The organism is Variovorax sp. GW458-11-26-14-LB1, from assembly GCF_059423965.1.
In genome coordinates, this window is record NZ_JBWKYW010000021.1 from 1 (window position 1) to 55,985 (window position 55,985).

Sequence of the window (55,985 nt, forward strand, 5' to 3'; positions counted from 1 at the left end):
GGCGGCGGGCCGAAGAGCTTTTCGCGCGGCAATGCGTAGTGCCGCACGAGGTCGGTCACCTGCAGCAGCGGGGTCGATGGATTCATGGCGCAACAGCCTGCGCGGCTGCAATTTCTTCGAGACGCATGCAGCGCACCGCGTGGTCCGGCGGCAGCACCGTGGCGGACGGCCGCGTGGTGTGGCAGGCGTCGACTGTGTAGGCGCAGCGGCCCGCGAACGGGCAGCCCGGTGGCAGGTCGACCAGCTCGGGCACGCTGCCGCGGATGGTCGCCAGACGCAGGCCGCGCGGCGCACCGATGGCGGGGCGCGCGGCGAACAGGCCTTGGGTGTAGGGGTGGGCGCGCTTGGCGAACACGGCGTCGGTGGGGCCGCTCTCGACCACGCTGCCGCCGTACATCACGAGCATCTTCGAGACCGTCTGAGAGATCACGCCGAGGTCATGCGAAATCAAAATCAGCGCCATGCCGCGCTCGGCCACGAGGCCCTGGATGAGCTCCAGGATCTGCTTCTGGATCGTCACGTCGAGCGCGGTGGTGGGCTCGTCGGCGATCAGCAGGTCGGGCCCGCAGGCCAGCGCCATCGCGATGCCGATGCGCTGGCGCTGCCCGCCCGAGAACTGGTGCGGGTAGGCATCGAGTCGCGAGGCGGCGTCGGGAATGCCGACGCGGTCGAGCAGCGCGAGCACTTCCTTGCGCGCCTCGGCTTTCGACAGACCGCGGTGCAGCCGCAGCGGCTCACCGACCTGGCGCGCGATGGTGTGCACGGGGTTCAGCGCCGTCATCGGCTCCTGGAAGATCATGCCGATGCGGTTGCCGCGGATCTGGCACATGTCTTTTTCGTCGCGCCCGACCAGCTCGGTGCCGTCGAAGCGGATGCTGCCCGTGACCTTCGCGGTCGCGGGCAGCAGGCCCATGAGCGACATGACGGTGATCGACTTGCCGCAGCCCGACTCGCCGACGATGCCCAGCGTTTCGCCGCGCTCCAGCGAGAAGGAAATGCCGCGCACGGCTTCGGCCGGCCCGCGTTGCGTCTGCAGGCCGATGTGGAGGTCGTTGACTTCGAGAAGCGCCATGGCGTGCTTGTTTACCTCGCGCGCGCCAGGCGCGGATCGAGCAGGTCGCGCAGACCGTCGCCCATCAGGTTCAGGCCGAGCACCGCCAGGGCGATGGCCATGCCGGGGAAGACGGCCAGCAGCGGCTGCTGGAACATGAGGGTCTGGGCTTCGCTGAGCATGCGGCCCCACGATGGTTGCGGTGGTTGCGTGCCGAGGCCGAGGTAGGAGAGGGCGGCTTCCGCCAGGATCGCGATGGCGAAGCGGATGGTGATCTGCACGATCAGCACGGCGGAGATGTTGGGCAGCACGTGCTGCATCGTGATCGCGAACGATCCCTTGCCGCAGGCGCGTGCTGCGGCGACGTACTCGCGTGACCAGATGGCGTTGGCCGAAGCGCGCGTGATGCGTGCGAAGGTCGGGATGTTGTAGATGCCGATGGCGATGATCGCGTTGACGATGCCGGCGCCGAACACGGCGGTCATCATGATCGCGGAGAGGATGGCGGGGAAGGCGAGCGTGAAGTCCGACAGGCGCATCACCGCTTCTTCGACCCAGCCGCGTCTCGCAGCAGCGAGCAGGCCCAGCGCGGTGCCGACCACGAGGCCGATGCCAACGGCGATCACGCCCACGAGGATGGACGCGCGCGCGCCCACCAGCAGCAGCGAGGCCACGTCGCGCCCGAAGGCATCGGTGCCGAGCCAGTGCGTGGCCGAGGGCCCCTGCATCTTGTTCGCCATGTCCATCGCGTAGGGCGACCACGGCGTCCAGACCAGGGAGAGCACGGCAGCGATCAGCAGCAGCAGGCTCAGCACGCCGCCGATCGCGAAGCTGCGGTGGTGCAGGGCGCGGCGCCAGAAGCCCGGCACCTTGAGCGCGACGGCGCTGGGAACTGTGGTCGTGCTCATACGTCGCTCGCCTTGATGCGCGGGTCGATCACGGCGTAGAGCACGTCGACCACGAAGTTCACGATGACCACCATCGCCGCGAGCAGCATCACGCAGTTGCGCACCACGATCAGGTCGCGGTTGCTGATGGCCTGGAAGATCAGCCGGCCCAGCCCGGGCAGGTAGAACACGTTCTCCACCACGATGGTGCCGGCCAGCAGTTCGGAGAACTGCATGCCCATGACGGTGATGACCGGGATCATCGCGTTGCGCAGCACGTGGGTCCACAGCACCATGCGCTGGGACACGCCCTTGGCGCGCGCGGTACGCACGAAGTCTTCGCGCATCACCTCGAGCACGGCCGAGCGCGTGATGCGCGCGAGGATGGCTGCCTGCACTACGGCCAGCGAGAGCGCCGGCAGCAGCAGCGATTTCAATCCCGCGAAGATGCCTTCACCCCAGCCCTCGAAGCCGCCGGCGGAGAACCACTGCAGCTGCACCGAGAACACAAGGATCAGCAGGATCGCGAACCAGAAGTTGGGAATGGCGATGCCGACCTGGGCCATGCCCATGAGGCCGACGTCGCCGAGCTTGTTGTGGCGCGCTGCGGCCGTCACGCCCACGAGCAGGGCGATGACGACGGTGAGGGCCATCGCCATCACGGCGAGCGGCACGGTGAGGGCCAAACGTTCCAGGATCAGGTCGATGACGGGCGAGCTGTAGGCGTAGCTGTCGCCCAGGTTGCCGGTGAGCAGGCCGCCGATCCAGTGCCAGTAGCGCGTCCACGCGGGCTGGTCCAGGCCGAGCTTGGTGGCCAGGGCGGCGACGGCATCGGGCGAGGCGTCGGGGCCCATGAGCATCTGCGCGGCGTTGCCGGGCAGGATCTCGAGGACGAGGAAAACGATGACCGAGGCGCCGATCAGGGTGCCGATCAGCGTGGCGATGCGCTTGAATAGAAACAGACTCATGGGGCGGGCCGCAGCATAACTGACTGGTGCAACAACCGTGCCTTGGCTGTGAACTTTGTCGCTCCTCGCCGGACCGCCCTGACGCCGGCGGGGGCTCCGCAGGGTCTGCGGGGAGGCCTTCGCCCGGTCCGCCGATAATCGGGGGATGGCCCTCATGATCACCGACGAATGCATCAACTGCGATGTCTGCGAGCCCGAGTGCCCGAACGATGCGATCTACATGGGCGCCGAGTTCTACGAGATCGATCCGCACAAGTGCACCGAGTGCGTCGGCCACTTCGACGAGCCGCAGTGTGTGCAGATCTGCCCGGTGGCCTGCATCCCGGTGAACCCGGACCATGTGGAGACCCGCGAGACGCTGATGCAGAAGTACGTGCGCCTCACGGCGGACAAGGCGGCCCCGCCTTCGTCGGATGCCGCCTCGCCGTCGTCGTCAGCCGGCGCCCTCTGAGCCGGGTTTTTTCTTCGTTTTCTTCTTGCCTGTGTCCTTCGGCGCCTCGTCGCCGGTCGAAGGACTGTTGAAGCGCGCACTCGTCGGGCGGGGCTCGGCCGTGTGCTTGCGCTGACGGGCCTGGGCGGCCTGTTCGGCGGGCGTGAGCGGTTGCGCGCCCGAGGCGAAGCGCCCCGCATCGAAGGTCGTGGGGCTGCGCCGGCCGAGCGCCTCCCGCTCCTGCGACTCTCGGTGGCGTGTCAGCCGGCCCGCGCTGTGTTCGTTGCGGCGCGTGGCGTCTTCCGACGCCTTGCGGTCCGCATCGCTGCGCCGGTCGTCCACCTTCACGGTCCGCCCGCCTTCGCACGGCTGGTCGGAGTAGGTGTTGCCGCATCGCCAAGTCTGGGCTGAAGCGCCCATGGAGGCAGCGGAAAGTGCTATTGAAAATATAGCAGTTGCCGCTGTTCCTGCCGTCTTCTTGATCTTCGTCGTCGTTCTTCTTTTTCTCATTTTTTGTTTGCTCTCCCTCCCTGCACTCCCGTGGCCGGCTAGGTGGCGGCAGGCGTCGTGCCTCCGTCGCCGGGCTCCCGCCTCGGCGGCTTGGGCCGCGGCGGTTTGCTCGTGTGAATCATCAGCGTGGCTTTTTCCATCTCGCCGGCCACCAGCGCGGGGGCGGCATGCAGGGTGCGCACGATGGCGTCTTCGATCGCTTCTCGTTGTTCCTTGAGCGGCTTCTTGAGCACCCAGTTGACCACCTCCGACTTCACGCCGGGATGGCCGATGCCCAAGCGCAGGCGCCAGTAGTCGCCGGTGCCGAGCTGGGCGTGGATGTCGCGCAGGCCGTTGTGGCCCGCATGGCTGCCGCCGAACTTGAGCTTGGCCTGCCCGGGCACCACGTCGAGCTCGTCGTGGACCACGAGGATTTCGTCGGGCGCGATCTTGAAGAAGCGCGCCAGCGCGGCCACCGACTTGCCCGACAGGTTCATGAAGGTCTGCGGCTCCAGCAGCCAGATGCTCTGGCCGCCGATGTTCGCGCGCGCCGCGAGGCCGTGGTAGCCGCGCTCGGGCACGAGGTTGAGCTTCCAGTCGCGCGCGAGGGCGTCGATCCACCAAAAGCCGGCGTTGTGGCGCGTGGCTTCGTACTCAGGGCCCGGGTTTCCGAGGCCGACAAACAGCTTGATCATGGCGGGAATTATCTCGCCGCCCCCCAAAGCAAAAGGCCCGCACGGGGCGGGCCTTTTGTTCGCGGACGGAAAGAAAGAGGATTACTTCTTCTTGGCCGTCTTGGCGGCGGGCTTGCCAGCGGCGGCAGCAGCGCCTTCGGCAGCAGCGCCTTCGGCGGCCGGTGCGGGCTCTTCCGAGACCAGCGGCGGCACGGCCGACACGATGACGGGGTTGGTCTTGCCGTGGCTCACGAACTTCACGCCCTTGGGCAGCTTGATGTCGTTGACGTGCAGCGTGGCGTTCTTCTTCAGGCCCGAGAGATCGATCTCGATGAATTCAGGCAGATCGCTCGGCAGGCAGTTGATTTCCAGTTCGGTCATCACGTGGTTCACGAGGTTGTGATCCAGCTTGACGGCGTCGGACTCTTCTTCACCCTTGAAGTGAAGCGGCACCTTCATGTTCATGCGGGTCTTGGCATCGACGCGTTGGAAGTCGATGTGTTGCACCAGCTGGCGGAACGGGTGGTATTGCACGTCGCGCAGCAGCACCTTGGTGACGGCGCCGGCGAGGTCCATTTCGAGGATCGACGAGTGGAAGGCTTCCTTCTTCAGGGCGTGCCACAGCGCGTTGTGATCGATTTCGATCAGTTGCGGCTGGGTGTCACCACCGTAGACGATGCCCGGGGTCTTGCCCGTGATGCGGAGACGGCGGCTCGCACCCGTGCCCTGCTTTGCGCGCTCATAAGCGACGAATTTCATAACTAGCTCCTGTGAGAGTCCACCGCGACCAGTGCGACTCCGGTTCAAAAAGGCCTCCGAAGGAGGCCTGCTTTTTCGCTCTCAGCTCAGAACAGGTTGTCCTGGTCCGAGAACAAACTCATCACCGACTCGCCCTTGGCAATGCGCTGGATCGTTTCGGCGATCAGCGGTGCCACGGAGAGCTGGCGGATCTTTCCGCACGCGACGGCCGCGTCGGAAAGAGGAATGGTGTTGGTGACGACCACTTCGTCCAAGGCGGTGCCCTTGGAGAGGCGTTCGATGGCCGGGCCCGAGAAGATCGGGTGCGTGCAGTACGCGTACACGCTCTTGGCGCCGCGCTCCTTCAGCACTTCGGCCGCTTTGACCAGCGTGCCGGCCGTGTCGATCATGTCGTCCATGATCACACAGTTGCGGCCGTCGATCTCGCCGATCACGTTCATGACTTCGCTGACGTTGGCCTTCGGGCGGCGCTTGTCGATGATGGCGAGGTCGCAGTTCAGTTGCTTGGCCAGCGCACGGGCGCGCACCACGCCGCCGACGTCGGGCGAGACCACGATCAGGTCTTCGTAGTTCTTCTGGCGCAGATCGCCCAGCAGCACGGGCGAGGCGTAGATGTTGTCGACCGGAATGTCGAAGAAGCCCTGGATCTGGTCGGCGTGCAGGTCCATGGTGAGCACGCGCTCGACGCCCACGGTTTCCAGCAGGTTGGCGACCACCTTGGCCGAGATCGGCACGCGGCTCGAGCGCGGGCGGCGGTCCTGGCGGGCGTAGCCGAAGTAGGGGATCACGGCGCTGATCCGCTCGGCCGAAGCGCGCTTGAGCGCGTCGACCATGATCAGCAGTTCCATCAGGTTTTCGTTGGTCGGCGCGCAGGTCGACTGCACCACGAACACGTCACGGGCACGGACGTTCTGGTTGATCTCGACGGTGACTTCGCCGTCGGAGAAGCGACCGACGCGTGCGGCGCCCAGCGAGGTGCCGAGGTTGTGCGCGATTTCTGCAGCAAGGCCGGGATTGGCGTTGCCGGTGAAAACCAAGAAATCAGGGTGATTGGCCTGCATGAGCGCGTCCGGGCAGTGCAAATGGGCTTGCGGGAAAGCCGCCAAAGGTTTCGAGTCGTGGCGGCCTGTGTGGGCCGCCGATTATTGCAGCCGGTGGACTGCAAAAGAAGCGCTGCGGCCATCAGGCCGCAGTTTGAGAGATTTGGCAGGGGAGAAAGGATTCGAACCTTTGCATGCTGGAATCAAAATCCAGTGCCTTAACCAGCTTGGCGACTCCCCTACACAGGTTGATGGCTTGCACCACCCACCGATATATGTCGCATCGAACCGCAGAGCGTTCCGATTATCTCTTCAGGCTGCCCATCCCCAGAGTGGATGAACTGCCAGATTGTCGCATTGTCGAACCTGCCATCCCCGGGGGGCTTCGAGCAGTTCCGCTTCCTGCGGCAATTGCGGCATCTTCGCGAACACCGAACTTCCGGAGCCGGTCATCCGGGCTTTCAATCCTTGCAGTCCGAGCCATTCGATGGCGTCGGTGACTGCGGGGCAAAGCCGTTGGGCAACCGGCTGCAGGTCGTTGTGACCGAAGTCGTAAACCCCGTTGCCGAGGTTTGTGGCTTCTAGCTGTTCGCTATCTGCAGCAAAGCCTGAGATTATAGCAACAGGAGTTGCCCGTTCCAAATCATCCGCAGAAAAAATTAATCGGGTATCGAGTCCCTCGGGTGGCTTGGCCACCACGAAGCGTGCCGGCGGCAGGTTCACGGGGGTGATCTCCTCGCCGATGCCCTCGACCCAGGCGTTGCGTCCGCCGAGGAAGAAAGGCACGTCCGCGCCCAGCTTCAACCCGATCTGCGCCAGGCGCGACAGCGGCAGGTTCAGGTTCCAGAGGCGGTTGAGCGCGAGCAGGCAGGTGGCCGCATCCGACGACCCGCCGCCCATGCCGGCTTGCGCGGGCACGTGCTTGGCGATGCCGATGTGCGCGCCCTGGCCCGGCGCGGCGTGCGCCTGCAGCGCGCGGGCGGCGCGCAGCACGAGGTCGTCGGCCGGCAGCGGCGTGGTGAGGTCTTCGCGGCTGAGCTGACCATCGTGGCGCAGCTCGACGTGCAGCGTGTCGCACCAGTCGATCAGCATGAAGACCGACTGCAGCAGGTGGTAGCCGTCGTCGCGCCGCCCGGTGATATGCAGGAACAGGTTCAGCTTGGCCGGCGCGGGAAGGTCGTAGATCGCCTTCATGAGCGTTCGAACACGATGCGCAGGTCTGCCCGGGGCGCGGGGGATTCGCGGGTGGCCTGCAGCTTGCCGTTCGACAGCTGGCCCAGGTCGGCGCGCCAGCCGGGCACGGGGTCGGCGCGGCCGTCGAGCCAGCCGAACAGCGCGCCCACCGGAATGGCGGCGCCGGTAGCGGCTTCGATCAGCGCGTCGACGGAGTCGTAGCGGCGGGTGTCGCTGCCGTTCTTCAGCAGGGCTTCACCCGGCGCCCAGTGCAGTTGCGCGAGCGTGCTGCCGATGGGCGTGGTCAGCGTCAGGTCGCCGGCTTCGGCCGAGCCGCGCAGCTCGAACAGGGCGGCAAAGGTCTGGACCGGTTCGCTGTCGATGCGCAGCGACATGCGCCCGCTCCAGCTCGCCGATCGCCCGGGCGCGGCAGCCGGGCCGCCCGAGAGCTGGGCGCAGCCCGTGAGCCACAGCAGCAGTGCACCGCCGCCCGCGCCAAGCGCCGCGCGGCGGGTGAAGGACTCATCGCCCCGCGCGGGAGCCGTGTGCGTGATCGATGCCATTCAGGGTTTGACGCGCAGGCGCTTGAGGGTTTCCTGCAGCGTCTCGTTTTCGGCGTCCGTCAGCAGCGATTCTTTCCAGATCGCGACCGCGCGGTCCTTCTGGCCGACCGACCACAGGACTTCGCCGAAATGCGCGCCGATCTCGGGGTCGGGCCGCGTCTTGTAGGCCGCCTCGAGGATGCGGATCGCCTCCGCCGTGTTGCCGAGCCGGAACTCGACCCAGCCCAGGCTGTCGGCAATGAACGGGTCTTCGGGCGCGAGCTGCACCGCCTTCTGGATGAGCGTGCGCGCCTCGTCGAGCCGGATCTTGCGATCGGCAAAGGAGTAGCCCAGCGCGTTGTATGCGTTCTGGCTCTCGGGCTTGAGCGTCATCAGGCGGCGCAGCAGCCGCTCCATGTCGTCCAGGCGGTTGAGCTTCTCGGCCATCATGGCCTGGTCGTAGACGAGGTCACCGTCGTCCGGCGCGGCGGCCGAGGCCTGGGCCAGCAGGTCGTAGGCGGCTTGGTACTGCTTCGCCTCGCGCAGCAGCTGGGTTTCGGCCAGCAGTTTCTGCTTGCGTTCCTCCGCCGTGCGCTCGGGCAGCGCGCGCAGCAGCTCGCGGGCCTGGGGCAGCTTGCCCTGCTTCGCGAGCAGGCTGGCGCGGCGGCCCTGGATGGCGCTCTGGTTGTCAGTGCTGTCGATGCGCGTGATCCAGCGGTCGGCCGCCTGGAAATCCTTGCGCCGCTCGGCCAGCTGCGACAGCACGAGATACGCCTGCGTCAGCCCGCGCTTGCGGTCTGCGACGTCACCGGCGTCCTGGCTCTGGCCCGGCGCCGTCATCAGGTCGACGTAGCGCTTGAGCGAGGTTTCGGCCGCCGCTTCCTGGCGGGCCTGCATCTGCAGGCTGCCGAGCAGCAGCCAGGGCTCCGCCAACTCGGGACGCGCGGCGGTCAGGGTCTGCAGCTGCGTGCTGGCGTCGCTGAAGCGGCGGTTCTCGACCAGCGTGCGTGCGTACGCGATGCGCAGGTCGGGCGAGGCCTTGGGGTTGTTCGCGAGGTAGCGCGTGACGATCGGCTCGGCCAGCGGCTGGCCCGGATCGATGAGCTCGAGCGCCAGCGCCGAAGGTGCCTCGGACGACGGGTCGATGGCCTGCCCCTTGCGCGCGGCGTCCAGCGCCCCCGAGGGGTCGCCGGCGTTCAGTCGCAGCCGGCCCACGGTGGCCCAGGCCAGTCCGCCGGTCGTCGGGCTCTTGAGTTCATCGACCAACGCCTGCTCGACCACCGAGGCGGCCAGCTTCTTGTCGGCGGCGCGGCCGTAGGTGCGTGCGATCACCGCCATCAGCAGGGGGCGCTCGATCTGCGAGGTGGCGGCCACTTCGGCGCGCAGCGGTTCGACGGTTTCGCTGATGCGGTTCAGCGCGATCAGGATCTGCAACTCGATGCGCCGGGCATCGCGCGAATTGGGCAGTGCTTCCTGCCAGGCGCGCGCCGCGGAAATGGCGGCGTCGCCGGAGCGCGACTGCAACGCAATTTCGACCGCGCGCTGGAACAGCTTGCCGTCGCGCAGGCGTCGGGCCGCGTCGAGCACGAGCGAATAGCCGGAGCCGGGGTCGCCGGAGCGGGCGGTGATCTCGCCCATGAGAATTTCATAGAACAGGTCGGCCGTCAGCGCCGACGGCTGCGCGGCTTCGGCGGCCGGCTTGGCTGCCGCAGGGGTCGTCCGGGGGCGCACCGGCGGCTTCGGCGGTGCCGTGCGTTCGATGACGGGAGGCGGGTTGCCGGCGGCGGTGGGTTCAAGAGACTGTGCGTGCGTTGTGTAGGCAAGCAGCACGAGAGACGCGGCCGCCGCAAGGCGGTGACGGCGGGGCGATGGGTTCATCTGACCATAATAATCCAGCCATTTGAACGAGTGCCGCATGGGGCTTCGTCGCTGCCGGAGTTTTACTTTTCATGCCTGAACTACCCGAAGTCGAAGTCACCCGGCGCGGCTTTGCCGACCGCATCGCCGGCGCGCGCATCGAGTCCGTGCGCATCGGCAAGCCGCTGCGCTGGGCGCTGATGGTGGTGCCGCAGGCGCTGGTCGGGCGCCGCGTGCGCGAGGTGCGCCGCCGCGGCAAGTACCTGCTGATCGACCTGGACCGCGGGCTGCTGTTGCTGCACCTGGGCATGTCGGGCAGCCTGCGTTTCGACATCCACCTGCCGGAGCCCGGCGTGCACGACCACTTCGACCTCGTCACCGAACTCGGGACCCTGCGGCTGAACGACCCGCGCCGCTTCGGCGCCGTGGTCTACGTGGACGACGAAGAGGCGCCCTGGGCCCTCAAGCTGCTCGGCGGACTGGGCATGGAGCCGCTGGGCGATGCCTTCGACCTCGACGCCTTCCATGCCGGGCTGAAGAAACGCCGCACGGCCATCAAGCAGGTGCTGCTCGCGGGCGACGTGGTGGTGGGCGTGGGCAACATCTACGCGTCGGAGGCGCTGTTCATGGCCGGCATCCGGCCGACCCTGTCGGCGGCGCGCATCAGCCGGCCGCGCGCGGCGAAGCTGCATGCGGCGGTGCGCGACATCCTGGCGCGGGCGGTGGAGAAGGGCGGCAGCACATTGCGCGACTTCTCGAACGTGGATGGGCAGAGCGGCTATTTCCAGCTCGAAGCGACCGTCTACGGCCGCGCGGGCGAGCCGTGCCGGGTGTGCGGCACGCCGATCCGGCTGTTGAAACAGGGGCAGCGCTCTACTTATTACTGCCCCCATTGCCAGAAATCCTAGGGAAGGCACGCCCCGTGGCGGCTGCTTCGGGGCAAACTCCTGCCGGTACCCCGTTCGCCATGTGGCGATGTTATATTTGTAAATTCTTACTTACATCTTCCCCTTGAGCCGCTCTTTCAACCAACAGCTCGATCAGCACGGCGCCTGGCGGAGCAACTTCGCCCGCCGCCTTCAGTGGCTGTCCCGTTGGCTGACCGACAACGAGCTGCTCGACCAGGCCGTGGCCGAACGGCTGCGCGCCCTCGAAGACCAGATCCGCACCAGCAAGGTCATGGTGGCCTTCGTGGCCGAGTTCTCGCGCGGCAAGTCGGAGCTGATCAACGCGATCTTCTTTGCCGGCTACGGCCGGCGGATCATGCCGGCCAGCGCCGGGCGCACCACGATGTGCCCGACCGAGCTGGGCTACGACGCCGCCCTGGCGCCCAAGCTGCGCCTGCTGCCCATCGAAACCCGCCTGGAACCGCACTCGCTCGCCCACTGGCGCGAGCGGCCCACGCGCTGGACCGAATTGCCCATCGAGGTGGGCGACGCCGAGCAACTGGCCCGGGCCATGGGCAAGGTGGCCGAAGTCCGCTGGGTGAGCAAGGACGAAGCCCGCGCGCTCGGCTTCTGGAACCCCGAGACGCCCGACGACAACCCGGTGCAGGACGCCGAAGGCCGCGTCGAGATTCCGCGCTGGCGCCACGCGGTGCTGAACATGCCGCACCCGCTGCTCGAGCAGGGCCTCGTGATCCTCGACACGCCCGGCCTGAACGCGATCGGCGCCGAGCCCGAACTCACCGTGAGCCTGATCCCGCAGGCGCATGCCGTCGTCTTCATCCTGGGCGCCGAAACCGGCGTGACCCGCTCTGACCTGTCGATCTGGCGCGAGCACCTGATCACCGGCGACGACAGCCACGACACACGCTTCGTGGTCCTCAACAAGATCGACACGCTGTGGGATACGCTGAGCACCCCGGCACAGATCGCGCAGCAGATCGAGCGCCAGCGCGAAGGCGCGGCTCGGCTGCTCGAAGTGCCGCTGGCACAGGTGCTGCCGGTGTCCGCGCAGAAGGGCCTGCAGGCCAAGATCGGCCACGACGCGGCCCTGCTAGACGCCAGCCGGCTGCCGGCGCTCGAGGCGCTGCTCGGCGAAGGCGTGCTCGGCAAGCGAGAGACCATGCTGCGGCTCGCCGTCGATGCCGGCATGACCGCGTTGCGCACCGAGGCCGAGCGCCTGCTGAAGGTGCGCCAGCGCGATCTGTCGGAGCAGGCGCTCGAACTGCAGGGCCTGCGCGGCAAGAACGTGTCGGTGATCCGCCACATGCGTGCGCGCATCGACCAGGAACATGCTGAATTCGAGGGCAGCAACACCCGCATCCTGGCGCTGCGCTCGGTACAGGGCAAGCTGCTGCGCGAGGTGTACGCGGTGCTCGGGCGCACGGCGCTCAAGGCCGACATGGTCAAGCTGGCCGCGGCGCTCAAGCGCCCCGGCGTCAAGTTCAACGTGCGCAAGGTGTACGGCGAAACCTTCGATGCGCTGCGCAACAACCTGCGCGAAGTGCAGGCGACGACGGCCGAGATCCAGTCGATGCTGCACGCCACCTTCCGCCAGCTCAATGCCGAGCAGGGCTTCACGCTGCAGGCGCCGGCCGAGCCCGACCTGAGCGGCTTCGAGCAGGAGCTGGGCCAGATCGAGCGCAGCCACATCCACTACCTGGGCGTGGGCAACCTGATCAAGCTCGCGCAGGCCGACTTCTGCGACAAGCTGGTGCGTGCGCTGGCCAGCCGGTTGCGGCTTGTCAACGAAGCCGCCATGACCGAGGTCGAGCGCTGGAGCAAGGGCGCCAGCGCGCAGATCGATGCGCAGCTCAAGGAGCGCCGCCGCAATTTCAGCAAGCGCATCGAGGCGATCGAACGCATCCAGAACGCCGCGGGCAGCCTCGACGACCGGCTGGCCGAGATCGCCGCGCAAGAAAGCCACCTGGCCGCGCTGCAGGAGCGGCTGCACGAGTTCACCTCGCTGATCGCGCAGCACGGCAGCCAGCCGCCTGCCGCGGCCGCCGCCATCGCGGGCGAGCAACTGCGTGCGGCCTGAGCGCAACGCCGCGCGGGCGGCCGTCTCTCCTTCCCTGTCGCTGCCCCCCGATTTCGCGGCACAGGTCGTGCGCTGGCAGCGCAGCCATGGGCGCAGCGAGCTACCGTGGCAGAACACGCGCGATCCGTACCGCGTCTGGCTTTCGGAGGTGATGCTCCAGCAGACCCAGGTCACGACCGTGTTGGGCTACTTTGCGCGCTTTCTCGAGCGTTTCCCGGACGTGGCGGCGCTGGCCGCCGGCACCGAGGACGAGGTGTTCGGCCTGTGGAGCGGGCTGGGCTACTACAGCCGCGCGCGCAACATGCACCGCTGCGCGCAGGAGGTGGTTGCGCGCTTCGGCGGCGCCTTTCCGCACACCGCCGCCGAACTCGTGACCCTGCCCGGCATCGGTCGTTCGACGGCGGCGGCCATTGCGGCTTTCTGTTTCGGCGAGCGCGTGGCCATCCTCGACGGCAACGTGAAGCGCGTGCTGACGCGCGTGCTCGGCTTCGACGGCGACATGTCGTCGGCGGCGCAGGAGCGCGCGCTGTGGGACCTCGCCACGCAACTGCTGCCGCCGGACGGCCAGCGCGAGGCGGTGGCGCACTACACGCAGGGCCTGATGGACCTGGGCGCCACGGTCTGCCTGCCGCGCAAGCCCAGCTGCATGATCTGCCCGGTGAACGCCAGCTGCGTGGGCCTGCGCCAGGGCACGCCCGAGCGCTACCCGGTGAAGACGCGCAAGCTCAAGCGCAGCGCCCAGTCGCTGTGGGTGCTGCTGGCGCGCGACGCGCAAGGGCGCGTGTGGCTGGAGAAGCGGCCCGCCAAGGGCATCTGGGCGGGGCTGCATTGCCTGCCGGTGTTCGACAGCCACGACGACCTGCTCGCGGCCCTGCCGTCGGGCGCGGCGCACGACACGCAGGAACTGCCGCCCTTCGTGCACGTGCTGACCCACAAGGACCTGCACCTGCACCCCGTGCTGCTGCAGGGCGTCCAGCCGCAAGGCGAGGGCGCGCGCTGGGTCGAGGCGCAGGAGTGGAGCCGGCTGGGGCTGCCTGCCCCGATGCGCAAGCTGCTGGAAACCGCCGAGGCCTGAACGGCTCCCGGCGGTAGGCCGGCTTCGCCGCCGTCAGGCGTCGAGTTCGCGGTGGCGCTTGAGCGCGCCCCAGCGCGCACCGAAGGCGCGTGCCAGTTGCTCGACCAGGAACACCGACCGGTGCTGCCCGCCCGTGCAGCCGATGGCCACCGTCACGTAGCTGCGGTGGTCGCGCGCCAGTGCGTCGAGCCAGTGCGTGAGGAACTGCTCGATGTCGTCGAACATGCGCGCCACGTCGTCGTGCTCGCGCAGCCATTCGATCACCGGCTCGTCGCGGCCCGTGAGCGCGCGCAGCGCGGGCACGTAGTGCGGGTTGGGCAGCATGCGCACGTCGAACACGTAATCGGCATCGAGCGGCACGCCGCGCTTGAAGGCGAACGATTCGAACACCAGCGTCAGCGCGTTCTGCGGCGCCGAGATCAGCCCCTTGATGTAGCTCTGCAGCTGCGCAGGGCGGATGAGGCTGGTGTCGATCACGTCGGCGCCATCGCGCAGGTCGGCCAGCAGCTCGCGTTCGAGTTCGATGGCCTGCACCAGCACGCGGTGCTGCTCGGGCACGTCGGTGCGGCTTTCCTGGCGCGAGAGCGGGTGGCGCCGGCGGGTTTCCGAATAGCGGCGCAGCAGCGCGTCGGTGGTCGCGTCGAGGAACAGCGAGCGCAGCGAGACGCCATCGGCGCGCAGCGCCTCGAGCTGCTGCGGCACGATCGGCAGCGACACGCCGCTGCGCACGTCCATCGCGATCGCCACGCGCGTGGCCTGCTGTTCGTGCTGCAGCGCGATGAAGGCGGTGAGCAGCTCAGGCGGCAGGTTGTCGACGCAGTAGTAGCCGGCGTCTTCCAGCGCGTGCAGCGCCACCGACTTGCCGGAGCCCGACATGCCGGTGATGAGGACGAGGTCGAGGTTCATGTTCATGGGGCGGTCGCCGGCGTCTTGTGGCCGAGCATTTCGCGCGCGTGGGCCAGCGAGGTGGCCGACACCTTTTCACCGCCCAGCATGCGGGCGATTTCGCGCGCCCGGTCGTCGGCCGCGAGGCGCGACACGCCGCTTTCGGTGCGCGGGCCGTCCGTGCCGGCCGCCGTCGTCTGGCGCTTGGCGACCACGAGGTGGTGGTCGGCGCAGGCCGCCACCTGCGGCAGATGGGTCACGGCGAGCACCTGGCGGTCGCGGCCGAGCTGCTTCATGAGGCGGCCCACGGTCTCGGCGACGGCACCGCCCACGCCGGCATCGACCTCGTCGAAGATCAGCGTCTGCGCGGCGCCCAGTTCGCTGGTCGTCACGGCGATGGCCAGCGCGATGCGCGAGAGCTCGCCGCCCGAGGCCACCTTGCCGATGGCGCGCGGCGTGCTGCCGGCGTGGCCGGCCACCAGGAACGAAATTTCTTCGAGGCCGGCGCGACCGGGCTGTGCCAACGGCTGCAGTTCGACGTCGAAGCGCCCGCCCTGCATGCCCAGGCCCTGCATCGCCTGCGTGACGGCCTGCGCAAGGCGCGGCGCCGCCTGCTTGCGGATCTTGCCGAGGGCCTTGGCTTCTTTCATGTAGGCCTGCTGGGTGTTCTGCTCGGCGCGTTCCAGGCCTTCAAGGTCGCTTTGTGCGTCGAGTGCCTGCAGCTCCGCCTGCCAGCCGGCCAGCAGCGCGGGCAGCTCGGCCGGCGTGCGCTTGTAGCGGCGCGCGAGCGACATCCACAGGCCCATGCGCTCGTCGAGTTCGGCGAGGGTCTTGGGATCGGTGTCGGTGTCGCGCAGGTAGCCGTGCAGCGAGTGCGCCGCGTCCGAGGCCTGCGCCACGCAGGAGGCGAGCACTTCGCCCAGCGTACGGAATTCGGGCTCGATGTGTTCGCAGTTCTGCAGCAGCGTCGCGGCGCGCGTGAGGGCGGCGAGGGCGCCGTTGTCGTCGTCTTCGAGCGCCTGGCTTGCGCCCTGGGCCGCGTCGATGAGCGCCTGCGCGTTCGAGATGCGCGAATGGTGGGCCGAGAGTTCTTCCCATTCGTCGGCGCCCGGCGCCAGCTTCGCGACTTCGGAAATCTGCCACTGCAGCCGCTCGCGCTCGCGCTGCAGCGAGTCTTGCGCCGAGCGTGCGTGCTCGAGCGCCGAGAGCGCCTGGCGCCAGCTTTGCCAGGCGGCGTCGAGCGCGTCGGTGCGCGCGCCCGCGTAGGCGTCGAGCAGGCCGCGCACGGCCTCGGGGCGGGTCAGGCTCTGCCAGGCGTGCTGGCCGTGGATGTCGAGCAGGCGGTCGCCCAGTTCGCGCAACTGCGTGGCGGTGGCGGGGCTGCCGTTGATCCAGCCGCGGCTGCGTCCCTGCAGGTCGACCGTGCGGCGCAGCAGCAGGCCGTCGCCTGCCTCGAAGCCGCCTTCGTCGAGCCAGCCGGCCAGGGCCGGGTCGGCGTCGAACTCGGCGCTCACGTCGAGCCGCTCAGCGCCTTCGCGCACGGCGCCGGCGTCGGCGCGGTTGCCCAGCGCCAGCTGCAGTGCGTCGATCAGGATGGACTTGCCGGCGCCGGTTTCCCCGGTCAGCACCGTGAAGCCGGCCGACAGATCGAGTTCAAGGGACCGCACGATCACGAAGTCGCGCAGTGCGATGCGTCGCAAAGCCATCTCAGTTCGTCCTCAAGCTGGGGGCGTGGTCCTTCATTCAGGAGCCCCCTTCGTTCCAATGGAGTTTTTTCCGCAGCGTGTCGAAGTAGCTCCAGCCGCGCGGGTGCAGGAAGCGCACCCGGAAGTCGGAGCGGCGCACCACCACGCGGTCGCCGATGGCGAGCGAGGCGAGCGACTGCATGTCGAAATTGGCGCTGGCGTCGCGACCGCTCACCAGCTCGATCACGATCTCGTCGGCGTCGGGCAGCAGCACGGGGCGGTTGGACAGCGTGTGCGGCGCGATCGGCACCATCACCCAGCCCGGCACCGCCGGATGCAGCAGCGGCCCGCCGGCCGACAGCGCGTAGGCCGTCGAGCCCGTGGGCGACGCGATGATCAGCCCGTCGGCGCGCTGGTTGGCCACGAAATGACGGCCCACCGACACGCGCATCTCGACCATGCCCGAGGTGGCGCCGCGGTTGACCACCACGTCGTTCATCGCGAGCGCGTCGAACACCACGGCCTCGTCGCGGAGCACCTGCGCGTGCATCAGGCTGCGGTGGTCTTCTTCGTATTCGCCGGCCAGCATCGGGATCAGCGTGGCCTGGTAGTTGTCCAGCGGGATGTCGGTGATGAAGCCGAGCCGCCCGCGGTTGATGCCGATCAGCGGGATGCCGTAGCACGCGAGCTGCCGGCCGATGCCGAGCATGGTGCCGTCACCGCCGACCACGAGGCCGAGGTCGCAGCGCTGGCCGATTTCTTCGACCGACAGCGCCTGGTAGCGCGGGTGCGGCGGGGCGTCGGTGTCCTCGCAGGACGAACGCTCCACGAACACCGTGCATCCCTGCGATTCGAGGAAGGCGCCGATGCCTTCCATCACGCCGTCGCGCGCATCGGCTTGCGCCCGGGCGCCGGAAGCCTGGTATTTGCCGATCAGGGCGACGTGACGAAAGCGTGAGGTCATAGCTCACAAATTACAACACTAAAATCTTGCAATGCTGGACGACCGTGCCAAGTTGCTGTTGAAGACGCTGGTCGAGCGTTACATCGCCGATGGGCAACCCGTCGGATCACGCACGCTCTCGCGTTCGGCGGGGCTGGATCTCTCGCCCGCGACCATCCGCAACGTCATGTCCGACCTCGAGGCGCTGGGGCTCATCGCCAGCCCCCACACCTCGGCCGGGCGCGTGCCGACCACGCGCGGCTACCGGTTGTTCGTCGACACCATGCTGACCGCGCAGCGCGAGCAGATGAGCACGCCGAGCCTGGCGGCCGACCAGCCGCAGAAGGTGATCGCCAACGCCGCGCACCTGCTGTCGAACCTGTCGCAGTTCGTGGGCGTCGTGATGGCGCCGCGCCGCGCCTCGGTGTTCAAGCAGATCGAATTCTTGCGGTTGTCCGAGCGGCGGCTGCTGGTGATCATCGTCTCGCCCGACGGCGACGTGCAGAACCGCGTGATCTTCCCCGAGTCCGACTACTCGCAGTCGCAGCTGGTGGAAGCCTCGAACTACATCAACGCGCACTTCGCGGGCCTGACGATCGAGCAGGTGCGCGACCGCCTGCAGTCCGAGGTCGAGAAGCTGCGGGGCGAAATCGCCGCGCTGATGCAGGCCGCGGTGCAGGTCAGCTCCGAGGTGCTCACCGACGCCCAGGCTGACGACGTCGTGATCTCCGGCGAGCGCAACCTGCTGTCGGTGACCGATTTCTCCAGCGACATGGGGCAGCTGCGGCGCGCCTTCGATCTTTTTGAAGAGAAGGCGCAGCTGATGCGGCTGCTCGACGTGTCGAGCAAGGCCGAGGGCGTGCGCATCTTCATCGGCGGCGAAAGCCAGGTCGTGCCCTTCGAAGAGCTGTCCATCGTCAGCGCCAACTACGAGGTCGACGGCCAAGTGGTCGGCACGCTGGGCGTGATCGGTCCGACCCGCATGCCGTACGACCGCATGATCCAGATCGTCGACATCACGTCGCGGCTGGTGAGCAACGCGCTGAGCCACCGCAAGTAAGCGGCCGCGCGCGGCGCATAGAATCGGGCCCGCGTGGGCCGTTAGCTCAGTTGGTTAGAGCAGCGGACTCATAATCCGTTGGTCGAGTGTTCAAGCCACTCACGGCCTACCACCACACATTCCCCCCTCTGTAGACACTCCGACGAAGGCCGCATTGCGCGGCCTTTTTCCTTGCAGCTGCGAGGGCGCGAGCGAAGCCTGCGGCCGCCGCCGATTTCACCTACGGCAAACACAGGATTCCTTCAGGTTGCAACGCAACATCGAAGGCAGAATGCACCATTTGAGTGCAAATGTAACGAGCCGGGTGATCCCTGCGCACGCCGCACTGCGATTCCCGATGGCCATGACCCCGCTTTTCAAGCTCCTGCTTCCGTTGTCCCTGCTCGCGCTCGCTGCATGCGGCGCCAAGCAGGCTTCCACCACCGATGACGCGCCGCCCGAAGTCGGCGTGGTGGCGCTGCACGCCAGCGACGTGGCCGTGCACACCGAGCTCGCGGGCCGCACGGCCGCCTACCGCGTCTCCGAGGTGAGGCCGCAGGTCAACGGCATCGTGCGCAAGCGGCTGTTCGAAGAGGGCGGCATGGTCCGCGCGGGCCAGGTGCTGTACGAGATCGAGCCCGGCCCGTTCGAGGCCGCGCACGAGCAGGCGCAGGCCACGCTGGCCACGTCGCAGGCCACCATCGCCAGCCTGCGCGGCAAGGCCGATCGCTTCGGCGAACTGGTCAAGGCCAATGCCGTGAGCAGGCAGGAACACGAAGAGGCGCAGGCGGCGCTGGTGCAGGCGCAAGCCGGCGTGAAGGCCGCGCAGGCGGCCGTGAAGGCGGCGCGCATCAACCTCGACTTCACGCGCATCACCGCGCCCATCGCGGGACGCATCGGCCGCTCCGCCGTGACCGAAGGCGCGCTCGTGGCGCCGGGCCAGGCGATGGCGCTGGCCACGATCCAGCGGCTCGATCCGATCTACGTCGACGTCGTGCAGTCGAGCCTGGCGTTGACGAAGCTCAAGCGCCGCTTCATCTCGGGCGACATGGCGCCGGCCAGCACCCAGGTCCGCCTGCGCATGGAAGACGGCCTGCCTTACCCGCATGCCGGCACGCTGAAGTTCTCCGAAGTGGCCGTCGACGAGGCCACCGGCTCGGTCACGCTGCGCGCGGAATTTCCGAACCCGCAAGGGCTGCTGCTGCCGGGCATGTACGTGCGCGCGCAGGTCGAGTCTGGCGTGGAGCGCCAGGCCATCCTGGCGCCGCAGCGCGGCGTGGCCCGCAACGAGAAGGGCGAGCCGACCGCGCTGGTGGTGGCGGCCGACAACAAGGTCGAGCTGCGCGCGCTCGAGGTGCGCAGCACCGAGGGCGAGCACTGGGTCGTGACCCGGGGCCTGCGCGAGGGCGACCGCCTGGTGGTCGACGGCTTGCAGCGCGCACGCCCGGGAGAAAAAGTGAAGCCGGTGCCGGTGTCCACGGCGGGCGCATCGTCCGCTGCTGCACCTTCTCCGGCCGATTGATGAGAAGCGACAACCTCCCGTGATCGCCCATTTCTTCATTCAGCGGCCCGTCTTCGCCTGGGTCATTGCCATCCTCATCATGCTGGCCGGCGGCGTGGCCATTCGCACGCTGCCGGTGTCGCAGTACCCGGACATCGCGCCGCCGACCGTGGTCGTGTCGGCCAACTACCCCGGCGCCTCGGCGCAGGCGGTGGAAAACAGCGTGACGCAGGTGCTCGAGCAGCAGCTCAAGGGCATCGACGGCCTGATGTACTTCAAGTCGACCAGCAGCGCCGCCGGCTGGGCCGAGATCAACGTCACTTTCCGCCAAGGCATCGACCCCGACACCGCACAGGTGCAGGTGCAGAACAAGGTCAGCCAGGCCACCAGCCGGCTGCCGCAGGCGGTGCAGCAGCAGGGCGTGACGGTCGCCAAGTCGCAGAACAACTTCCTGCTGATCGTGGCGCTGTACGACGAGACCGGCCAGCGCACCGACACCGACATCGCCGACTGGATGGCCAGCAACCTGCGCGACCCGATCAGCCGCGTCGACGGCGTGGGTTCGGTGCAGGCCTTCGGCGCGGCGTACGCCATGCGCATCTGGCTCGACCCGCACCGGCTGGCCAGCTACCAGCTGATGCCGTCCGACGTCACGGCCGCCATCACTGCGCAGAACACGCAGGTGTCGGTGGGCGAGATCGGCGCGCGGCCGTCGGCACCGACGCAGCACCTGAACGCCACTGTCACCGCGATGTCGCGGCTGCAGACGCCCGACCAGTTCAAAGCCATCGTGCTCAAGACGCAGGCCGACGGCGCCGTGGTGCGGCTGGGTGACGTGGCACGCGTGGAGATCGGCAGCGAGTCGTATGCCGAGACCACGCGCCTGAACGGCCACCCGGCCGCGGGCTCGGCCGTGATGCTGGCCCCCGGCGCCAACGCGCTGACCACCGCCCGCGCGGTGAAGGCGCGCATCGCCGAGCTTGAGCGCTCGCTGCCTGCCGGCCTGCGCGTGGCCTACGCGGAAGACACCACGCGCTTCGTCAAGATCTCGATCCAGTCGGTCATCCGGACGCTGCTGGAGGCCATCGCGCTGGTGGTGGTCGTGATGTTCCTGTTCCTGCAGAACTGGCGCGCCACGGTCATCCCCGCGATCACCGTGCCGGTGGTGCTGCTGGGCACCTTCGGCGTGCTGGCGGCCTTCGGCTATTCGATCAACGTGCTCACGCTGTTCGGCATGGTGCTGGCCATCGGCCTGCTGGTGGACGATGCCATCGTGGTGGTGGAGAACGTCGAGCGCGTCATGCACGAAGAGGGGCTCGATGCGAAGGCCGCCACGATCAAGTCGATGAAGGAAATCACCGGCGCGCTGGTCGGCATCGCGGTGGTGGTGTCGGCGGTGTTCCTGCCCATGGCCTTCTTCGGCGGCTCGGTGGGCGTGATCTACCGGCAGTTCTCGGTGACCATCATCGCGTCGATGGTGCTGTCGGTGGTGGTGGCCATCGTGCTCATCCCGGCGCTGTGCGCGCGCTTCCTGAAGGCCGGCGTGCCGCCGCGCACGCGCGGCTTCCTGGGCGCCTTCAATCGCCGCTTCGACGCCGCGCAAGGCCGCTACGTGGGCGTGCTGGGCCGCATCCTGCGCAAGCCGCTGCGCTTCACGGCCGTGTACGTCGCCATCGTGGCCGGCATGGGCCTGCTGTACCTGAGCCTGCCCGGCGGCTTCCTGCCGGAAGAGGACCAGGGCAGCGTGATGGTGATCGCGACGCTGCCGGCCGGCGCCACTTCGGGCCGCACCGACGAAGTGAACCGCGCGATCGAAAAGCACTTTCTCGAGACCGAGAAGGACACGACCGACACCATCTTCACGCTCACCGGCTGGAGCTACAGCGGCTCGGGGCAGAACATGGGCATGGCGTTTGTCTCGCTGAAGGACTGGTCCGAACGCGCCAGTGCGGACAAGCGTGCGCACGCCATCGTCGAGCGTGCCGGCAAGGCGCTGGCCAAGCAGCAGCGCGACGCCGAGGTCTTCGGCATGGTGCCGCCGCCCATCGAGGGGCTGGGTGAGTCGAACGGCTTCGAGTTCTGGCTGCAGGACATCTCGGGCATGGGCGCCGAGCGGCTGTTGCAGGCGCGCGAAAAGCTGGTGCGCGAGGCCAACAAGGACCCGCGTCTGCAGTCGGTGCGCGCCAACAGCGTGGCGGGCACGCCGCAGTTGCAGGTCGACATCGACCAGCTGAAGGCCTCGGCCCTGCGGCTGTCGCTGGACGACGTGAACACCACGCTGGGCATTGCCTGGGGCGGCAGCTACGTCAACGACTTCATCGACCGCGGCCGCGTGAAACGCGTGTACGTGCAGGCCGATGCGCCGTACCGCTCGGCGCCGGACGACATCGGCCAGTGGTTCGTGCGCGGCAGCACGGGGGCGATGACGCCGTTCTCGGCCTTTGCCACCACGCGCTGGTCGCAGGGCGCGTCGCAGCTCGAGCGCTACAACGGCCTGCCCGCGGTGCAGATCCAGGGCGCGGCCGCGCAGGGCACCAGCTCGGGCACGGCCATGGCGGCCATCGAGACCCTCGCGAAGAAGCAGAGCGGCACGGGCCAGGCCTGGAGCGGCCTGTCGTACCAGGAGCGGCTGTCGGGCGGGCAGGCGCCGCTGCTGTTCGCGCTGTCGATCCTCGTGGTCTTCCTGTGCCTGGCGGCGCTGTACGAGAGCTGGTCGGTGCCGGTGTCGGTGATGCTGGTGATTCCGCTGGGCGTGCTCGGCGCGGTGATCGCGGCGGCGCTGCGCGGGTTGTCGAACGACATCTACTTCCAGGTGGGGCTGCTTGCGACCATCGGGTTGTCGGCCAAGAACGCGATCCTGATCATCGAGTTCGCGGAAGCCGCGCTGCGCCGTGGCGTGCCGCTGCTCGAAGCGGTGGCCGAAGGCGCGCGCCTGCGGCTGCGACCGATCCTGATGACCTCGCTGGCCTTCCTGGCGGGCGTGATCCCGCTGGCGGTGGCCACCGGCGCGGGCTCGGGCAGCCAGGTCGCGATCGGCACCGGGGTGTTCGGCGGCGTGCTTGCGGCGACGGCGCTGGGCATCTTCTTCGTGCCGCTGTTCTACCTGCTGGTGAAGCGCGTGGCCGCAAGGCTGATGGGGCGAAAGGCGCAGGAGGGCGGCGAACAGGTGGCCTGAGGCCGTCGCATCGCAAGGCCGTGAAGCTTTTTTGAAGGCCTCGCCGGAACAGCGCTTTCGGCGGGGTAGAATTCAAGGCTGCGCGGCTGTAGCTCAGTTGGATAGAGTACTTGGCTACGAACCAAGGGGTCGTGGGTTCAATTCCTGCCAGCCGCACCATCTCTCGAATAGCCTGGAAGAGTTTCTCTTCCAGGCTATTTTCGTTTGGGGCCCTCGCACAGAGGGTTTCGCTGCCCGCACTCGCTGCGCGGCAGGCGCCCACAAAAAAGCCGCCCGAGGGCGGCTTTTTGACGTCGATACGGACAACTGCCAGGCCAGTCCTGTGCAGCGTCGCACTAGGCGTCTTACTTCTTCTTGGCGACGGCCTTCTTGGCGGGAGCCTTGGCGACGACTGCCTTCGTGACAGCAGCCTTGGTGACGGCTGCCTTCTTCGGAGCGGCGGCCTTCTTGGCAGCGGGTGCAGCAGCGGCCTTTTCAGCCTTGCGCTTGGCGGCCTTGGGGTCGATGGCGGCCTTGAAGGCAGCGCCGGCGACGAACTTCGGCACCTTGGTGGCGGCGATCTTGATCTTGGTGCCGGCCTGGGGGTTGAAGCCCGAGCGTGCAGCGCGTGCGACTTGCTTGAAAGTACCGAAGCCGACCAGCTGGACCGAATCGCCCTTCTTCACGGCAGCGACGACGCTGCTGGTGATCGTTTCGAGGACGCGTGCGGCCTCGGCCTTGCTCAGGTTGTGGGTGGTGGCGATCTTCTCGACCAGTTCGATGCGGTTCATTCAGTATTCCTTGGATGGTATGGCGCCGTGTTGCCTACGGCGGCCCAGGCTTATTCCGGGCGGGGCGGAGTGTACCGGGTCGGAAGGGTCACTTTGGAGCGGCGCGGGCCGGATGCGTTGCAACAAGCCCCATTGCGGGCGGCCGTTGTCCGTATTTTCAGCTTTCGATCACAAAGGTTGGGGCGGGCGAAAAAACACGCTATAATCGAAAGCTGTGCGGCTGTAGCTCAGTTGGATAGAGTACTTGGCTACGAACCAAGGGGTCGTGGGTTCAATTCCTGCCAGCCGCACCACTCTTCAAGGGTTAGCTCGTTTTTCGAGCTAACCCTTTTTCTTTGGCTGGTCATTGCACCGTGCCCGCATCAAGGACGCGCCGGTCGCACGTCCTTCCAGAGGCCGGCCCGCTTGGCCCTGGCTTCTTCTTCCGCGAATTCATACTGTCCGCGCTCCTGGGGCGACAGGCGTTGCGCCTGCGCGGGCTGCCAGCGTGCCAATCCGACGGTCAGCAATGCCAGGCCTGCGTCGAGCGTTCGCGGCCCATGGGGTGCCGAATCCGGCGTCACCACCACGCGGCAGATGCGCTCGCGGGCATGGGATGTGGAAGCGTCGCAGTCGACGTCCGCTGGCTTCAGGCGGACCATGTCGTGCATCTTCTGCCGGGCCTGCTCGGCGAAGGGCTGCCCCGGCTTCGGCGCCTCGATGCCCTGCAGGCGCACGCGGCGCCACGCATCGGCGCTGGCTGCGTCGCCGCAGCGGGCGGTGAGGCTGTCGCCGCTGTGGATGCTCACGACGAAGCAGGTCTGCGTCCTGGCGTGGGTGTCGAAGGGAAGAAAGCCCAGTGCGGCAGCAAGGACCGTGAGAGCGTACAAATGAAGCCCCGCCGAGGCATGGCGACGGCATGAGAAATGTCCGGTGGCGATCACGGGGGCTCCTGTCTCCTGGGCATGGCGGTTGCGGCAAACTCACCGGCTTGTAGGGCGCGGCAAGGGCGCCCAGTATTTCCGATTTGAAGGGCTCTGCATTGAACAAGGCATTCACCAAGGAGTCTGACGCCGATGCGGACGACGACGATGACGGCGCAGGTGGCGCCGCACCCGCGCTGCCGGCGGGCAGCAAGAACTACATCACGCCCGAGGGCTACGCGCGCCTGCGCGACGAGCTGCTGCAGCTGATGGACGAGGAGCGCCCCAAGGTCGTCGAGGCCGTGCACTGGGCTGCGAAGAACGGCGACCGCTCCGAGAACGGCGACTACCTCTACGGCAAGAAGCGCCTGCGAGAGATCGACCGACGCATCCGTTTCCTCGGCAAGCGGCTCGAGATCGCGGAGATCACCGACCCGTCGGTGCACCACGGGCGCGACCAGGTCTTCTTCGGCGCCACCGTCCGCTATGCCGACGAGACCGGCGAGGAGCGCAGCGTCACGATCCTCGGCATCGACGAGGCCGAGAGCGCCAAGTCGGAGGTCAGCTGGATCTCGCCGATCGCGCGTGCGCTGCTCAAGGCGCGCGAAGGCGACGTGGTGAAGCTCGTGACGCCCGGCGGGGCGCACGAGGTGGAGATCTTGTCGGTGAGCTATCCGGCGCCGCGCACACCGGCGAACTAACGCGCGAACTCAGGGCGCCGGAATCGTCCGCGCCGCGGTCAGCACCGACGCGGTCCGGCGCGCGGCGCGCAGCACGGCATCGAGGTGCGTGCGATCGCGCACCGCGATCACGAAGCGCAGGTCGGTCGAATCCTGCGGGGTCTCGTCGGCCATTTCCACGTGCGTGATGTCGGCCTCGGCATCGGCCAGGGTGGCCGCCACGCGGGCCAGCACGCCCTTGTCGTTGCGCACGGTGATGACCACGCCGGTCTCGAAGGCACGCGTCGGCTCGTCGGCCCATTCGACGGCGAAGAAGCGCTCGCTGTCCTTGTTGCGCAGGCGCTGGCCCACGCCGCAATCGTCGGTGTGCACCACCAGCCCTTCGCCGTGCCCGAGGTACCCGACGATCTGGTCGCCGGGAATGGGCCGGCAGCACTGCGCAAAGCGCACGGAAGAGTTCTCGCTGCCGTCGAGCGTGACGGCGCCTTGCGACACGGCCTCGTGCGAGGTGAAGCGCTCGCGGCTCAGGAGGAGGGCGTCGGGGCGCTCGCCGATCTCGGCCAGCAGCGCCATGAGCCGCTTAGCGACGATGCTCGCGATGCGCTTGCCCAGGCCGATGTCGGTCAGCAGCTCGGCGCGGGTGCGGTTGCCGGTGAAGCGCAGCAGCTTCTCCCACAGTGCCTGGTGTTCGTCGTCTTCCTCGGGCAGCTTGCCCAGGCCTTCGGCGCGCAGCGCCTGCGCCAGCAGCTTCTCGCCCAGGCCTTCGGACTCGGCATGCGCCAGCGTCTTCAGGTAGTGACGGATCTTGGAGCGTGCCCGGCCGGTGCGCACGAAGCCCAGCCACGCGGGGTTGGGCGTGGACACGGGCGCGGTGATCACTTCGACCACGTCGCCGTTCTTCAGCTCGGTACGCAGCGGCACCTGGTCGCCGTTGATGCGCGCGGCCGAGGTGTGGTCGCCGATGTTGCTGTGGATGGCGTACGCGAAGTCGACCACCGTGGCGCCGCGCGGCAGCGCCATGATCTGGCTCTTGGGCGTGAAGACGTAGACGGCGTCGGGAAACAGGTCGACCTTGACGTGGTCCCAGAACTCGGCGGCGTCGCGGGTCTCGTCCTGGATGTCGAGCAGCGACTGCAGCCACTTGGTGCCCAGCCGGTCGTTGCTCGCGGCATTGGGCTCGGCGGCCTTGTAGAGCCAGTGTGCGGCGACGCCCGATTCGGCCACGACATGCATGGCCTCGGTGCGCAGCTGGAACTCCACGCTCACGCCGGCAGGGCCCACCAGCGTGGTGTGCAGCGACTGGTAGCCGTTGAGCTTGGCGATCGCGATGTGGTCCTTGAACTTGCCCGGCAGCGGCTTGTACATCTGGTGCAGGATGCCCAGGCCGGTGTAGCAGGCGATCACGTTCGGCACGATGAGCCGGAATCCGTAGATGTCGGTGACCTGCGCGAAGCTCAGGTGTTTTTCTTCCATCTTGCGGTAGATGGAATAGAGCGTTTTCTCGCGGCCCGCGATGCGCAGCGTCATGCCGGCGGCGGAGAAGGCCGTCTCGACCTCTTTCTGCACCTTCTGGATCAGGTCGCGTCGTCGTCCGCGCGCCTTGGCGACGGCCTTGGCCAGTGTGGCGTAGCGCCAGGGCTTGAGGTGCCGGAACGACAGGTCCTGCAGCTCGCGGTAGGTCTGGTTCAGGCCCAGCCGGTGCGCGATGGGGGCGTAGATCTCGAGCGTTTCACGCGAGATGCGGGCCCACTTTTCGCGCGGCGCATCGGCCAGCGTGCGCATGTTGTGCGTGCGGTCGGCCAGCTTGACCAGGATGACGCGCACGTCGCGCGCCATGGCCAGCAGCATCTTGCGGAAGGACTCGGCCTGGTTTTCTTCGCGCGTGTTGAACTGCAGCTTGTCGAGCTTGGTGAGCCCGTCGACCAGCTCGGCAACCGGGGCGCCGAAGCGCTCGATGAGTTCCGGCTTGGTGACCCCGCAGTCTTCGATGGCGTCGTGCAGCAGCGCGGCCATGAGCGCCTGCGCGTCGAGCTTCCACTCGGCGCACTGCGCGGCCACGGCGATGGGGTGGGTGATGTACGGCTCGCCGCTGTTGCGCAGCTGCCCGAGGTGGGCCTCGTCGGCGAAGCGGTAGGCCCGGCGAACCAGCTCGGTGTCTTCGGGGCTGAGGTAGTCGAGGCGGGCCGTCAGCGCAGCAAAACTCGCGGCGGCCGCGTTCAGCGCCGCCGGACTCGGTTTCGGCGTGGGGGACGGGGGTTTGGCGACCGCGCTCATGGCTACCACTTTAGCGTGACCGCTCTGTGGACGCGTCCAGACGTAAAAAAAGCACCGCAATGCGGTGCCTTTTCGTTGCAGGGCTGCGTCAGAAGATCAGCCCGGCACTTTCTTGAGCATCTCGATGCCGATCTTGCCTTCGGCGATTTCGCGCAGGGCCGTGACGGCGGGCTTGTTCTTGCTCTCGATCTTGGGGGCGTGACCTTGGCTCAGCATGCGCGCACGGTACGTGGCGGCGAGAACGAGCTGGAAACGGTTCGGGATCTGAACGAGACAATCTTCGACGGTGATGCGGGCCATGATGAATTCTTTCGGTCGGTGAGCGGGGATTTCAAGGGATGTTCAGTGCGGCGAACGTATCGGCACGGGCTCTGCGCTGTGCGGAATACCGAAGCCGCTGCGCGTGGACGATCGCCTTGAGATCGAAAAGTGCGCGCTCAAATAACTCGTTGATTATAACGAAATCGAATTTTCCGGCCTGGGCCATCTCTTCGGCCGCGTTCTTCAGGCGCAGTTCGATCACCGCCGCGCTGTCTTCGCCGCGCCGTTCCAGGCGGGAGCGCAGCTCTTCCCAGCTGGGCGGGAGGATGAAGATCATGACCGCGTTGGCAAAGGTCTTGCGGATCTGCAGCGCGCCCTGGAAGTCGATTTCGAGGATCACGTCGGTGCCCAGGGCCACCCGCTCCTCGACCGCCTTCTTCGACGTGCCGTAGCGGTGGCCGTGCACATGGGCCCATTCGACGAAGCCGTCGGCCGCGATCAGGGCGTCGAACTCGCTCGGGGAAGCGAAAAAGTACTCCCGGCCGTGCTTTTCCTGCCCGCGCGGGGGGCGCGTGGTGTGGGAGACCGAGGGCTGGACGGCCGAGTCGAGCTCCATGAGCGCCTTGACCAGGCTCGATTTGCCAGCGCCGCTGGGTGCAGCGACCACGAAGATATTGCCGGGGTAGTCCATGGGAAGGCTCGTCGTCATTCGATGTTCTGCACCTGCTCGCGCATCTGCTCGATGAGGACCTTCATGTCCACGCCGATGCGCGTGAGTTCCAGGGCCGCCGACTTGGAGCCCAGGGTGTTGGCTTCGCGGTGCAGTTCCTGGATCAGGAAATCCAGCCGCTTGCCGATCTCGCCGCCCTTCTTGAGCAGCCGCTCGATCTCGTCGAGGTGTGAATTCAGCCGGGTGAGCTCTTCCGCCACGTCGATGCGGATCGCGAAGGCGGTCGCTTCGGTCAGGGCGCGGTCCTGGGCGGCTTCGGGCAGCGTGCCGCCCGTGCCGGCGGTCAGGCCCATGGCCTCCTGCCAGCGCTCCAGGAAGCGGGTGCGCTGCTGTTCGACCAGCTGCGGCACCAGCGGACCGGCCTGCTGCACCAGGGTGCGCAGCTGCGCCAGGTGCGCTTCGAGCATCTTGGCCAGCCGGGCGCCTTCGCGCTGGCGGGCCGACATCAGCGCCTCGAGCGCCTTGCCTGCCACGTCGAGCAGGTCGGGGCCCCAGTCGCCGCGCGTGGCGCCGTCGCCGCCGGCCAGCCGCAGCACGTCGGCCACGCTGAGCTCGCGGGCGCCGGGCAGCCAGGCACGGATGCCGTCCTGCACGCCGTTCAGCCGCTGAAGCAGCTTGACGGAGGGCTCGACCACGCCCGCCTGGGACGTGTTCTCGATGGCTGCGCGCACCTCGACCTTGCCGCGCTTGAGCTTGCCCGTGAGCAGCTCGCGCAGCGCGGTCTCATGCTGGCGCAGCTCCTCGGGGAGCTTGAAGGTGAGGTCGAGAAAGCGGCTGTTGACCGAGCGGATTTCGACCCCGAGCCGGCCCGCGGCGGAGGGCCGTGCATCGGCTTCGGAGTGGCTGCCTGCGGGGCCGTTCTGGCCGCTGGCGTAGCCGGTCATGCTGTAAACTGGCATTGCGCCTCACTGTGGTTTTGCTTGCAAGCACCGAGGCGTCGGTACAGCGTTCGCTTGCCGCACCATCGCCTTCGGGCGAAACTCCCGGATTATGTCAAAGGTCAAGCCTACGCCCCTGTTGCCCGATACGGTCATTGGCGGATATCGCGTTGTTCGCCGGCTTTCCGCGGGCGGTTTCGGCGTGGTCTACCTCGCGATCGACCCGAACGGCCAGCAAGTCGCCGTCAAGGAATACCTGCCTTCGTCGCTCGCCACGCGGGGCCCCGGCGAACTGGCGCCGCAGGTGCCGCCCGAGAAGCTGTCGCTGTACCGCCTGGGGCTCAAGAGCTTTTTCGAAGAAGGCCGCTCGCTCGCGCAGATTTCGCATGCGTCGGTGGTCAGCGTGCTCAATTTCTTCCGCGAAAACGAGACCGTCTACATGGTCATGAACTACCTGGAGGGCGCGACCCTGCAGGATTTCGTGGTCACGGCGCGCGACCTGAAGCGGCAGAAGGTGTTCCGCGAATCGACCATCCGTTCGCTGTTCGACGAAATCCTGCGCGGCCTGCGCATCGTCCACCAGTACAAGATGCTGCACCTGGACATCAAGCCCGCCAACATCTTCGTCACCGACGACGACCGCGCCGTGCTGATCGACTTCGGCGCCGCCCGCGAAGTGCTCAGCAAAGAGGGCATCTTCATCCGCCCCATGTACACGCCCGGCTTCGCCGCGCCCGAGATGTACCGACGCGATTCGTCGATGGGCCCCTGGACCGACATCTACGCCATCGGCGCCTGCATCTACGCCTGCATGCAGGGCTATCCGCCCAACGACGCGCCCCGGCGCATCGAGAAAGACCGCCTGAGCCTGTCGCTCTCGCGCCTGCGTGGCGTGTACTCCGACAACCTCATCGAGGTGGTCGAGTGGTGCATGTCGCTCGACCCGCTCTCGCGTCCGCAGTCGGTGTTTGCGCTGCAAAAAGAACTCAGCCGCGAAGGTGAGCGCCGCTACACGAAGCTCACGGTCGGCGAAAAGGTGCGCCTGTCGATCGACAACATCCGCTCCTTCGACAAGAAGAGCCTGCCGCGCGCCGCCGCGCCCACCACCCGACCGGCCTGAGCGACATGAAGTTCTCCGTGTTCCAGGTCAGCCGCAAGGGTGGCCGTCTCAAGAACGAAGACCGCATGGGCTATTGCTACACGCGGGAGTCGGGTCTGTTCGTGCTCGCCGACGGCATGGGCGGCCATCCTGAAGGCGAAGTGGCGGCCCAGCTGGCGCTGCAGACCATCGCCGCGCTGTACCAGCGCGAGGCCCGCCCCACCGTGAAGGACGTGAAGGCCTTCCTGGCCGAATCGGCCATGTCGGCGCACCAGCAGATCATGCGGTACGCGAGCCACAAGGCGATGCTCGACACGCCCCGCACCACCGTGGTCGCGGCCGTGCTGCAGAACGCCACCGCCACCTGGCTGCACTGCGGCGACTCGCGCCTGTACGTCGTGCGCGACGGCCGCCTGCTGACCCGCACGCGCGACCACTCGCACGCCGAGCGCCCCAAGCCCCACGGCGCCACCGACGCGCCGGTCAACCGCAACCTGCTGCTGACCTGCCTGGGCTCGCCGACCACGCCGCTGTTCGACGTGTCGGCGCCGCTGCCGCTGCAGCGCGGCGACCGCCTCATGCTGTGCTCCGACGGCGTCTGGGGCGTGCTCGACGACGCCGTCATCGTGCACACCCTGTCGTCAGGCAAGCCCGTGTCCGATGCCGCGCCCGACCTCGCCGAAATGGCGCTGCGCAAGGGCGGCGCTCACAGCGACAACGTGACGCTGATCGCGCTCGAATGGGAAATGCCCGAGACGCCCGGCGACGACCGCGGCGTGTCCACCGAAACCATCGACGACGGCGTGTTCGCCTCGACCATCCAGGCCGGCATGCCGTCCGACAGCGAGATCGACGACCTCGACGAAGACGCCATCGAGCGCTCCATCGCCGAGATCAACGAAGCCATTCGCCGCTCTGCCGCCCGCAAGACCTGATCTCCTGATCGGGTCTCGCGGTTTTTCTTTTTCTTTTTCGGTTTCCTCCAGACACATGACTGCTTTCACACGAAGCGGCGGCCGCGCCGCCGACCAGCTGCGCCCCGTGCGCATCACCCGCGGTTTCACCATCCACGCCGAGGGCTCCGTGCTCATCGAGTTCGGCCAGACCCGCGTGCTGTGCACCGCCTCGGTCGAGGAAAAAGTGCCCCCGCACAAGAAGGGCAGCGGCGAAGGCTGGGTGACGGCCGAATACGGCATGCTGCCGCGCGCCACCCACACCCGCAGCAGCCGCGAAGCCGCCAAGGGCAAGCAGACCGGTCGCACGCAGGAAATCCAGCGCCTCATCGGCCGCTCGATGCGCGCCGTGTTCGACCTCGCCGCTCTGGGCGAACGCACCATCCACCTCGACTGCGACGTGCTGCAGGCCGACGGTGGCACGCGCACCGCGGCCATCACCGGCGCCTTCGTGGCCGCACAGGACGCCGTCGACAAGCTGCTGGCCTCCGGCGCGCTCAAGACCTCGCCCATCAAGGGCCACGTGGCCGCCATCTCGGTGGGCATCGTCGACGGCACGCCGCTGCTCGACCTCGAGTACACCGAAGACTCTGCCTGCGACACCGACATGAACGTCGTCATGACCGGCGCCGGCCACTTCGTCGAAGTGCAGGGCACGGCCGAAGGCGTGGCCTTCACGCGCGAAGAAATGAACCTCCTGCTCGGCCTGGCCGAGAAGGGCATCGGCGAACTCGTGAGCCTGCAGCAGCAAGCCCTGCTTTCGAACTGACTGAACGACGACCCCAACCCACAGCCACTGGCGCCCATTCGCTGGGCATCACAGCCATCTTTGACTTTCCATGAAACTGGTTCTGGCTTCCAACAACGCGGGCAAGCTCGCCGAACTCCAGCAGCTGTTTGCCGAGCTGTCCGTCACCCTGGTGCCGCAGTCGGCACTGGGCGTGGGCGAGGCTGAAGAACCCTTCCGCACCTTCGTCGAGAACGCGCTCACCAAGGCGCGCCACGCCAGCGCCGCCACCGGCCTGCCGGCCATCGCCGACGACGCCGGCCTGTGCGTTGATGCCTTCGGCGGCCTGCCGGGTGTCGACACCGCCTACTACGCCACACAATTCGGCTACGCCAAGGGCGACGCCAACAACGTGAAGGCTCTGCTCGAACAACTCGACGGCGTGGTCAACCGCCGCGCCGCGCTCGTCAGCACGCTGGTCGCGCTGCGTCGCCACGACGACCCCGAGCCGCTCATTGCCGTCGGCCGCGTGGTCGGCGAGATCGCCCCCGCGCCCATCGGCGACAACGGCTTCGGCTTCGACCCCGTCATGTACCTGCCGACCTTCGGCAAGACCTTCGCCCAGCTGCCGCCCGACGTGAAGAACGCCCACAGCCACCGCGGCCGCGCCGCGCAGGCCATGCTCGCCCTGATGCGCGAGCGCTGGTTCTGACCCATGGCCACCGTCTTCCCGATCCAGCCCGCCCAAGCCGGCGGCGCCCCTCAGGCCAATGACGTGCTGCACTGGATGCGCCCCGGCCCGCTGCAACTCGCCGCGCTGCCGCCGCTGTCGCTGTACATCCACCTGCCGTGGTGCCTGCGCAAGTGCCCGTACTGCGACTTCAACTCGCACGAGTGGCGCGCCACCACCGAGGCCGACATCGACGGCCTTCCCGAAGCCGCCTACATCGACGCCCTGATCGCCGACCTCGACGCCGCGCTGCCGTTGATCTGGGGCCGCACCGTCCACACCATCTTCATCGGCGGCGGCACGCCCAGCCTGTTCTCGCCGCAAGCCATCGACCGGTTGCTCGGCGACGTGCGCGCACGCCTCAAGCTCGCGCCCGAGTGCGAGATCACGCTCGAGGCCAACCCCGGCACCTTCGAGCGCAACCGCTTCCGCGCCTACCGCGCGGCCGGCGTTACGCGCCTGTCGGTGGGTGTGCAGAGCTTCAACGACGAGCACCTCACGGCGCTGGGCCGCGTGCACGACCGCGCCCAGGCCATTGCCGCGGTGGAAGAGGCCGCGAGCGCCTTCGACACCTTCAATTTGGACCTGATGTACGCCCTGCCGGGCCAGACCATGGAAGGCCTCGATGCCGACCTGACCCAGGCTTTGGCCCTCGCGCCGCCGCACATCTCGATCTACCACCTCACCATCGAGCCCAACACCTGGTTCGCCAAGTTCCCGCCCACGCTGCCCGAGGACGACATCGCCTACGCCATGCTCGACCGCATCACCGAACGCACGGGCGCGAGCGGCATGTCGCGCTACGAGGTCTCGGCCTATGCGCGCGACGGGCACCAGTGCGCGCACAACCTCAACTACTGGCAGTTCGGCGACTACCTCGGCATCGGCGCCGGCGCGCACAGCAAGCTGAGCTTCGCGCACCGCATCGTGCGGCAGGTGCGCTACCGCGAACCGCGCCTGTACATGGAGAACGCGCGCGCCGGCATGGCCGTGTCGCAGAGCGACGAAGTGGCGCTGGCCGACCTGCCGTTCGAGTTCATGCTCAATGCGCTGCGGCTGAAGCAGGGCTTCACGCTGCCCCAGTTCAGCGAGCGCACGGGCCTGGCGATGACGTCGATCCAGCGCGGCCTGGAAGAGGCCGAGCGCAAGGGGCTCGTCGCGCGCGACCTGTTCCGCGTGTGGCCCACCGAGCGCGGACTCGACTTCTTGAGCGACCTGCAGACGTTGTTCCTGCCCGATGACGAGTAAGGCTGCGCCGTCGGCATAAAATCGACGGTTCCGGAGAGTTGGGTGAGTGGTTTAAACCAGCAGTCTTGAAAACTGCCGACGTGAAAGCGTCCGTGAGTTCGAATCTCACACTCTCCGCCATCAGCCTGTTGTTCATGCGGGCTCGCGATCGGGGGCAAGCCACTTGCCCCCTCGCGCAACCTACCTCCCGGACCCGTACTGCCGCACCAGAATGCGCGTCCCACTCGCAGCCTCAAACTGCTGCCAAGCCAACACCGCATTCCCCCCTTCATTCATCGCCAGATCCGGCGCAGTCGCAACGTCATCCGTGCCCTCCTGAGCCACCGGCGTCCCCCACCCATCCGCCAGCGTGTGCCGAGCCGCATAAAGATCGCTGGTCCCCACCCCATTGCCCTGCGCCCACGCCACCAGCGCATTGGTCGCATCGTCCACACCCAATGCAGGCAAGCTCGCCAACGCCTGCGAAGCCGCCGCCCGCACCACACGGTCCGCGCCGAACGCAGCCCCCGGCGCCGCCGTCGCCGCCATGAGCGCGTTATCCAGCCGCCCCCAGCTCACGACCGCCGTACCCGCCGCATTCATGCGCAGCACAGGCGTGCTCAACAACGCCTGCGTGGCGACGAACGGAGCGCCCACCCGCGCGGTGCCGCTCTGCCACGCGCCCCCCGAGAAGCGCTTGAACCACACGGCGCTCTCCCACTGGTTGCTGCCCCCGGGCAGGTCGGCCTGGCCCCAGGCGAGCAGGGCGTTGCCGGCGGCGTCGATCGCCAGGTCGTGGGCACCGATCGAGTGGCCGGTGCCGGTGTCGGGCACGAGTTCGGTGGCCGTGGCCCAGGTGCCGCTTGCGTTGGCGCGGTTGGTCCAGAGCGAGGCGCTGCTGCCGTCGGAGCGCTTCCACACCGCGACCGATTCGCCCGACCCCGCGACCACGACGGCCGGGTCGCCGTCGACGCTGCCCACGACCTCGTTGGTCTCGATGAGCGCGGCGGTGCCCCAGCCGCCGGCGGGGGTGTAGCGGTTGGCGTAGATGCTGAAGCGCGTGGCCGGGCCGATCTGCGACCACACGGCGACGGCGTTGCCGTTGGCGTCGATGCCCACGCTGGCGTTGCCGACGATGCCGGTGCCGGTTTCCAGCAGCGCGGGGCTGCCCCAACCGCCCGCCGGGTCGACGGGCAGCGCCCACAGGTCGTAGCCGGTCACGGAGCTCAGCTGGGTCCACAGCACGACGGCGCGGCCGCTGGGCTTGTCGATGGCGATGCGGATGTCGCGCACGCCGCCGGCGTTGGCCTCGAGGCGCTGCGGTGCGGTCCAGCCGCTGCCGGGCAGGTAGCGGCTGCCCCACAGGCGGTCCACCTGCGAGTTGCCTTCGACCTGGCGCCACACGACCAGCGCGCGCCCCTGCGCATCGATCGCGGTCTTCGGCAGGCTGGCGCCGCCGGCCGACAGCGCCGCTGCATCGCCCCAGCCGATCACGGGCGGTGCGGCCACGAAAGTGGCCGTCACGCCGAGTGCCGCGTCCATCCGCACGGTGCAGGTGCCGGCGCTGCCGCTGCAGGCGCCGCCCCAGTTGCCGAGCACCTGTCCTGCGGCCGGCGTGGCTGCGAGGATGACCTCGGTGCCCGCGCTGAAATCCGCACTGCAGCGATCGGGGCAGTCGATGCCTGCGGGCTGCGATCCGACGCGGCCGTTGCCGGTGATGCCGACCTCCAGGCGATGGGTCACTGCCACCGGTGGGGGCGCGGGCGGAAAGATGCCCAGGGGTGGCAACGCGCCGCCGCCTGATCCGCCACCACCGCCGCCGCAGGCCGCCAGCAGGGCCAGCGCCCCTGCGCACACCATCCACCGTCCGTAGCTGCTCGTCTTCGTCATGTCCGTGTTCCTCCTCGTCTGCTGGCGCCGGGGCCCGGCGCCTTTTGTGCTTGCTTGTCCGTTCAAGAGGGGCGGATCGTAGGGACGGCTGCGCGTGCGGCCCATAGCACCTTCGGGCACCTGCCCTAAGGTGCTATGGGCTGGCGCAAGGTGTCCCGATAGGCTCCTTGCATGACCTCTTCACGAACGCGCCTGTGCTCGCCTTTGCTTCTCATCGCTGCCGCTCTGGCAGGCGGATGCGCTTCGCATGCCGTGACCGACGACGCCATCGTCACGAGCACCTCGCGTGCGTTGGGCCTACCGCCGCAGGCCTTCACGATCTCGAATCGGGCCGACAGCGGCGTGCAGACGACCTTCCAGGCCCGCACCGACGGCGGGCGGGTCTACAGCTGCTACGTGGAGGGTTCGGTGTCGGTGGTGGGCCGGGTGGTCAGCGACGCCATCTGCCAGGAGATGCGCCAGAGCGACGCCCCCGCGTCCGCACGCCGCTCCGCCACGCGGCCGACGACCGCACCTGCGCCGGCCTGCAATGCGCTGCTGCGCGCCGCCGGCCGTTGCAACTGAGGCTTCGCGAAAGCCGGTGCGGCACCGATGCGCCGGCGTGGACAACAATGGCGCCCTACGAGGAGAGGGCGCGGGCCGGGCCCGCACCCGAGGATCACGGCACCATGAAACTCCTGCTTGTCGACGATCACCCGCTGTTCGGAGTCGGCTTTGCGCATGCGCTGACGCACGCCCGCCCCGAGTTCGAAGTGCAGACCGCGCTCTCGCTGGCCGAGGGCGTGGCGCGCGCCTCGCAGTGTGCGCCCGACATCGTGCTGATCGACTACCGCCTGGGCGGTGAAGACGGCCTCGAAGGCCTGCGCCTCTTCGGTGCCCGGCATCCGCTCGTGTCGCGACTGATGATCTCGGGCGACGAAGAGCCGGCACTCGCCGCACGCGCACGCGCCGCGGGTGCGGCCGGCTTCATCGGCAAGTCGCGCTCGGTGGCACACATCGCGGCGGCGCTGGACGAGGTGGCCGCGGGTGGCGAGTCTTTCGACGTGTTGACCTCGCGCACCGGCCTGCCGGTCGCGAGCCTCACGCCGCGTCAGCTCGAAGTGCTGCTGCTGGTGGCGCAAGGCCGCCAGAACAAGCAGATCGCCGCCGAGTTGGCGATCGCGGAGCGCACGGTCAAGCTCCACATCACGGCGCTGCTCGACACGATGGACGCGCGCAACCGCACCCACCTGCTGGTCCAGGCGCGGCGCGCGGGGCTGTGGCTGGCCCAGGAATGAGATGAGCGCGTCGTCCCCGGTGCAGGCGCCTTCCAACGCCGACGTGGTGGCGGACGAGGCCGTGGCGCTCGCCCCGCACGCGCACATCCGCGCGTGGTCGACCCTGTCGGACCTGCAACTCGAGCAGCTGACGCAGATGATCCGCTCCACGCCGTGGTCGTGGATGTTGGCCGCGGTCGGCGGCCTGCTCTGCTACCTCGAGTACGCAACGGGGCCCGACGGCCCGCGGGTGCGTGCGTGGCTCGTCGTCTACGGCCTGGTCATCGCCGCGCGGATGGGCCTCTGGCTGGCCTGGGCGGTGCGGCCCGGGCTGCGCGCGAACCTGGCGGCGATGGTGTGGCCCGTCATGGCCAGCAACCAGCTGCTGGCCATGCTCTGGGGCGTGCTCAGTGCGTTGCTGTGGCACGAGGGGCCGGCGCAGGCCGAGGCCATTCTTCACATCGCGATGGTGACGGTGTCGCTGGGTGGTGCGATCCGCCTCTCGACGATCGGGCGGGCGGCCATGGCCTATGTGGTGCTCATCCTCGGCCCGCTGGTGCTGCGCGACATCTGGTTCGGCGGCAGCTACCACCTGGCCATGGCAATGATCGTGACGCTCATCGGCGTCTACACGCTGCTGAGTTCCCGGGAGCTCTCGCGCGCGCTGCACGAGATCCAGGCGCAGCGTCGGCGCAATGCCGAACTGGTGATTGCGCTGAGCGCCGAAAACGAGCGCAGCCGCTCGGCCCGACAGACCGCCGAGGAAGCCGTGGCGGCGCGCATGCGTTTCTTCGCCTCGGCCAACCACGACCTGCGCCAGCCGCTCAACGCGATGGCGCTGCTGGCGCAGACGCTGCACACGGTCAGCACACAGCCGCAGGTGCAGGCGCTCTCCGAGCAGCTGGTGGCCTGCGCCGACGGCATGACCGACGTGGTGGACGATCTGCTCGACATCACGCGCGCCGATGCCGGATCGATCAGCCCGCAGTGGTCGCTCTTCGCCATCGACGAGCTGCTGCGCGACTGCTGCCGGCCGCACCAGGCCGTGGCCGCGGCCAAGGGGCTGACGTTCGAGCTGGCCATCGACCCCGCCACCGTCCGCAGCGACCGCGCCTTGCTCACGCGCGTCGTTACCAACCTGCTGGCGAACGCCATCCGCTACACGCACAAGGGCACCGTGCGGCTCGGCGGCCGGGTCGAGAACGGCCGGCTGCGGCTGGCCATCGAAGACACGGGCATCGGCATCGCGCCCGAGCACCTGCCGCACGTTTTCGACGAGTTCTATCAAATCGATAACCCCGCGCGCGACCGTCGCCTGGGCTACGGCCTGGGCCTTGCGACCGTGAAGCGATTGAGCGAACTGCTCGACCTGCGCGTGACCGTGCGCTCGCAGCCGGGGCAGGGCAGCGTGTTCGACGTGCAGGTGCCGTTGGCCGATGCGGCCGAGAGCGATCGGGCGGACGATGCCGAACGGCTCGCCGCGTCACCGACCGCCGCATTGGCCGCGCGCGTGCTCGTGCTCGACGACGACCAGAGTTCGTTGCAGGCGCTTCAGGGGCTGCTGGCTTCCTGGGGCACGGAGGTCCGCGCCGCGAGCGACATGGCGGGCGCGCTGGCGTGCCTGCAGGCGGGCTTCCGGCCCGATGCGCTGGTGGTGGACCTGCGGCTCGGCCTGCAGGCGAGTGGCCTCCAGGCCATCGCGGACCTGCGCCTTGCGTTGAACGAAGCCGACCTGCCCGCGTTGATCGTGACCGGCGACGTCGGCGGCGATTCGCTGGCGGCGGCACGCGAGGCCGGCCTGCCGGTGCTCGTCAAGCCGGTGCGGCCCTCGCAGCTTCGCGCCTTCCTGGGCCATGCGCAGGCCTGGCGGCGGACTGGCGTCTCGAGCGAGTAGCTGCAAGCCCCGGGCGATTCGCTTCGCGCCGGGTCTCATCCTCCCCATCCATTGCCCTGCCCGGTCAAGGCACGGCATGTGCGATGGCGCGGGAAAACACCGAGAGCGCGTTCGTTGACTGGCCCACCCGCAATCCCTAAAGTTCATCCATCTGATCAATTGAGCATCTGAAGATCAAATGTTCACAAAATACACGACATGGACCCCGAACTGAGTCTTTCCATCCGCGCCGCATGGCTGGCCTACGTGGGCGGCCACACGCAGGAGCAGATCGCCGAGCGCCTCGGCGTGTCGCGCGTCAAGGTGCAGCGGCTGATCGCCTCGGCCATGCAGAGCGGGCTGATCAAGTTCTTCGTGGAAGGCGTGCCTGCCGAGTGCATGGCGCTCGAAGACAAGCTGGTGGAAGCCTTCGGCCTGAAGCGCTGCGTGGTCGTCCCGACCACCCAGGCCGACCTGGACGATGCGACCGATGCGATCCCCGCGCTGGCAGTGGCTGCCGCACGCCAGCTGACCCGTGTCCTCGACGCCGGCGAGGTACGCACCATCGGTGTGGGCCACGGTCGCACGCTGGCCGCGATGGTCGAGCGGATGCCCGCGGCGAATCGCAAGGACACGCGCTTCATCTCGCTCCTGGGCAGCCTGACGCGCCGCTCCGCCGCCAACCCGTTCGACCTGATTGCCAAGCTGGCCGAGCGCACGGGCGGCGAGTGCTACTTCATGCCGGTGCCGTTCCTGGCCGACAGCCGGGCCGACGCTCAGGTGCTGCGCGCCCAGCGTGGCGTGCAGCACGTGCTTGAGCTCGTGCGCGAGTGCCAGCTCTGCGTCGTCGGTGTCGGTGACCTGGGCCCGGACACCCATCTGCTGCGCACCCAGTCGGTCACGGCCAAGGAGCTGGCGGCGCTGCGCAAGACGGGGGCGGTGGGCGAGCTCGCCGGCTGTTTCGTGGCGTCGAACGGCGAACCGGTGAAGTGCGAGATGAACGAACGCGCGGTCGGTGCGTCGCTGGACGACCTGCGCGGGCGCGACGTGCTCGCGGTGGCCGGTGGCACGTACAAGGCCGAGGCGATCTGCGCGGTGCTCAACACCGGCCTGATCACCGAGCTGATCGTCGACGAGGCGACCGCGCAGCTGTGCCTGCGCCACCAGGCCGGTCAGCGCCGCTGACCGGGCCGCCATCTTCCGGCCGTCGGAGTCGGTGCCCCTAGAGCACCAACGTCGACCGGAACACACAGGTTCAAGAGGATCAACAGGGAGGAGGTTCGCATGGGCGCCCAGCTCGAAATTTCCGCGCGCAGACCGTTCCGTCTGCGGACGTCGGCCTGCGTGTGGACGGCGGTGCTCCTGCTGCTGTGCGTGGCGATGGCGCTGGACACCAAGGCGGTCCGCATCGGCTCCAGCGAAGACGCACGGGTCGACGCGTTTTCGGCCGAGGCCTACGGCAAGAAGGCATTCGCACCCATTCGGGCCCTGATCGAGAAGGCCGCCGTCGACGCCCCGGTGTTGGCGCAGGCCCTCGCGGCGGACAAGGCGGCCGCGGGCGAGACGTACGGCAAGCCCGGGAGCGTCGGGCCGATCTTCCCGGTCCGGTTCACCGGGACGGTCGGCGAGGGCCGTGCGGGCATCTTCACGGTGGCGGTCGATGGCCTGCCGCAAGGGTTGCAGCTTCGCGTGCAAACCGGGCCGGCCCTCAACGGCACCGAGGTGCGGGACGCCACGGGCACCGTGGCCTTCGGCCAGTTCACCAACCAGATCGACTACCAGGACGCGGGCTCGGCACTGAACAACGAGGTCAAGGCGCAGGTGCTCGGCACGCTCGACCGTGACGCGCTCACCGGCAAGAAGGTCGACGTCGTCGGTGTGTTCCAGCTCATCAATCCGTCGAGCTGGCTCGTCACGCCCGTGCGGCTGGGCGTGCAATGAGCGCCGCTGGCATCGCCCGTCATCCCGACAGCGCGATCGTGCTGTCGGCGCGGAACATCGCCAAGTCGTACGGCAGCGTGCAGGCGCTCAAGGGCGTGAACTTCGACATCCACCGCGGGCAGGTCACGACGCTGTTCGGTGAGAACGGCGCCGGCAAGTCCACGCTGATGAAGATCCTCTCGGGCGTGGTCACGCCCACGTCGGGCGACATCGTGCTCGACGGCGTGCCGGTGGTCCTGGCGTCTGCCGCGGACGCACGCGAACGCGGCATCTCGATCATTCACCAGGAGCTGAGCCTGGCACCGAACCTCTCGGTGCGCGACAACGTCTTCATGGGCCGCGAGCTGCGCGGCGCCACCGGTGTCGACTTTGCCGAAGAGGCGAGGCGCACGCGGGCGCTGATGGCGGAGCTCGAGGAAGCGATCGATCCGTTGACCTTGGTCGAAGACCTGCGCCTCGGGCAGCAGCAGATCGTCGAGATCGCGCGGGCCCTGTCGGTCAACAGCCGCATCCTGATCATGGACGAGCCCACGTCGGCGCTCTCGGCGACGGAGGTGGAGGCGCTGTTCAAGGTGATCCGCGACCTCACGGCACGAGGGGTGTCGATCGTCTACATCTCGCACCACCTGGAGGAGGCGCTGCAGATCACCGACCACGCGGTGGTGCTGCGCGATGGTGCCATGACCGCCAAGGCGCCGCGCGCCGAGATCGATCTCGAGTGGATCGTGCGCCACATGGTCGGCGAGAACTTCGATCTGGGCAGCCCGCCCGGCGGCTACGACTTCGGCGACGTCGCGCTGACCATCGAGGACGCCGTCCTCACCGAAAGCTCCGGCGCCGACGTCGTCGATCACGTGTCGCTCGACGTGCGTGCGGGCGAAATCGTCTGCATCTACGGGTTGATGGGCGCGGGGCGCACCGAGCTGCTGGAGGCCGTGGCCGGCCGGTGCGCACTCGACGGCGGGCGCGTGCTGCTCGAAGGACAGGACGTGTCGAGGCTGAGCATCGCGCAGCGCATCGCCAAGGGCCTCGCACTGGTGCCCGAAGACCGCCAGCGCGACGGCCTCGTGCAGACGATGAGCGTCGGCCAGAACCTCTCGCTGGCCAGCATCGGCGCCTTCGTTCGCGGGTGCTTCACATCGCCGGCCCGGGAACGTGCATGCGTCGACAAATCGATCCGGCGCGTCACCGTCAAGACCAGCGGCGGCCAGGCGGCCATCGGATCGCTGTCGGGCGGCAACCAGCAGAAAGTGGTCATCGGAAAGATGCTCGCCACGCACCCGAAGGTCCTGCTGCTCGACGAACCCAGCCGGGGCATCGACGTCGGCGCCAAGGCCGAGGTGTTCCGCCTGCTCGCCGAGCGCGCGCGGCAGGGCCTCGCGGTCGTGTTCTCGACCTCGGAGGTGAGCGAATGCCTGGGCGTCGCGCACCGGATCGTCGTCATGCGACGGGGGCGGATCTCGGCCCAGTTCGGCGCTGACGCCACCAAAGAAATGATCATGGCCGCCTCGGGCGAAGCCATGGTTGCCTGAATGAAGCCTTCCGAGCGGACATCACCATGAGCGAAGCCCCATCTCCAGCCCTGCCTTCCGGTCCTGCCAACGGCGGAGGCGGCGGCATCGACATCGTCCGCCTGCTGCTCGAAGGGCGCGCCTTCTTCGCGCTGATCACGATCGTGGCCGTGTTCTCGTTGCTGTCGCCCGTGTACTTCTCGACCGGCAACTTCCTGATCATGTCGTCGCACGTCGCCATCTTCGGGCTGCTGGCCATCGGCATGCTGATCGTGATCCTCACCGGTGGCATCGATCTGTCGGTCGGGTCGACCCTCGGCCTGTGCGGGGTCGTCGCCGGCTACCTGATGCAGGGCGTCACGATCGACGCGCTCGGCCTGGTGCTCTACCCGCCGGTCTGGGTCGTGGTGGTGCTGACCTGCGCGCTGGGTGCCTTCGTCGGGGCCGTCAACGGCGTGCTGATCGCCTTCTTCAAGGTGCCGGCCTTCGTGGCCACGCTGGGCGTGCTGTACGTCGCGCGCGGCGTGGCGCTGCTGATCACCAATGGGCTGACCTTCAACAACCTCGGCGGCCGGCCCGAGTTGGGCAACACGGGCTTCAACTGGCTCGGCTTCGACCAGGTCCTGGGCATGCCGGTCGGCGTGCTGGTCCTGGCCATGGTCGCGGTGGTGGCGGCCGTGCTGCTCAACCGCACGGCCTTCGGCCGTTGGGTGTATGCGAGCGGCGGCAACGCGCGGGCGGCCGAACTGTCGGGCGTGCCCGTGCGATTCACGACCGTCACCGTCTACGTGCTGTCCGGTGTCTGCGCCGCCATTGCGGGCCTGGTCCTGTCGTCGCAACTGACCTCGGCCGGCCCGACGGCGGGCAGCACCTACGAGCTCACCGCGATCGCCGCCGTCGTGGTGGGCGGCGCGGCGCTCACCGGGGGGCGCGGCAACGTGCGCGGCACGCTGCTCGGCGCCTTCGTCATCGGCTTCCTGTCCGACGGGCTCGTGATCATCGGCGTGTCTTCCTACTGGCAGACCGTCTTCACGGGCGCCGTGATCGTGCTCGCGGTGCTGCTGAACGCCATCCGGTACGGCCGTCGGCCCGCGCGTGTTGCGACCCCGGCCGTCTCCGCCCAGCCACGGCCCACGGCCTGAAAGATCCCCGTTCGCCGCAGCCGCGGCATCTGTCCAGAAGAAACCACCAAGGAGACGAAGTCATGTTGAACACCACCCGCCGCACGCTGCTTGCTGCACTCTCGCTCACGCCCCTGATGGCCAGCCCGGCATGGGCCCAAGGCAAGGGCAAGGGGCTGATCACGATCATCGTGAACGATCCCGCCAACCCCTACTGGTTCACCGAAGGCGAAGTGGCCAAGGCCACGGCGCAGAAACTGGGCTACACCGCGGTCGTCGCCGCGCACACCGGCGACACCAACACCGAGAGCCGGCTGATCGACACGGCCATCACCAACAAGTCGGTCGCCATCATCCTCGACCCGGCGAACGCGAGCGGCTCGGTGGGCGCGGTGCAGAAGGCGGTGGCCGCGAAGATCCCCGTGATCCTCGTCAATGCCGAGATCAACAAGGAGGGCCTGGCGCAGGCGCAGCTCGTGTCGAACAACGCACAGGGCGCCGCGCTCGGGGCCCAGCACTGGGCCGAGCTGATGGGCAACAAGGGCAAGTACGTCGAGCTCGTCGGTGCCCCCTCCGACAACAACGCCGCGACCCGGTCGAACGGCTTCAAGACCGTGCTGAGCCAGTACCCGGACCTGGCCAAGGCCGGCTCGGAAGTCGCCAACTGGAATCGGACGCAAGGGCACAACAAGATGCAGTCGCTGATGCAGGCGCACCCCGACATCAAGGGCGTCATCAGCGGCAACGACGAGATGGCCCTCGGCGCGATCGCCGCGCTCAAGAAGGCGGGCAAGTTCAACGGGGTCGTCGTCGGCGGGTTCGACGGTTCGCCGGACTCGGTGGCCTCGGTCAAGGCCGGCGAGCTGGCCTACACGGTGCTCCAGCCCGTCGCGGTGTTCGCTGCCGCTGCCGTGCAGCAAGCCGACTCGTTCATCCGGACCGGCAAGACCGGTGCCAAGACCGAGAAGCAGCTGTTCGACTGCCTGCTGATCACCAAGGGCAACGCCGCCAAGTACTCCTCGCCGTTCGTCCTGGACAAGTAAGCCCACGGAACGTCACGACACCCCGGCACCGCAAGGTTCCGGCGGCGCTCGCCACGCGACGCCGCCGGTTGCACAGCCGGTTCGAAGAAATGGAAAGCACATGAAGATCGCCATTGCCGCGGACACCGCGGGCGCGCCCCTTGCCGAGGTTCTTGCCAGGCACTTCACTGGCCGGGAGGGCCTCGAGGTGACCCACATCGGCCTGCCCGAGGAGGACGCCGACTTCTTCTATGCCGACCTCTCCGACCGGGTCTGCCAGGGCATCCTCAGCGGCCTCTACGACCGCGCGATCCTGGTCTGCGGAACCGGCATCGGTGTCTGCCTCTCGGCCAACAAGGTGCCCGGCATCCGCGCGGCGCAGACGCACGACACCTACTCGGCGCAGCGCGCCGCGCTCTCCAACAACGCGCAGGTCATCACCATGGGGGCGCGGGTGATCGGGGCCGAACTGGCCAAGGCGGTGGCGCAGGCCTACCTGTCCTCCCACTTCGATCCCCACGGCACGTCGGCGCGCAACGTCCGCGCCATCGATGCGCTGGACGAGAAGTACCACGCGAAACACCGATGAACGCAACCCGTTCCCTCGGCGGCCGGCACTGACGCGCATGGCACGCGACCTCATCATCGGCGTGGACGCCGGAACCTCGGTCATCAAGGCCGTGGCCTTCGACCTGCAGGGCCGGCAGGTGGCGGTGGCCAGCACGCCGAACCGCGTGCTGCTCGGCCCCGACGGCGCGGCCGAGCAGGACCTCGACGGAACCTGGACCGACACCGCAGCCACGCTGCGCGCGCTGGCCGCGCGCGTCCCCGGCCTGGCGGCGCGCGTGGTGGCCCTGGCAGCCACCGGCCAGGGCGACGGGACCTGGCTCGTCGATGCCGACGGCCGCCCGGTCGGGCCCGCGATGCTGTGGCTCGACGCGCGCGCGGGCCGTCACGTGCAGGCGCTGCGCGAGACGCCGGCCTCGCGGCTCGTCGCCGCGCGCACCGGCAACGCGCTCAACCCGTCGATGCAAAGCGGCCAGCTGCTGTGGCTGCAGGCGCACCAGCCCGAGCGCCTGGCACGGGCCGCATCGGCCATGCATTGCAAGGACTGGCTCTTCTTCCAGGCCACGGGCGTGCGTGCGACCAGCCCTTGCGAAGGCGTCTACACCTTCGGCAACTTCAGAAGCCTGGCCTACGACGACGAGACCCTGGCGCTGCTCGGCCTGGAGGCCATCAAGCACCTTCTGCCGCCGATCGTCGACGGCACCCGCAGCCATGCGACGCTGACCCGCAGCGCCGCCGCCGAGACCGGATTGCCCGAAGGCCTGCCGGTGGTGCTGCCGCTCATGGACGTGCCGCTGTGCGTGCTCGGCGCCGGCGGCATGGCGTTCGATGCGCAGGGCGGGCTGCGGCACGTCGGCTGCTCGGTGCTCGGCAGCACCGGCATGCACGGCTGGGTCACCGACAACACGGCGGCCATCGAACCCAGCGCCGAAGCCGGCTACACCATCGCGATGCCCGCGCCGGGCCTGCGGGTCCGCCTGGTCTCGCACATGGCGGCGACGCTGAACATCGACTGGTTGCTCCGACTGCTCGGCAGCGCGGCCGAACTGGCCGGCGGCGTGGCGTTGCCGCACGCGCAGATGCTGGAGCGGCTCGATGCGCTGGTGCTGTCCACCGCACCCGCACAGGCGGTTTATCACCCCTACATCGCGCAGAGCGGCGAGCGCGGCCCCTTTGTCGATGCGAGCGCCCGTGCGCAGCTCAGCGGCTTCAGTGCCACGCTGGGCGTGGCGGGCCTGTCGCGCGCGGTCTTCGAAGGCATCGCGATGGCCACGCGCGACTGCTACACCGCGCTCGGCACGCTGCCCGAAGAGATCCGCCTGTCCGGCGGCGCCGCACGCAGCCTGGCGCTGCGGCAGATGATCGCGTCGGTCACCGGGCGCCCGGTGCGCGTGTCGAACCGCGAGGAGTGCGGCGCCGCAGGCGCGGCCATCACCGCCGCGCTGTCGATCGACAGCCACGCCAGCCTTCACCAGATGCTGCCCCAGTGGGTTGATGCCTACCTCGACGAGGCGGTCACCTTGCCGGCCCCGGGCCAGACCGCGCTCTACGACCAGATCTACGGGCAGTACCGCGAAACCGCACAGCGGGCGAGGGCGCCCTGGCAGGCCCTGGCCGATATCCGGCGTGCCCACCTCGATGCCGCCGTGCAGGAGATCCGATGAACGACTTCGTCTCGCCCGCCGTGCTGGCGCGGGCCTTCGAGCCGGCCGACGCGACCTGGCTCCATCCCGCGCAGCGGCGGCGCGACCTGGCCGAAGCCTCGCGCAGCGTGGCCGACGTGCTGGTGATCGGCGCGGGCGTGACCGGCGCGGGCGCCGCGCTCGACGCTGTCGCGCGCGGACTCTCGGTGGTGCTGGTCGAGGCGGGCGACATTGCCACCGGCACCTCGTCGCGTTCGGGCAAGACCTTTCACGGCGGCCTGCGCTACCTCGAGCAGCTCAACTTCAAGCTGGTGGCGCACGCGATCGAGGAGCGCGACCTGATGGTCAAGGTCCTGTGCCCGCACATTGCCCGCCCGGAGTCCTTTCTCTATCCGCTCACCCGCGCCTGGTGGGAGCGGCCCTATGTCGGGGCCGGCGTGCTGCTCTACGACCTCTTCGGCCTCAAGGGCGGCGCCGTCCCGCGCCAGCGCCACTTCGGCCGGGCGGCGCTCAAGCGGCACGTCCCGTCGATCGATGCACGACGCGTGGTCGGCGGCGTCCAGTTCCATGACGCGCTGATGGACGACGCGCGCCACACCCTCGCGGTCGTGCGCACGGCGGCCGGTCGCGGCGCCCGGGTCATCACGCGGGCGCCCATGGTCGAGTTCGTCAAGGACGGCGAGCGCGTCGCGGGCGTCGTGGTGCAAGACACCCTCACCGGTGAACGCCACCGCCTGGCCGCCCGCGCGGTGATCAGCGCCACCGGCATCTGGGCCGACGACATCCAGCAGCGCGCGGGCGCCAACAGCTTCCGGGTGCAACCCGCGAAGGGCGTGCACATCCTGCTGCGGCCGGAAGCACTGCAGTCCGACACCGGCATCCTCGCCCGCGCCACCGATTCCGTCATCATCGCGCGCCGCTGGTACGGCTACTGGCTCGTCGGCACCACCGACACGCCGTGGCATGGCGACAAGTCACAGCCGGTCGCCGAAGCGGCCGATGTCGACTACCTGCTCGACAACCTCAACGCCTACCTCGAGCGCAAGGTCGGTCGCGCCGACGTGCTCGGCACCTTCGCCGGCCTGCGCCCGCTGCTGAAGTCGGTCGGCGCCACCGATTCGACATCGGCACTGCTGCGCGACCACGCGGTGATCGACGGGCCGCCCGGCCTCACCACCGTCGTCGGCGGCAAGTACACGACCTACCGCCGCATGGCGGCCGACGCGGTCGATGCCGCGGTGCGGCCCCTGGGGGTGGGCACGCCATCGTCCACGGCCTCGCTGCCGCTGGTGGGGGCCGGCGACTGGGCCGCGGTGCGCGACAGCGCCGGCGACCTGGCGCGGCACTTCGGCATGGGCATCGGCGATGCGGGTCGCCTGCTGCAGCGGCACGGCGACCGGGTGCGCGACCTGCGGGCGCTCGCGCGGGCCAGGCCCGCACTGCGCGCGACGCTGCCCGGTGCCCCGCACTACCTGGTCGCCGAACTCGTGCATGCCGTCGTCGCCGAGGGCGCGCACACGCTGACCGACGTGATGACGCGCCGCACCCACCTGTCGATCGAACTCGCCGATGGCGGGCTGGCCCTGGCCCCGTTCGTGGCCGGGTGCATCGCGCCGTACCTGGGCTGGTCGAGCGACGACATCCGCCGGCAGCTTGCGGCCTACCGCGAACTCATCGCGGCGGAGCGTGTGGCGCTGGGCCCCGGCGCCGCCGTGCCGTCGGCCGTATCGCCCACCGGTACCCCTGCTTCGCTCGCCGCGGCCCTGTAGAGCCATCCCTTCGCGCACACCCCGCGGGCCGCGTCCGGCCCCGCCCTTATCCAGGAGACCTGCCTTATGTCCATGAACCGTGTCGTCAACCACCCCGATCGCGTCGTCGAGGACATGCTCGGGGGCTGGTTGCTGGCCCACGGCGACAGCGTCGAGGCATTGCCGGCCAACCCGCGCGTCGTCAAGCGCGCCCGAGCGCCCGAGCGCGGCAAGGTCGGTGTCGTGACCGGCGGTGGGTCGGGGCACGAGCCGGCGTTCCTCGGCTACGTGGGAGACGGCATGGTCGATGCCGTGGCGGTCGGAGAGATCTTTTCCTCGCCCACGGCCAAGAGCTTCCTGGACGCGATCCGCACGGCCGACGGCGGCGCGGGCGTGGCCTGCCTCTACGGCAACTACGCCGGCGACAACATGAACGTCGGCATGGCCCGCCAGATGGCCGAGCGCGAGGGCATCGTGGTCAGGACCGTGGTCGCCAACGACGACGTGCCCTCGGCCGCGAAGGGCGACGAGGCGCGGCGCCGCGGTGTCGCGGGAGAGATCTTCATGTGGAAGGTCGGTGCCGCCAAGGCTGCGCTCGGCGCTTCCCTCGACGAGGTGATCGCCGCGGCGCAGAAGGCCATTGCGAACACGCGCAGCATTGGCGTGGGCTTGTCCGCCTGCGTGATCCCCGCGGTCGGCAAGGCCAACTTCCACATCGAGCCCGGCACGATGGAAGTCGGCATCGGCCACCACGGCGAACCCGGCATCGACGTGCGGGCGACGGCGAGCGCCGCCGAGATGGCGCAGCTCATGCTCGATGTCGTGCTGCCCGACCTGCCGTTCGACGCCGGTGACCGGGTCGCGGTGCTGATCTCGGGGCTCGGCGCCACGCCGGTGATGGAGCAGTACATCCTCTACGGAGAGATCGCGCAGCGTCTGCTGGCCAAAGGCATCACGGTGGCGTTCAACCAGGTCGGCAACCTCTTCACCTCGCTCGAGATGATGGGCGTGACGCTGACCCTCATGAAGCTCGACGACGAACTCGAGACCTGCCTGAAGCACCCCTGCCGCAGCGTCGGGCTGAGCGTGCCCGGCGACGCCGTGCAGGGCCGCACCTACAGCGGAAGCGCACGCATGAACCCTGCCGTGGCCACGGCGACCGTGTCTTCGGGCACCGGCGCGCGCGCACGCACGGTGAGCGGCGCCACGCTGGCCCTCGCGGAAGCGGGCCCCGTGGTGCGCGACCTCATCGAGGCCATCGTCGCGAACCGGCAGCACCTGAGCGAGATCGACGGCCTGATCGGCGACGGCGACCACGGCATCAACATGGCCAAGGGCTTCACCGGCTGCGGCACGCGCCTGGACGCGCTCGGCCCGCGCGCCGCGTCGCTGCCCGGCGCGCTCGAGCAACTGTCGCAGGCGCTGATGGACGACATCGGCGGCTCGATGGGGCCGCTCTATGGCCGCTTCTTTCTCGGCTTCGTCGACACCCTGGCGCCGCATGAACAACTCGACGCGGCGCTGTTCGGCGAGGCGCTGGCCGTGGCCGTCGCCAACGTGCAGGCGATGGGCAATGCCCAGGTCGGCGACAAGACACTGATCGACACGCTCGTGCCGGCGCGCGATGCCTACGCCGCCGCGCTCGCCAGCGGCGCAGGCTTCGCTGCCTGCCTGCAAGCCATGGGTGCTGCCGCGCAGCAGGGGCGCGACGCCACCAAGGCCCTGCAGGCCCGCATCGGCCGTTCGGCGCGACTGGGTGCGCGCTCGATCGGCGTGCTCGACGCCGGCGCCACCTCGTGCTGCCTGATCCTGCAGACGCTGGCGGCTTCGCTGCAGCGCCGGCTGGCCCCCTGAATTCGACTGTCACACGCAAGGAAAGCCTTTTTCATGACCACCATCCAAGCCGTCGTCTTCGACATGGACGGCATCCTGATCGATTCGGAAGTGCTCTGGCGCCAGGCCCGCGAGGAGTTCGCCGCAGACCACGGCATGACCTGGAGCTCCGAGGACCAGGAATCCACCATGGGCTGCAACACCCGCATGTGGTCGCGCCTCATGGTCGAGCGGCTCGACCTGCGCGCCAGGCTCGGCATGAACGAGGCCGCGATCGCCCGCGAAATCAAGGCGCGCCTGCTGGCGAAGTACGAGGTGCACCTGCCCGAGCGCGAAGGCGCCATCGCTGCGGTGCGCCTGGCGGCGACCCGCTACAAGGTCGCGCTGGCCTCCGGCTCACCGAACGAACTGGCGGCGCATGTGATGAAGGTGACGGGCCTCGACAAGGTCTTTCTGGCCACCACGTATGGCGACGATGTTGCGCACGGCAAGCCCGCGCCCGACATCTACCTCGACGTGCTGCAGAAGATCGGCGTGAAGCCCGAGCATGCCGTCGGCGTCGAGGATTCCGGCAACGGCATCCGTTCGCTGCATGCGGCCGGCATGGGCATCATCGCGGCGCCCGGGCCGGAGTTCCCGCTCGGGCCCGAGGTGCTTGCCCTGGCCGACGTGCGCATCGCCGAGCTGACGGCGTTCGACCTCGACCTCGTCGAGCGCGCCGGCGTGGCGCACCGGGCGCGGATGCGCTGACGGGCCGGGCCGCCCGAGGCCCGAAAGAAATCAGCGGCCCTCGACCGCGTGCCCCGCAATCGCATCGATCACCGGCGCCCACGTCACCTTCGGCAGCGCGTGGCCCATGCCCTCGATGGTCACCATCCTCGCGCCGGGCACGTGGCGCGCCACGTCCTTCCCGCATTCGATCGGCACCAGCGGATCGACATCGCCGTGGATCACCAGCGTCGGCGCCTTCAGCGACGCCAGCCGCTCCCTGCGGCTGCCTGACGCGATGATGGCTGCGAGCTGGCGCGCGTAGCCGGCCGGGTGCAGGCCGCGTTCGAAACTGCGTTCCGCGCGCGCGGCGTCGAGTGCTTCCTCGTCCGGATGCGAGCCGGCGCGCAGCACCTTCATCACCTGCTGCTGACGCGCGATGTAGCCGTCGCGGTCCAGCGGCGTGGGCGTGAGCAGCACCTGCAGCGCCTGCGGTTGGGGCGGCGGCAGGTCGGGGGCGCCGCTGGTGGCCATGATCGACACCAGCGTGCGCACGCGCGCCGGATGACGCAGCGCGATCTCCTGGCCGATGGCGCCGCCCATCGAGGCGCCGACGATGTGGGCACGATCGATGCCCAGCGCATCGAGCAGGCCGACCGCATCGTCGGCCATGTGGGCCAGCGTGTACGGCACCTGGCTCGCGCTCACCGGCACGCCGGCCAGCGCCTGCCCGAGCAGCTTGGCCACGTCGGGAATACCCGCGGCGCTCAGGCGCGTGGACTGTCCGATGTCGCGGTTGTCGAAACGGATGACGCGGTAGCCGCGACCGGCCAGGCGCTCGCAAAAAGCTTCGTCCCACGCAATCATCTGCGTGCCCAGGCCCATGATGAGCAGCAGCGGTGGCGCCGCCGGATCGCCGAAGCAGTCGTAGGCCAGCTCGATGCCGTTGGACGAAGCGAACGAAGGGGAAGAGGGGTCGCGTTGCATGGGGCGTGGCGGTGAAAAGGAAGGGGAGAGAAAGGAAGAGAAGCGAAAGGCAACCGTCGCGCGTTGCGCTTTGTGCCCTGCGGCCGGGACGGTGTTTCGTGGACGATCTTTCCGTGGGGCACCAGCGTGAGAAAGGTTCGTTCAGACCAACCGGGAGTGACTTCGGGACAATTTGGCGCTATCGGGAAACTCCGAGTCTGCGCGTGCAGAACGCTTCGATATCCTGCGACGACCTTGGAGTGCGAGGCCAGTGGCGGCCTCGCCATCGAAGGCATGTGTTCTGAAGGGATTGATCGTCGTGCATCGTTCGCCACCCGACTTCGCGTCACGCGTCTACGGACCCCAGCGCGTCGCAGCCATCGTCGCCACCCTGGTCGAAGAAGGCATCGCACCGGAACAAACCCTGAGCGGAAGTGGCCTGACGGAAGACCAGCTGCGCGCACCGGCGACGCGGATTTCCTACGAGCAGGCGGCCGTGGTCTTCCGCAACGCGGTGCGCCTCGCGCCCGGTCCCAGCATCGCCTTTCGCGCGGGCATCCGCATGCACCTCACGGCCTACGGCATGTACGGCTACGGGCTGCTGAGCAGCCCCACGCATGCCGACCTGATGGACTTCACCATCAAGTACAACCGCGTCATGGGACCCGTGGCCGGGCCGGTGTCGTACACCTGCAGCGGCGGCACCGCGGTGCTGCCCTACGAGGTGCTGCTGTCGTCCGATCCGCAAGACCCGCTGTACCGCTTCGCGCTCGAGTTCGCCTTTGCGGTGCACCTGCGGCTGGGCCGCGATCTCTTCGGTCCTTCGTTCGGTCTCTCTGCGCTGCACGTGCGCTTTGCCGAGCCCGAAGATTTGAGCGCCTACCGCACGCTGTTCTGTTGCCCCGTGGCGTTCGGCCAGCCGCGCGACGAACTGCATGTGGGCTCGCCGTGGGTGGGCCATCCCTCGCGGCTGCCCGACTCGGTCACGCATGCGATGGTGAGCGAGATGTGCCAGCAGGTGCTGGCCGATCTGCCGCGCTCGGGCGGTGTCTCGTCGGTGGTGCGGCGCACGCTGATCGACCACATGCCGTGGCGCTTTCCGACCATCGAGCCGATGGCTTCGGAGCTGTCGATCCATCCGCGCACCTTGCGCCGACGCCTCGAGACCGAAGGCACGACCTACCGCGGCATCCTGGCCGACGTGCGTCGCGTGCTGGCCATCGAGTACCTGCGCACCACGCGCATGACCACCGAGGAAATCGCCGAGCGGCTGGGCTACAGCGACGCCTCGAACTTCCGCCACGCCTTCGTGCGCTGGACCGGCCGCAGCCCGCAGGACTACCGCGCGGCGAAGGCCTGAGCCGCACCTGCGCGATGCCGCATCGGGCATCGTGAATCACTGCTGATCCCCACGCGCGCGCCCTCGTGCGGCGTTCGCGTGGCCGTCGATCCACACATCTGTTCGCAGTTGTGAGTCACGCCTGCGCGTCGTTCAAATGCGCGTCCCGAAATCACCGCGAAGTGGTCGCATCGCACCTTTCCTTGTCGACGTCGCCGCGAAAAGATGGTGCCCAGAGCAACGACAACAAAGTGCCCGATCCGAGCCTCACTGAAGGCCCGGACGAGGCCGACAGGAGACAACACATGGATGCACCTCGCGCGTGCCGGCATGCCCGGCACGGACTGGACGTACGCGGCGGGTTCACACCATGCATGCGTGCCGCCGCACAGGCCGGGCGCCGCCGTTGCGCGGCGCCTTCACCCCTTTTCCCCGATCTCGATCCTCTCTCGAACGACCGCCCGACCGGGTAGCCGTGTGCATCGCGTCTGCACGTCGGGCTTTTTCTTCGCCTCTCTTTTTTCTCTTTCCCTTTCCCTCCACTCCCGAGATGACCATGACCGAATCTTCTTCGATGGCCCCGCCGTCCCGCCGCCTGCTGATGCTCGAGTGGCGCGCCGTGGCGGAGCTGTCCGCGTTCTTCACCATGGCCCCGATGCTGCGCATGGCGCCCGCGGGCGACGGGCATCCCGTGCTCGTGCTGCCCGGCCTCTCGGCGAGCGATGCCTCGACGCAACCGCTGCGCGCTTTCCTGCGCGACCGCGGCTACCGCGCGCACGGATGGAAGCTCGGCCCCAACTTCGGCCCGCGCCCCGGCGTGGAAGACCAGATACAGGAGCGCCTGGCCGAGCTGCACGAACGCTATCAACGCAAGGTGAGCATCGTCGGCTGGAGCCTGGGCGGCGTGTTCGCACGCGAGCTGGCACGGCGCGCGCCTTCGCAGGTGCGCAGCGTCATCACGCTGGGCAGCCCGTTCGCCGGCGAGCCGCGCGCGAGCAACGCGTGGCGGCTGTACGAGATGGTGAGCGAGCGCAAGGTCGAAGACTGGCCCGAGCGCGAACGCATGCGCACGCCGCCGCCCGTGCCGGCCAGCGCCATCTACAGCCGCAGCGACGGCATCGTGGCCTGGCAGGGCTGCCGCGAACGCGAGACCGCGACCTCGGAAAACATCGAGGTCGAGGGCAGCCACTGCGGCCTCGGCCACAACCCGGTGGTGCTCTACGCCATCGCCGACCGGCTCGCGCAGCCCGAAGGCCAGTGGAAGCCGTTCCGCCGCGAAGGCCTGCGCCGCCTGCTGTACCTCGACCCGCACCGCGACGTGCGCAAGGCCGCCTGACGCGCCGCATCACCCACCCGTTCACTTCCTGGAGACGCACATGAACAGCAAGCCCTGGCTGGCTTCCTACCCCGAAGGCGTGGCGTGGGACCACGCGATCACGCCCACCTCGGTCCAGCAGATCCTGGCCGACGCCGTGGCCGGTTTTCCCGACCGGCCGGCCATCGACTTCATGGGCAAGCGGCTGAACTACCGCGAGCTCGGCGCGCTGGTCGACCGCGCGGCCAAGGGGCTGCAGGCCCTGGGCGTGCGCCCCGGCGTGCACGTGGGCCTGTTCCTGCCCAACACGCCGCACTACCTGGTCGCACTGTTCGGCGTGCTGCAGGCGGGCGGCACGGTGGTCAACTACTCGCCGCTCGATGCGGCGAAGGTGCTCGAGCACAAGATCGAGGACAGCCAGACCGACTTCCTCATCACGCTCGACCTGGCCGCGCTGTACCCGCAGATGGCCGCCATGCTCGGCAAGACACGGCTGAAGAAGCTCGTCGTCGGCAACCTCGCCGAGATGACGGGTGCGCCCGAGCAGGTGGCCGCGCAGATGAAGGCGAAGAACGAAACGGTCGACATCTCCGGCGACGAGCACCACCTGCGTTTTTCCGAACTGCTCGACAACGACGGCCGCTACACGCCGCACCCCCTCGGCGATCCGCGCGAGGCGCTGGCCATCCTGCAGTACACGGGCGGCACCACCGGCCTGCCCAAGGGCGCGATGCTCACGCACGCCAACCTGTCGTCGGCCTGCGAGCAGGTGGTGATCACGCAGTCGGGCACGCCGCCCGTGCTGCAGATGGGCACCGAGCGGCTGCTCGCGGTGCTGCCGCCGTTTCACATCTACGCGCTCA

General features: G+C 68.6%; 50 protein-coding genes and 5 tRNA genes (1 of these 55 running past the window's edge). 33 read left to right on the top strand and 22 right to left on the bottom strand.

The features are described 5' to 3' along the window. Positions 1–82: 82 nt before the first annotated feature. From AC07YS_RS15610 to AC07YS_RS15620, 3 genes are read right to left on the bottom strand one after another with little or no spacing between them, the layout of a single operon-like run. A complete protein-coding gene (locus AC07YS_RS15610) occupies positions 83–1,072 on the bottom strand; it encodes an ABC transporter ATP-binding protein (protein ID WP_062481347.1) in 990 nt (329 codons plus the stop codon). An 11-nt stretch (positions 1,073–1,083) separates the two neighbouring features. Then, positions 1,084–1,959 carry an ABC transporter permease gene (locus tag AC07YS_RS15615; RefSeq protein WP_062481348.1) on the bottom strand — a complete coding sequence of 292 codons (876 nt, stop codon included), beginning with the start codon at positions 1,957–1,959 and terminating at the stop codon, positions 1,084–1,086. After that, positions 1,956–2,906, bottom strand: coding sequence for an ABC transporter permease (locus tag AC07YS_RS15620; protein WP_095746670.1), 951 nt, complete (start codon positions 2,904–2,906; stop codon positions 1,956–1,958). The genes AC07YS_RS15615 and AC07YS_RS15620 overlap by 4 nt, the downstream gene beginning before the upstream one ends. Before the next feature lie 145 nt (positions 2,907–3,051). Between AC07YS_RS15620 and AC07YS_RS15625 the strand changes: the two genes are divergently transcribed. Further along, entirely contained in the window at positions 3,052–3,357 is a 306-nt protein-coding gene (locus AC07YS_RS15625; protein WP_070061994.1) for a YfhL family 4Fe-4S dicluster ferredoxin, read from the top strand. On the opposite strand, the gene AC07YS_RS15630 is transcribed toward AC07YS_RS15625, so the two are convergent. From AC07YS_RS15630 to AC07YS_RS15665, 8 genes are all read right to left on the bottom strand, one after another. Further along, positions 3,340–3,756 carry a hypothetical protein gene (locus AC07YS_RS15630; protein WP_495268512.1) on the bottom strand — a complete coding sequence of 139 codons (417 nt, stop codon included), beginning with the start codon at positions 3,754–3,756 and terminating at the stop codon, positions 3,340–3,342. The two genes, AC07YS_RS15625 and AC07YS_RS15630, sit on opposite strands and share 18 nt — an antisense overlap. Before the next feature lie 128 nt (positions 3,757–3,884). Continuing rightward, positions 3,885–4,520 carry an aminoacyl-tRNA hydrolase gene (gene pth / locus AC07YS_RS15635; RefSeq protein ID WP_095949172.1) on the bottom strand — a complete coding sequence of 212 codons (636 nt, stop codon included), beginning with the start codon at positions 4,518–4,520 and terminating at the stop codon, positions 3,885–3,887. Positions 4,521–4,601: 81 nt separating this feature from the next. Continuing rightward, entirely contained in the window at positions 4,602–5,258 is a 657-nt protein-coding gene (locus tag AC07YS_RS15640) for a 50S ribosomal protein L25/general stress protein Ctc (RefSeq protein WP_062476274.1), read from the bottom strand. 86 nt (positions 5,259–5,344) lie between these two features. Further along, a complete protein-coding gene (locus AC07YS_RS15645) occupies positions 5,345–6,319 on the bottom strand; it encodes a ribose-phosphate pyrophosphokinase (protein WP_062476346.1) in 975 nt (324 codons plus the stop codon). Between the two features lie 143 nt (positions 6,320–6,462). Continuing rightward, a tRNA-Gln gene (locus AC07YS_RS15650) sits at positions 6,463–6,539 on the bottom strand. 71 nt (positions 6,540–6,610) lie between these two features. Next, positions 6,611–7,492: a 4-(cytidine 5'-diphospho)-2-C-methyl-D-erythritol kinase gene (ispE, locus tag AC07YS_RS15655; protein WP_159273011.1), complete on the bottom strand. Its 882-nt coding sequence runs from the start codon at positions 7,490–7,492 to the stop codon at positions 6,611–6,613. Further along, complete coding sequence (locus AC07YS_RS15660) at positions 7,489–8,034, bottom strand: lipoprotein insertase outer membrane protein LolB (protein ID WP_495268511.1); 546 nt, start codon at positions 8,032–8,034, stop codon at positions 7,489–7,491. The genes ispE and AC07YS_RS15660 overlap by 4 nt, the downstream gene beginning before the upstream one ends. Then, positions 8,035–9,891 carry a tetratricopeptide repeat protein gene (locus tag AC07YS_RS15665; protein WP_307637505.1) on the bottom strand — a complete coding sequence of 619 codons (1,857 nt, stop codon included), beginning with the start codon at positions 9,889–9,891 and terminating at the stop codon, positions 8,035–8,037. Between the two features lie 71 nt (positions 9,892–9,962). Between AC07YS_RS15665 and mutM the strand changes: the two genes are divergently transcribed. The 3 genes from mutM to mutY all read left to right on the top strand — a co-directional run bounded on the left by mutM (position 9,963) and on the right by mutY (position 13,930). Then, the gene (mutM, locus tag AC07YS_RS15670) at positions 9,963–10,778 is read left to right on the top strand and encodes a bifunctional DNA-formamidopyrimidine glycosylase/DNA-(apurinic or apyrimidinic site) lyase (RefSeq protein ID WP_354342281.1); all 816 of its coding nucleotides are present in this window, start codon (positions 9,963–9,965) and stop codon (positions 10,776–10,778) included. Positions 10,779–10,881: 103 nt separating this feature from the next. Next, positions 10,882–12,855 (top strand): dynamin family protein, encoded by a 1,974-nt coding sequence (locus AC07YS_RS15675; protein ID WP_070061999.1) that lies wholly within the window; start codon positions 10,882–10,884, stop codon positions 12,853–12,855. A 40-nt stretch (positions 12,856–12,895) separates the two neighbouring features. Then, positions 12,896–13,930: an A/G-specific adenine glycosylase gene (gene mutY, locus AC07YS_RS15680; protein WP_492684879.1), complete on the top strand. Its 1,035-nt coding sequence runs from the start codon at positions 12,896–12,898 to the stop codon at positions 13,928–13,930. Positions 13,931–13,963: 33 nt separating this feature from the next. Here the strand turns inward: mutY and rapZ are convergent, their stop codons facing one another. Genes rapZ through AC07YS_RS15695 form a run of 3 tightly spaced genes read right to left on the bottom strand, consistent with a single transcriptional unit; the run spans position 13,964 to position 17,464 of the window. Beyond that, positions 13,964–14,836 carry an RNase adapter RapZ gene (gene rapZ, locus AC07YS_RS15685; RefSeq protein WP_062476353.1) on the bottom strand — a complete coding sequence of 291 codons (873 nt, stop codon included), beginning with the start codon at positions 14,834–14,836 and terminating at the stop codon, positions 13,964–13,966. A gap of 2 nt (positions 14,837–14,838) precedes the next feature. Then, positions 14,839–16,521: a DNA repair protein RecN gene (gene recN / locus AC07YS_RS15690; protein WP_495268510.1), complete on the bottom strand. Its 1,683-nt coding sequence runs from the start codon at positions 16,519–16,521 to the stop codon at positions 14,839–14,841. 37 nt (positions 16,522–16,558) lie between these two features. After that, positions 16,559–17,464, bottom strand: coding sequence for an NAD kinase (locus AC07YS_RS15695; protein WP_062476290.1), 906 nt, complete (start codon positions 17,462–17,464; stop codon positions 16,559–16,561). A gap of 31 nt (positions 17,465–17,495) precedes the next feature. Between AC07YS_RS15695 and hrcA the strand changes: the two genes are divergently transcribed. The 5 genes from hrcA to AC07YS_RS15720 all read left to right on the top strand — a co-directional run bounded on the left by hrcA (position 17,496) and on the right by AC07YS_RS15720 (position 23,317). Continuing rightward, positions 17,496–18,503: a heat-inducible transcriptional repressor HrcA gene (hrcA, locus tag AC07YS_RS15700; protein WP_139702596.1), complete on the top strand. Its 1,008-nt coding sequence runs from the start codon at positions 17,496–17,498 to the stop codon at positions 18,501–18,503. Between the two features lie 35 nt (positions 18,504–18,538). Then, positions 18,539–18,615: transfer RNA gene (locus tag AC07YS_RS15705), tRNA-Ile, on the top strand. A gap of 231 nt (positions 18,616–18,846) precedes the next feature. After that, entirely contained in the window at positions 18,847–20,004 is a 1,158-nt protein-coding gene (locus AC07YS_RS15710; protein WP_095747713.1) for an efflux RND transporter periplasmic adaptor subunit, read from the top strand. A 19-nt stretch (positions 20,005–20,023) separates the two neighbouring features. Further along, the gene (locus AC07YS_RS15715; RefSeq protein WP_495268509.1) at positions 20,024–23,158 is read left to right on the top strand and encodes an efflux RND transporter permease subunit; all 3,135 of its coding nucleotides are present in this window, start codon (positions 20,024–20,026) and stop codon (positions 23,156–23,158) included. A gap of 82 nt (positions 23,159–23,240) precedes the next feature. Continuing rightward, a tRNA-Arg gene (locus AC07YS_RS15720) sits at positions 23,241–23,317 on the top strand. Between the two features lie 185 nt (positions 23,318–23,502). Here the strand turns inward: AC07YS_RS15720 and AC07YS_RS15725 are convergent. Beyond that, the gene (locus tag AC07YS_RS15725) at positions 23,503–23,928 is read right to left on the bottom strand and encodes an HU family DNA-binding protein (RefSeq protein ID WP_062476298.1); all 426 of its coding nucleotides are present in this window, start codon (positions 23,926–23,928) and stop codon (positions 23,503–23,505) included. A 216-nt stretch (positions 23,929–24,144) separates the two neighbouring features. On the opposite strand from AC07YS_RS15725, the gene AC07YS_RS15730 reads away from it, so the two are divergent. Beyond that, positions 24,145–24,221, top strand: a tRNA-Arg gene (locus tag AC07YS_RS15730). 69 nt (positions 24,222–24,290) lie between these two features. Here the strand turns inward: AC07YS_RS15730 and AC07YS_RS15735 are convergent. Next, positions 24,291–24,851 (bottom strand): thermonuclease family protein, encoded by a 561-nt coding sequence (locus tag AC07YS_RS15735; RefSeq protein ID WP_495268508.1) that lies wholly within the window; start codon positions 24,849–24,851, stop codon positions 24,291–24,293. A 98-nt stretch (positions 24,852–24,949) separates the two neighbouring features. Here AC07YS_RS15735 and greB point away from each other — a divergent pair, with 98 nt between their 5' ends. After that, on the top strand, positions 24,950–25,531 hold the full coding sequence (greB, locus tag AC07YS_RS15740; RefSeq protein WP_062476302.1) for a transcription elongation factor GreB: 582 nt from the start codon (positions 24,950–24,952) through the stop codon (positions 25,529–25,531). Between the two features lie 9 nt (positions 25,532–25,540). Here the strand turns inward: greB and AC07YS_RS15745 are convergent, their stop codons facing one another. The 4 genes from AC07YS_RS15745 to AC07YS_RS15760 form a co-directional block, all read right to left on the bottom strand. After that, positions 25,541–27,784, bottom strand: coding sequence for a RelA/SpoT family protein (locus tag AC07YS_RS15745; RefSeq protein WP_095746649.1), 2,244 nt, complete (start codon positions 27,782–27,784; stop codon positions 25,541–25,543). 96 nt (positions 27,785–27,880) lie between these two features. Beyond that, complete coding sequence (rpoZ, locus tag AC07YS_RS15750; protein WP_013543330.1) at positions 27,881–28,084, bottom strand: DNA-directed RNA polymerase subunit omega; 204 nt, start codon at positions 28,082–28,084, stop codon at positions 27,881–27,883. Between the two features lie 31 nt (positions 28,085–28,115). Further along, a complete protein-coding gene (gmk, locus tag AC07YS_RS15755) occupies positions 28,116–28,736 on the bottom strand; it encodes a guanylate kinase (RefSeq protein ID WP_062476362.1) in 621 nt (206 codons plus the stop codon). A gap of 14 nt (positions 28,737–28,750) precedes the next feature. Further along, entirely contained in the window at positions 28,751–29,674 is a 924-nt protein-coding gene (locus AC07YS_RS15760) for a YicC/YloC family endoribonuclease (RefSeq protein WP_492731104.1), read from the bottom strand. Positions 29,675–29,765: 91 nt separating this feature from the next. On the opposite strand from AC07YS_RS15760, the gene AC07YS_RS15765 reads away from it, so the two are divergent. The 6 genes from AC07YS_RS15765 (at position 29,766) to AC07YS_RS15790 (ending at position 34,530) form a co-directional block, all read left to right on the top strand. Then, positions 29,766–30,773, top strand: a complete 1,008-nt coding sequence (locus AC07YS_RS15765; protein WP_056573330.1) for a serine/threonine protein kinase — start codon at positions 29,766–29,768, stop codon at positions 30,771–30,773. 5 nt (positions 30,774–30,778) lie between these two features. Beyond that, positions 30,779–31,687 (top strand): PP2C family protein-serine/threonine phosphatase, encoded by a 909-nt coding sequence (locus tag AC07YS_RS15770; RefSeq protein ID WP_062476311.1) that lies wholly within the window; start codon positions 30,779–30,781, stop codon positions 31,685–31,687. Between the two features lie 55 nt (positions 31,688–31,742). Beyond that, on the top strand, positions 31,743–32,474 hold the full coding sequence (gene rph / locus AC07YS_RS15775) for a ribonuclease PH (RefSeq protein WP_062476315.1): 732 nt from the start codon (positions 31,743–31,745) through the stop codon (positions 32,472–32,474). Positions 32,475–32,544: 70 nt separating this feature from the next. Continuing rightward, a complete protein-coding gene (locus AC07YS_RS15780) occupies positions 32,545–33,144 on the top strand; it encodes a non-canonical purine NTP pyrophosphatase (protein WP_153282271.1) in 600 nt (199 codons plus the stop codon). A 3-nt stretch (positions 33,145–33,147) separates the two neighbouring features. Next, complete coding sequence (gene hemW, locus AC07YS_RS15785; RefSeq protein WP_495268507.1) at positions 33,148–34,410, top strand: radical SAM family heme chaperone HemW; 1,263 nt, start codon at positions 33,148–33,150, stop codon at positions 34,408–34,410. Between the two features lie 32 nt (positions 34,411–34,442). Continuing rightward, a tRNA-Ser gene (locus AC07YS_RS15790) sits at positions 34,443–34,530 on the top strand. A gap of 60 nt (positions 34,531–34,590) precedes the next feature. On the opposite strand, the gene AC07YS_RS15795 is transcribed toward AC07YS_RS15790, so the two are convergent. Beyond that, positions 34,591–36,279 carry an InlB B-repeat-containing protein gene (locus tag AC07YS_RS15795; RefSeq protein ID WP_495268506.1) on the bottom strand — a complete coding sequence of 563 codons (1,689 nt, stop codon included), beginning with the start codon at positions 36,277–36,279 and terminating at the stop codon, positions 34,591–34,593. 252 nt (positions 36,280–36,531) lie between these two features. On the opposite strand from AC07YS_RS15795, the gene AC07YS_RS15800 reads away from it, so the two are divergent. The 13 genes from AC07YS_RS15800 (at position 36,532) to AC07YS_RS15860 (ending at position 51,544) form a co-directional block, all read left to right on the top strand. Beyond that, entirely contained in the window at positions 36,532–36,843 is a 312-nt protein-coding gene (locus AC07YS_RS15800; RefSeq protein WP_495268505.1) for a hypothetical protein, read from the top strand. Positions 36,844–36,947: 104 nt separating this feature from the next. Next, on the top strand, positions 36,948–37,556 hold the full coding sequence (locus tag AC07YS_RS15805) for a response regulator transcription factor (protein ID WP_495268504.1): 609 nt from the start codon (positions 36,948–36,950) through the stop codon (positions 37,554–37,556). A 1-nt stretch (position 37,557) separates the two neighbouring features. Then, entirely contained in the window at positions 37,558–39,429 is a 1,872-nt protein-coding gene (locus tag AC07YS_RS15810; protein WP_495268503.1) for a sensor histidine kinase, read from the top strand. 198 nt (positions 39,430–39,627) lie between these two features. After that, positions 39,628–40,593, top strand: a complete 966-nt coding sequence (locus AC07YS_RS15815) for a sugar-binding transcriptional regulator (RefSeq protein ID WP_495268502.1) — start codon at positions 39,628–39,630, stop codon at positions 40,591–40,593. 99 nt (positions 40,594–40,692) lie between these two features. Continuing rightward, positions 40,693–41,349 carry a DUF2291 family protein gene (locus AC07YS_RS15820; protein WP_495268501.1) on the top strand — a complete coding sequence of 219 codons (657 nt, stop codon included), beginning with the start codon at positions 40,693–40,695 and terminating at the stop codon, positions 41,347–41,349. After that, a complete protein-coding gene (locus AC07YS_RS15825; protein WP_495268500.1) occupies positions 41,346–42,881 on the top strand; it encodes a sugar ABC transporter ATP-binding protein in 1,536 nt (511 codons plus the stop codon). Before AC07YS_RS15820 ends, AC07YS_RS15825 begins: the two co-directional genes overlap by 4 nt. Positions 42,882–42,907: 26 nt before the next feature. Next, positions 42,908–44,002, top strand: coding sequence for an ABC transporter permease (locus AC07YS_RS15830; RefSeq protein WP_495268499.1), 1,095 nt, complete (start codon positions 42,908–42,910; stop codon positions 44,000–44,002). Positions 44,003–44,064: 62 nt separating this feature from the next. Next, the gene (locus tag AC07YS_RS15835; RefSeq protein ID WP_070062044.1) at positions 44,065–45,024 is read left to right on the top strand and encodes a D-ribose ABC transporter substrate-binding protein; all 960 of its coding nucleotides are present in this window, start codon (positions 44,065–44,067) and stop codon (positions 45,022–45,024) included. A 100-nt stretch (positions 45,025–45,124) separates the two neighbouring features. Then, complete coding sequence (gene derI / locus AC07YS_RS15840) at positions 45,125–45,592, top strand: D-erythrulose-4-phosphate isomerase (protein WP_495268498.1); 468 nt, start codon at positions 45,125–45,127, stop codon at positions 45,590–45,592. 37 nt (positions 45,593–45,629) lie between these two features. Continuing rightward, positions 45,630–47,234 (top strand): FGGY family carbohydrate kinase, encoded by a 1,605-nt coding sequence (locus AC07YS_RS15845; RefSeq protein WP_495268497.1) that lies wholly within the window; start codon positions 45,630–45,632, stop codon positions 47,232–47,234. Then, a complete protein-coding gene (locus AC07YS_RS15850) occupies positions 47,231–48,982 on the top strand; it encodes a glycerol-3-phosphate dehydrogenase/oxidase (protein WP_495268496.1) in 1,752 nt (583 codons plus the stop codon). Before AC07YS_RS15845 ends, AC07YS_RS15850 begins: the two co-directional genes overlap by 4 nt. A gap of 66 nt (positions 48,983–49,048) precedes the next feature. Next, positions 49,049–50,815 carry a dihydroxyacetone kinase subunit DhaL gene (gene dhaL / locus AC07YS_RS15855; protein WP_495268495.1) on the top strand — a complete coding sequence of 589 codons (1,767 nt, stop codon included), beginning with the start codon at positions 49,049–49,051 and terminating at the stop codon, positions 50,813–50,815. 33 nt (positions 50,816–50,848) lie between these two features. Further along, positions 50,849–51,544 (top strand): HAD family hydrolase, encoded by a 696-nt coding sequence (locus tag AC07YS_RS15860; RefSeq protein ID WP_495268494.1) that lies wholly within the window; start codon positions 50,849–50,851, stop codon positions 51,542–51,544. A 30-nt stretch (positions 51,545–51,574) separates the two neighbouring features. Here the strand turns inward: AC07YS_RS15860 and AC07YS_RS15865 are convergent, their stop codons facing one another. Beyond that, positions 51,575–52,489, bottom strand: a complete 915-nt coding sequence (locus tag AC07YS_RS15865; protein ID WP_492731138.1) for an alpha/beta fold hydrolase — start codon at positions 52,487–52,489, stop codon at positions 51,575–51,577. Between the two features lie 298 nt (positions 52,490–52,787). On the opposite strand from AC07YS_RS15865, the gene AC07YS_RS15870 reads away from it, so the two are divergent. The 3 genes from AC07YS_RS15870 to AC07YS_RS15880 all read left to right on the top strand — a co-directional run. After that, entirely contained in the window at positions 52,788–53,828 is a 1,041-nt protein-coding gene (locus AC07YS_RS15870; RefSeq protein ID WP_159275467.1) for an AraC family transcriptional regulator, read from the top strand. 535 nt (positions 53,829–54,363) lie between these two features. After that, a complete protein-coding gene (locus tag AC07YS_RS15875) occupies positions 54,364–55,143 on the top strand; it encodes an esterase/lipase family protein (RefSeq protein WP_495268493.1) in 780 nt (259 codons plus the stop codon). 40 nt (positions 55,144–55,183) lie between these two features. Further along, on the top strand, positions 55,184–55,985 hold the start of the coding sequence (locus AC07YS_RS15880) for a long-chain-fatty-acid--CoA ligase (protein ID WP_495268492.1). Its footprint extends 911 nt past the window's final position; 802 of the gene's 1,713 nt are visible here — the first part of the coding sequence; it begins with the start codon at positions 55,184–55,186; its stop codon lies off the right edge, out of view.

What these genes read in the sequence shown, in the direction of transcription:
- AC07YS_RS15825 (WP_495268500.1), top strand. Translation starts at nt 41,346, where the DNA reads ATGAGCGCCGCTGGCATCGCCCGTCATCCCGACAGCGCGATCGTGCTG.
- AC07YS_RS15610 (WP_062481347.1), bottom strand. Translation starts at nt 1,072, where the DNA reads ATGGCGCTTCTCGAAGTCAACGACCTCCACATCGGCCTGCAGACGCAA.
- AC07YS_RS15805 (WP_495268504.1), top strand. Translation starts at nt 36,948, where the DNA reads ATGAAACTCCTGCTTGTCGACGATCACCCGCTGTTCGGAGTCGGCTTT.
- dhaL (WP_495268495.1), top strand. Translation starts at nt 49,049, where the DNA reads ATGTCCATGAACCGTGTCGTCAACCACCCCGATCGCGTCGTCGAGGAC.
- AC07YS_RS15815 (WP_495268502.1), top strand. Translation starts at nt 39,628, where the DNA reads ATGGACCCCGAACTGAGTCTTTCCATCCGCGCCGCATGGCTGGCCTAC.
- AC07YS_RS15850 (WP_495268496.1), top strand. Translation starts at nt 47,231, where the DNA reads ATGAACGACTTCGTCTCGCCCGCCGTGCTGGCGCGGGCCTTCGAGCCG.
- AC07YS_RS15645 (WP_062476346.1), bottom strand. Translation starts at nt 6,319, where the DNA reads ATGCAGGCCAATCACCCTGATTTCTTGGTTTTCACCGGCAACGCCAAT.
- rpoZ (WP_013543330.1), bottom strand. Translation starts at nt 28,084, where the DNA reads ATGGCCCGCATCACCGTCGAAGATTGTCTCGTTCAGATCCCGAACCGT.
- AC07YS_RS15770 (WP_062476311.1), top strand. Translation starts at nt 30,779, where the DNA reads ATGAAGTTCTCCGTGTTCCAGGTCAGCCGCAAGGGTGGCCGTCTCAAG.
- rph (WP_062476315.1), top strand. Translation starts at nt 31,743, where the DNA reads ATGACTGCTTTCACACGAAGCGGCGGCCGCGCCGCCGACCAGCTGCGC.
- AC07YS_RS15615 (WP_062481348.1), bottom strand. Translation starts at nt 1,959, where the DNA reads ATGAGCACGACCACAGTTCCCAGCGCCGTCGCGCTCAAGGTGCCGGGC.
- AC07YS_RS15830 (WP_495268499.1), top strand. Translation starts at nt 42,908, where the DNA reads ATGAGCGAAGCCCCATCTCCAGCCCTGCCTTCCGGTCCTGCCAACGGC.
- AC07YS_RS15745 (WP_095746649.1), bottom strand. Translation starts at nt 27,784, where the DNA reads ATGAGCGCGGTCGCCAAACCCCCGTCCCCCACGCCGAAACCGAGTCCG.
- AC07YS_RS15760 (WP_492731104.1), bottom strand. Translation starts at nt 29,674, where the DNA reads ATGCCAGTTTACAGCATGACCGGCTACGCCAGCGGCCAGAACGGCCCC.
- AC07YS_RS15765 (WP_056573330.1), top strand. Translation starts at nt 29,766, where the DNA reads ATGTCAAAGGTCAAGCCTACGCCCCTGTTGCCCGATACGGTCATTGGC.
- AC07YS_RS15665 (WP_307637505.1), bottom strand. Translation starts at nt 9,891, where the DNA reads ATGAACCCATCGCCCCGCCGTCACCGCCTTGCGGCGGCCGCGTCTCTC.
- gmk (WP_062476362.1), bottom strand. Translation starts at nt 28,736, where the DNA reads ATGGACTACCCCGGCAATATCTTCGTGGTCGCTGCACCCAGCGGCGCT.
- AC07YS_RS15865 (WP_492731138.1), bottom strand. Translation starts at nt 52,489, where the DNA reads ATGCAACGCGACCCCTCTTCCCCTTCGTTCGCTTCGTCCAACGGCATC.
- mutM (WP_354342281.1), top strand. Translation starts at nt 9,963, where the DNA reads ATGCCTGAACTACCCGAAGTCGAAGTCACCCGGCGCGGCTTTGCCGAC.
- AC07YS_RS15860 (WP_495268494.1), top strand. Translation starts at nt 50,849, where the DNA reads ATGACCACCATCCAAGCCGTCGTCTTCGACATGGACGGCATCCTGATC.
- ispE (WP_159273011.1), bottom strand. Translation starts at nt 7,492, where the DNA reads ATGAAGGCGATCTACGACCTTCCCGCGCCGGCCAAGCTGAACCTGTTC.
- AC07YS_RS15725 (WP_062476298.1), bottom strand. Translation starts at nt 23,928, where the DNA reads ATGAACCGCATCGAACTGGTCGAGAAGATCGCCACCACCCACAACCTG.
- AC07YS_RS15660 (WP_495268511.1), bottom strand. Translation starts at nt 8,034, where the DNA reads ATGGCATCGATCACGCACACGGCTCCCGCGCGGGGCGATGAGTCCTTC.
- AC07YS_RS15695 (WP_062476290.1), bottom strand. Translation starts at nt 17,464, where the DNA reads ATGACCTCACGCTTTCGTCACGTCGCCCTGATCGGCAAATACCAGGCT.
- AC07YS_RS15710 (WP_095747713.1), top strand. Translation starts at nt 18,847, where the DNA reads ATGACCCCGCTTTTCAAGCTCCTGCTTCCGTTGTCCCTGCTCGCGCTC.
- AC07YS_RS15835 (WP_070062044.1), top strand. Translation starts at nt 44,065, where the DNA reads ATGTTGAACACCACCCGCCGCACGCTGCTTGCTGCACTCTCGCTCACG.
- recN (WP_495268510.1), bottom strand. Translation starts at nt 16,521, where the DNA reads ATGGCTTTGCGACGCATCGCACTGCGCGACTTCGTGATCGTGCGGTCC.
- AC07YS_RS15620 (WP_095746670.1), bottom strand. Translation starts at nt 2,906, where the DNA reads ATGAGTCTGTTTCTATTCAAGCGCATCGCCACGCTGATCGGCACCCTG.
- AC07YS_RS15630 (WP_495268512.1), bottom strand. Translation starts at nt 3,756, where the DNA reads ATGGGCGCTTCAGCCCAGACTTGGCGATGCGGCAACACCTACTCCGAC.
- AC07YS_RS15875 (WP_495268493.1), top strand. Translation starts at nt 54,364, where the DNA reads ATGACCGAATCTTCTTCGATGGCCCCGCCGTCCCGCCGCCTGCTGATG.
- AC07YS_RS15810 (WP_495268503.1), top strand. Translation starts at nt 37,558, where the DNA reads ATGAGCGCGTCGTCCCCGGTGCAGGCGCCTTCCAACGCCGACGTGGTG.
- AC07YS_RS15625 (WP_070061994.1), top strand. Translation starts at nt 3,052, where the DNA reads ATGGCCCTCATGATCACCGACGAATGCATCAACTGCGATGTCTGCGAG.
- AC07YS_RS15640 (WP_062476274.1), bottom strand. Translation starts at nt 5,258, where the DNA reads ATGAAATTCGTCGCTTATGAGCGCGCAAAGCAGGGCACGGGTGCGAGC.
- AC07YS_RS15845 (WP_495268497.1), top strand. Translation starts at nt 45,630, where the DNA reads ATGGCACGCGACCTCATCATCGGCGTGGACGCCGGAACCTCGGTCATC.
- rapZ (WP_062476353.1), bottom strand. Translation starts at nt 14,836, where the DNA reads ATGAACCTCGACCTCGTCCTCATCACCGGCATGTCGGGCTCCGGCAAG.
- hemW (WP_495268507.1), top strand. Translation starts at nt 33,148, where the DNA reads ATGGCCACCGTCTTCCCGATCCAGCCCGCCCAAGCCGGCGGCGCCCCT.
- AC07YS_RS15795 (WP_495268506.1), bottom strand. Translation starts at nt 36,279, where the DNA reads ATGACGAAGACGAGCAGCTACGGACGGTGGATGGTGTGCGCAGGGGCG.
- AC07YS_RS15820 (WP_495268501.1), top strand. Translation starts at nt 40,693, where the DNA reads ATGGGCGCCCAGCTCGAAATTTCCGCGCGCAGACCGTTCCGTCTGCGG.
- pth (WP_095949172.1), bottom strand. Translation starts at nt 4,520, where the DNA reads ATGATCAAGCTGTTTGTCGGCCTCGGAAACCCGGGCCCTGAGTACGAA.
- hrcA (WP_139702596.1), top strand. Translation starts at nt 17,496, where the DNA reads ATGCTGGACGACCGTGCCAAGTTGCTGTTGAAGACGCTGGTCGAGCGT.
- AC07YS_RS15780 (WP_153282271.1), top strand. Translation starts at nt 32,545, where the DNA reads ATGAAACTGGTTCTGGCTTCCAACAACGCGGGCAAGCTCGCCGAACTC.
- derI (WP_495268498.1), top strand. Translation starts at nt 45,125, where the DNA reads ATGAAGATCGCCATTGCCGCGGACACCGCGGGCGCGCCCCTTGCCGAG.